Source organism: Streptomyces sp. NPDC002566, assembly GCF_042889585.1.
Lineage (GTDB): Bacteria > Actinomycetota > Actinomycetes > Streptomycetales > Streptomycetaceae > Streptomyces.
This window is the reverse complement of record NZ_JBIARD010000001.1, coordinates 1,020,521-1,078,191: the sequence shown is the minus strand read 5'-3', so window position 1 is coordinate 1,078,191 and position 57,671 is coordinate 1,020,521. Positions and strand designations below refer to the sequence as shown.

Genomic DNA, 57,671 nt, shown 5'->3' with positions numbered 1-57,671 from the left:
TGTCGACGGCCGGCTGGTTGTCCTCGGCGGTGGAGAAGGTCTCGCTGCGGCGCACCGGGATGGTGGTGTTCCGCTCGATGATCTTCGTCATCACTCCGCCGCGCGTCTCCACGCCCAGCGACAGGGGGGTGACGTCGAGCAGCAGGACGTCCTTGACCTCGCCCTTGAGCACCCCGGCCTGGATCGCGGCGCCCAGGGCCACGACCTCATCGGGGTTCACGCTCATGTTGGGGTCCTTGCCGCCGGTCAGCCGGCGCACCAGTGCCTGGACGGCGGGGATGCGGGTGGAACCGCCGACGAGGATGACCTCGTCGATGTCGCTCTCGCCGACCTTGGCGTCGGCCATGGCCTGCTCCACCGGACCGAGGCAGCGCTCCACCAGGTCGCCGGTGATCTGCTCGAACGTGGACCGCATGATCGAGTCGGTGAGGTGCTTGGGCCCGGAGGCGTCGGCGGTGATGAACGGCAGGCTGACCTGGGTCTGGGTGACGGAGCTGAGCTCGGTCTTGGCCTTCTCCGCCGCCTCGAACAGGCGTTGCAGCGCCTGCGGGTCCTTGCGCAGGTCGATGCCGTTCTCCTTCTGGAAGTCGTCCGCGAGGTAGTCGACCAGACGCCGGTCGAAGTCGTCGCCGCCCAGATGGCTGTCACCCGCCGTGGAACGCACCTCGACCACGCCGTCGCCGACATCGAGGATGCTCACGTCGAAGGTGCCGCCGCCCAGGTCGAAGACGAGAACGGTCTCGTGCTCCTTCTTGTCCATGCCGTACGCGAGGGCGGCCGCCGTCGGCTCGTTGATGATCCGCAGCACTTCGAGTCCCGCGATCCGTCCGGCGTCACGGGTCGCGGTGCGCTGGGCGTCGTTGAAGTAGGCGGGCACCGTGATGACCGCCTCCGTGACCCGCTCCCCCAGCTGCTTGGAGGCGTCGTCGGCGAGTTTGCGCAGCACCTGTGCGCTGATCTCCTCAGGCGCGTACAGCTTGTCCCGCACCTTGAAGCGGGCCTCGCCGTTCTCTCCCGGCACGACGTCGTAGGCGACGGCCTTGGCCTCGTCGGGGATCTCGTCGAAGTGCCGGCCGATGAACCGCTTGGCCGAGTAGATGGTGCCCTTCGGGTTGAGGATCGCCTGGCGGCGGGCCAGCTGGCCCACCAGGCGCTCGCCGGTGTCGGTGAAGGCCACCACGGACGGTGTCGTGCGGTTGCCCTCGCTGTTGGGCACTACGGTCGGCTCGCCGCCCTCCCACACTGCGATCACCGAGTTGGTGGTGCCCAGGTCGATGCCCACTGCCTTGGCCATGAGGAACTCCTTCCGCGGCGGTCGACGTCCGTCGGCGACCGTTCATCCTCCGGGCCGTGTCCGCCCGGCTTCGAAACTCGTTCAGCTGGGGGCGGGGTCGCTGCGCGGGCGCCGGCCCCTGGAGGAGGCGCTCTCCGTGTTCGCGCCGGCCCTGCTGTCCAGCCCGGCGACCAGCCGGACGGCCTCGTCGGCTACGTCCTCGTCCGCCACGACGTCGTACCGGCCGGGCACCATCGAGCGGACCGAGGCGAAGTCCCGGCGGCCGCCTTGGGCCGCATGCACCAGCAGGGCGACCAGCGCACCGACGACCGCCCCGAAGATCAGCCCGTACAGGGCGAGGAGCAGACCGGAGACGACCGGATTCAGCCAGTTCAGCAGCCCGAAGATCCAGCCGACGAGTACGCCGGGCAGCGCTCCGTTGGCCGCACCTTGGAGGGCGGCCTGGCCGTACCCCATGCGACCGATCACCTGTTCCACCAGGCGCACGTCCTGACCGATGATCGCCACCTTCTGGACGGGAAACCCCTGGTCGGCGAGGTGGTCGACGGCACGTTCGGCTTCCTGGTACGTCGCGTACGAGGCAACGGTCCTGCGGGCCTGCTCGGTCATGGCCGTTCCTTTCGCCTGAGGACCGCCGATCCTTTCGCCTGAGGACCGCCGAGCGGTCCCGGCAATCCCCAGGGTGGCTTTTCGTACGGTCGCCCCGCCTGCGCCCAGCGGGTCCAAAAGTGGCACCGGCGCTCGGTCCACGAGGGCAGGGAGCGGGACGACGATTCCCCTCGGCGGCTCGTGACGGGCCCTCAGGGTGGCCCGGCACGAGCCGCGGGGCCGGCGACTGCGGCTGCGGCTGCGGCTGCGGCTGCGGCTGCCAGGCTCTGGTTCAGCCGGGCATGGGATGGTGCGCCCGGGCGAACTGCTCCACGACGGCGGCGCAGAATGCGGGCAGGTCGGCCGGCCCGCGACTGGTGACCAGTTGTCCGTCGACGACCACCTCCTGGTCGGCGACGACCTCCGCACCGGCGTTGCGCAGATCGGTGCGGATGCTGGGCCAGGACGTGAGGCGGCGGCCGCGCACGGCGTCGGCTTCCGCCAGCGTCCACGGGCCGTGGCAGATCGATGCGACCGGTTTCCCGCCGGCCATGAAATCCCTGACGAACCGCACCGCGTCGCGGTCCATGCGCAGTTGGTCGGGGTTCATGGTGCCGCCGGGCAGGAGCAGGGCGTGGTAGTCGTCGACGGAGGCGTCGGCGACCAGGCGGTCCACGGGGAACGTTCCCGCCGGGTTGAGGTCGAACTGGCGGGCCTGGATCTCGCCGTGATGGAGCGAGAGGATCTCGGTCTTGGCCCCTGCGCCGTGCAACGCACCGCGCGGCTGGTCGAGTTCCACGCGTTCGACGCCGTCGGCGGCCAGGATCGCCACCCGCATCCCCCGGAGTTCCTGTGTCACGGTACGGCTCCCCTCACGAGTCGCCGGCTGTACGAGGTGGCCGGCCGTCGTCGCGATCGGCGGCGTGCAGCGGGGCTCGACTGCTACAGCAGCCGGTCGAACACCTCGGTCACGCTCTCCCAGTGGCCGGTCTGCGGGTTCTTGTCATCCGGATACATGATCTTGAACGTCTCGGCGAGGGCGACGCTGAGACCGCCGATGATCTCGGGGTAACGCTCTTCGGTCTCCGGGGTGGGCGTCCTGTCGAGGGGAGGGTGCGCGGCGAGCTGTTCCAGGATCGGCTTCAGGTCGACCTCCTCGTCGAGCCGCCGGAACCGGTGGATGCTCTCCTGGAGGCCCTTGGTGATCGGCAGGTCCCACGGTTCGATGGTGTCCCGGCCGTTGGCCTTGGCCGACGCCTGGCCGACGACCAGGAGGTCGTAGAGCTTGGCGTCGACGAAGTCGCCGTACCGCTTCAGGTCGTTCTTGTCCACGTCGAGACCTGCGGCGGCCCGGAAGAACCTCTCGAGCTTCGACACACCCGTCACGGTCATGCCTCTCGCCTCCTCGCCAGGGAACCGGACGGCGTCGTTGGCTCACGTCCGCGCCGCCATCGGCTGGTACCCGGTCGAGATTCGCAGAGCCCCCTGCCGAGCGCCTCCGCACCCGAGGCCGAAAAAGAACGCTTCCTCCTACCCTGGCAGAGCAGCATGAAGGGGCATGACCTCGGCCGGCCAGGGCTTTTGGGGAGGCCGACTGCACTTGTGCTCGGAGGTGTACCGAGCCCACTGACTTTCCGCCCGCAGGGAGCAGGCGGAGTGCGGCCCGCATCTGGAGCATGGGGATGTCGATACCACTCAACCTCCGCTGACGCGTACGCACCCTGACCACGCATCAGCCCACCACCCCACACGCACGCCGCGCCCTTCGGTGGCTGTCTCACCCACCCCGGACAGTTGCGAGGCTTCAGAAGAAGGACCACTCATGGACTACAACACCTTCCTCGACACCATCACCCGGCGCGCCCCTGTCCCCCCGGAGAAGGCGGAGCCCCTCACCCGCGCCACCCTGGAAACACTGGCCGAGCGGCTCACCAGGGGTGAGGCGGAGGACCTCGCGTCCGAACTGCCCAAGCCGCTGAAGGAACCGCTTGTCTCTCCCACTCCGGAGGCCGAGCGCTTCGGACTCGACGAGTTCGTCGATCGGGTCAGCAGGCGAGCAGGGCTGAGCCCGGACGAGGCCCGCGAGGGCGTACGAGCCGAGCTGAGCACCCTGCGGGACGCGGTCAGTGACGGCGAGTTCCGCCAGGTCATGTCCCAGCTGCCCCGGGACTTCGAGGCTCTCGTCGGCGCCCCGGGCTAGGAGGAGCCATGATGCGGGTGGACGGCCACCGGCCGCACCACCTCACCGTGCTTTCCCGCGACCCTCGCGGACAAGGGAGTCCACCTGCCCCATTGACGCAGCCCGCAAGGCAGGCATGCCGATCATCGTCGCGGGCGCCTGCAACGACCCGGCGGAGCGCTTTCGGCTTCGCCGACACGTCATCGCCGTGTGACGCCCGGGCGTCACACGGCGGTGGTGTCCGGCCCCTGGAGTCGCCTCCCCGGCGCACACGCGGCGTCCAGGACGCTCACTCCGTGATGCGGGCGCCGTGCCGAAGGCCCCTGGGTCAGCCGGCGGATTCGACGGCCTCGGAGAAGTCCGTTCCGAGCTGCGACATCAGGTCGTCGAACTCCTTCTGGCTGATCGCCTCCCGGAGTACGACCAGTACGGTCCGCACACCCCGGTCGGCTTCCTCCTCCTTGAGCATGGTGCGTTCGGCCACGCGCTGCACGCTGTCGGCGTGGCCGAAGCGCTCGATGCGGTCCGTGGTTCCCCGGCGCACCGCCTCCGCGAGGCCCTCGGGGAGCTCGGTGATCAGGTCCCTGGCCTCCCCCGGGCTCAGCCTGTGGGCCAGCGTCTCGAGCGTGGCCCAGGTCAGGTCCGCCGCCTCCTGCCGGCCCAGTCCGGTGCGCTCGGCGACGGTACGGACGAATTCCTGTTCATCCATGCGTCGTCCTCCTTCGCTGCTGTGTTGTGACGAACGGCGCGGACCCCCTGCCAGCCTGCCACGCCGACCCGGCCTACGCCCGCGCACGGACGGTGGCGACCACGACCATCCACGGCCCGACGCCTCCGCGCGGAGAGCGGCACGTGTGAACGGGTCCGGGCGTGGAAACCCGGGTGCCCCGACTCCAGGGAGGCGTCATGGACGCCCATGTCACTGCCCAGGGAAGCCCCATCGCCACGGTCAACCCGTACACCGGTGAAAGGGTTCGTGAGTTCCCGGCGCTGAGCGCGGAGGACGTGGGGCGCGCGATCGACGCGGCGCACAGTAGCTTTCCGAACTGGCGTGCCCGGTCGACGGCCGACCGGGGGGCCCTCGTGCGACGCGCCGGCCGGCTCATGAGGGAGCGCAAGGAGGAACTGGCGCACCTCCTGACCCTTGAGGTCGGCAAGCTGATCGACTCGAGCCGTGCCGAGGTCGATCTCGCGTCCGACATCCTCACCCACTACGGCGAGCACGGCCCCGAGCTGCTGGAAGAACAGCCCCTGCCGGTGCCCGAGGGCACGGCCGTGCTGGTGAACGAGCCGCTCGGCGTCGTTCTCGGTGTGATGCCGTGGAACTTCCCGCTGTACCAGGTCGTCCGGTTCGCGGGTCCGAACCTCGTCCTCGGCAACACGATCCTGCTCAAGCACGCGAGCAGCTGCCCCCAGTCCGCACTGGCACTCGAGCAGTTGTTCACGGATGCGGGTGTGCCGGCCGGGGTCTACACCAATCTCTTCGTGCGGGGCAGAGACGTCGGGAAGATCATCGATGACTCGCGGGTGCAGGGAGCGTCACTGACGGGAAGCGAGCGGGCCGGCGTGAGTTTGGGCGAGATCGCCGGCCGCAACGTCAAGAAGTCCGTCCTCGAGCTGGGTGGCAGTGATCCCTTCGTCGTGCTGGACGATCACAACCTCGAGCGCACCGTGTACGCCGCGTTCCTCGGCCGGATGGGCAACACCGGGCAGTGCTGCGTGGCGGCCAAGCGCTTCATCGTCCTTGCCGACGTCTACGACGCCTTCGTCACCGGGCTGCGTGACCGGATGAGCGAGGTGCGACCGGGAGATCCGGTCGACCCCGCCACCACGCTCGGCCCGCTGTCCTCCGAGGCCGCGGCCGAACTCCTGATGGAGCAGGTTCGTGACGCGGTGGACAAGGGAGCCACGGTGGTGCTGGGCGGCGGGCGGCCCGACCTGCCGGGCGCCTTCGTCGAGCCGACCCTTCTCACCGACGTCACACCGGACATGCGGGCCTACCGGGAAGAGCTCTTCGGCCCCGTCGCCACGGTCTACCGGGTGGCCGACGAGGACGAGGCCGTGGCACTGGCCAACACCTCCCCCTACGGCCTGGGAGGCGCGGTCTTCGCCGCCGACCCGGAGCGCGCTCGCGGCGTCGCGGACCGGCTGGAGGCGGGCATGGTATGGATCAACCACCCGACCGCGTCCCGACCGGAGCTGCCCTTCGGCGGCATCAGGCGCTCCGGCTACGGGCGCGAACTCGGCGACATGGGCATCGTCGAGTTCGCGAACCGCAAGCTCGTGCGCTACGTGGACGCCGACGCCCCGATCGCAGAAGTGCTGGGCTGACCTACGAGCCGGTCGGCAACTGGCGGACGCTCGGGGGCGGTGAAGCGGGCGGTGGCTGTCCGCTCAGCGGCTTCCGGCTGCGGCTCCGGCTTCGGCTACACCTGCGAGGCGGCCAGCAACTGCAGGGCTTTTTCCTTCAGTTGGGGACTGGCGACTGCGGCGTCGCCGGAGTCGAAGGGGGGCTGGGGGTCGTATTCGACGGCGAGTTGGATGGCCTCGGCCGTGTCGTCGTCCGTCATGAGGGAGGCGAGGTACAGGGCCATGTCCACTCCCGCCGACACCCCGGCCGCAGTGATGATCTTCCCTGAGCGTACGTAGCGCTGCGGCAGGTAGGTCACGTCGAACGTGGCCTGGAGGTACTCGGCGGAGGCCCAGTAGGTCGTCGCCTGCCTGCCGTCCAGCAGCCCGGCCGCGGCGAGGACGATGCTGCCGGTGCACACGGAGGTCGTCCATCGGCTGTGCCGGTGGATCTGGCGGATCCAGCGCAGGAGCGCCTCGTTGTTCATGGCCGCGACGGTGCCGCGGTTGCCCGCGCCCGGCACGAGCAGGACGTCGAGGCGGTCCACTTCGCTGATGGACCGTTCAGCGACCAGGGCCACGTCTGCCGTGTCCGTACGGACCGCGCCGCGCCGCTCGGCGATCATCGTCACGGTCGCGTCCGGCAGCCGGGACAGCACTTCGGCCGGACCGGTCGGGTCCAGCAGGCTGAAGCCGTCGTAGAGCAGAATTCCGATGTTCGGCCCCGCGCCGCCCCGCGGAACGGCGTGAGCCCCGGTCGTGGCCGCAGCCGTGGCGGCGAGGGCGGCCGTGGCCACGGTCCCCCGGAGTACGTTTCTGCGCGTTGTGGAATGCCTCATGGCCCGGGAGTCTTCTGCCTCGGCGCGACGCGCGCAGCCGGCATGTCCGGCATCCTGCGAATCCTGTCCCCCGTGACCCCGTAGTGCTCGAGAAACGCCTGCCGCAAAGTCTCCGCCGACCCGAAACCGCAGCGACGGGCGATCGCTGCCAAGGACAGTCCGCTGGAGCGCACCAGATGCGCCGCCGCTTCGGTGCGCGCCACGCGCACGGCCCGTGCCGGAGTCGTACCGAGGTGCGCGGTGAACAGGCGTGTCAGGTGCCGGGTGCTGACTCCCGCCCGGGCCGCCAGAGCGGCAGGCGTGAGGTCCTCGGCCAGATGAGCGGCGATGTGGCCCACCAGGTCCCGCACCAGCCGGTCCTCCGGCGGCGGAGCGGCCAGGAACATGGAGATCTGCGCCTGATCAGCCGGCCGGTGCAAGTGCGTGACGAGTTCCCGGGCGACGGCACGAGCCAGCGTCGGCCCGTGGTCGTCCTCGATCAGTGCCAGCGTCAGGTCGAGTGCGCTGGTGACCCCGGCCGAGGTGTAGACGTTTCCGTCGCGTATGTAGAGAGGAGCCACGTCCACGGCCACGGCGGGGTGACGCTCGGCAAGTCGTTCCCCCCACCCCCAATGGGTCGTCACCCGCCGGTGGTCCAGCAGTCCGGCGGCGGCGAGCACATAGGCGCCGGTACAGACGGAGGCCACCCGTCGACTGAGTCCGGCCAGCCGGCGCACCTGGCCCAGCAGTGGCTCGTCCGACGCCGCGTCCTCACAGCCGATGCCGCCCACCACCAACAGGGTGTCCAACTGCCCCGCAACCGTCTCCAGCCCCTGCTCCGCTCCCATCAGGATCCCCGCCGAGCTACGGGCGACCCGACGGCCCAGGGTCCCCAGCACGATGGAGTACGGCGGCTCGGCGCCGTACCGGTTGGCGATGTCCAACGCGCCACTGGGACAGGCGATGTCGAGAATCTGCGCACCGTCGTAGGCGACGATCAGCACGCGCCGCTTGTTGTCCATGCCCTGATACCAGCACACCCCGCAACGCCGACTGCCGGCGCGGCGGCGGCAGTCCAAGGCCGTCGACGGCGAAGTCCACGTCAGCACGCCCGCTGAGGGGCGCGGCCGGCACCGAGCGGCCCGGCCGTCAGCTGTCCAGCTCCTCCTCGATCGGCGGTTTCGGCACATCGCGCAGATGCTGGGACTGTCCCGGCCTGCCGCCCTTGCGGGCCTGCTCGGCTCGCTGTGCCGGGCTCAGCCCGAGGTCGGAGTCGGGGTCGACGCGGACCGACCGGGCCACCTCCTCGCGGTTGGCGTACTGCTCGGCCGGGATGCCGCGCAGCGCCTTGACGACATCCGGCGCGGCGCCGGACCGGCTCGCCGCTTCGATCAGCTCGTCCTTGTCGGCCGGGAAGTCGACGTCCTTGATGGCCTCCACGACGTCCCGGGCGCTCGTACTGTGGGTCATGGCCTCTTCTCCCTCATCGGAATCCGGAATCCTGGGGCACCCGGGTAACCGGCAGGGGCCGCTCACTCACCTCCTTCACCCGCCGGATTTCCCCCGGTTCGCCGGTCCCCCGGGACTCCGGCGGCCGGGCCGCCGTGCGCCGACACCACTCCCACGCGAGTTCCAGCGAGGCGTCAGCCGGGCCCGCCCAGGACGATCTTCCACACTCGGGTCGCGACCTGGAGGTTCAGCCGGTCCTCGACGTTCACGAGGTCGTTGCCGCTGATGTCGCGGATGCGCTGGAGCCGATAGCGCAGCGTGCTGCGGTGGATCCCGAGGGATTCCGCGGTCTCGTCGTAGTTGCCGCCGCAGTCGAAGTACCGGGACAGGGTCTCCACCATGGTCGCGTGGTGCCGGGAGTCGTAGTCGATGAGCTGCCCGAGCCACTCCTGGACGAACGTCTCCAGTTCCCGGAGACCGCTTCCGGGCCCCAGGATGCGATAGAGGCCGAGCTCGTCGAAGAACGACGTGCCGTAGCGCTCACGGGAGTGGCGGCGCACTTCCAGGGCGCGCTGGGCCTCCTGGTAGCGGTGGGGGATGTCGTCCACGGAGTCGCAGGGGGCGCTCACTCCGATCGTCCCGGACCGTATCCCGGTCTCCCGGGCGAGCGCCTCGTACAACGCGCAGGCATGCGGCCTGCCGCCGGCGATGAGGACGACCTGGTCGGAGCGGCGGGTCTGCAGCGAGCGCATGCCCACCGCGGAGACCGCCCGGCGCACGGTCTGCGCGAAGGAATCGTCGGCGGTCCGGTTCAACCACTGCACCACGACGACGTAGTGGCTGCCGTGCAGGTCGTGTCCGACTGCCTCGGACCGGGCGTAGGCGCTCGCCTCGTCCGTCCCCGCCAGGAGGTCGTCGGCCAGCTCGCGGTGCAGCCGCAGCTCCACTTCGGCCAGATTTCGCAGGTGCGCCAGCTCCCGGGCGAGCGACGTGGCGGCGTGTCCGAGCGCGAGCACGGTGTGCTCGTCGGCCTCGTACCGGGTGTCGACCAGCGCGAGCACGCCCAGGATCTCGCCGTGCGGGCGGACGAGAGTGAGCAGCCGGTCCTTTATCCGCACCGGCCCGGCCTCTTTGGCGACGGTGTGCAACATCTCGTCCTGGCGGACGGGGTCCGGTTCGGGATAGGGGTCGGGCCGGCCGGGGCCGGTCCAGGACCTCAGCCGACCGAAGCGGTCCTCGACCAGCGCGGGCAGTCCAGTGAGCCCGTGCAGTGCGCGGGTGACAGCTTCCTCGCCGCCACCCGAGGCGGCGACGTCGGCCATGAGAGCGTGAACGGCTCGCTCGTAGCCCAGCTCAGCCACCGCGGAGATCAGCTGCCGCTGGAGGGCCGTGCGCTCCGCCCTCAGCCGGCACAGCTCCAGCGCGTCCTCGCTCCGGCGGCGGTCTGCGAAGGCGACCGACAGTGCGGCAGCGGTGTGCCGGACGAGCATGGCGAGCAGAGATCGCTCGGCCTTGGTGGGCCGGGAGCGGGACGTCACCACGAGGTAGCCGTGGAGTCGCCCAGGAGATCCGCGTAGCCCCAGGGCCCGGCCCCAGGGCCTGCCGGCCACGGTCACGGCGCCGTCCTCCCCGGCCAGCTCCCGCACCCTGCGGCTCACGGCCGAGGCAGGCATCTGCCCGTCCCTCGGAGTGGGGACCAGGTCGCCGACCACATTGAGGTATCCGGCCTCGGCACTGTACGGCCCCGCGGCGGCTATGTGGTCCATGGCCAGGCGCAGGATCGCGGCTTCGTCCGGAGTGCCGAACAGGGCGCGGGAGAGCGCGGCCAGTTCGTGGAGGGCATGGTCGGCTGCGGTGCGAGCGGGCGGGCGGGGCCCCCCGCGCGCGGCCGCGGGGGGCCGCCCGGCGCTGCCCCGCGGAAGGCTGCCCTTCCGGCGGGAGTAGCGGTGGTACAGGCTGTGCGCCCGACTGCCGGCCATCCGACCACTCCGTCCCTAGAAAGCCTTCAGAGAACCGAGCGGCATGTCGCGTACCCGCTCACGGGCCGACTACCCGAAATGTGCGGATCCTTCTCCGGGGCGCCCGGACAGCAGGACGACGGTGACGGCGAGGCCGGTCGAGCCGAACAGCAGGGAGTGCTAGGCGTCGTCCCCCCGCTCGCCCTCCGCCTGGGACGGCTCGCTCCGGGGGACGTCCGGGTGCTGTTCCGTCGCGGTGCGCTCGCCCGTCTCGTCCCGCTCGCCCTCGGCCTGCGAGGGTGTGCGCGAGTACCAGGCGTCCTGATCAGGGGCTCTTGACTTCATGAAGGGCCTCCTTCGTCGCTCACGTCCATCCTCCCCCGCAGCTTGATGTCCCTCAGCTTGTGGAACACCGTGTCGGGCTCGCAGCGCCTTTACGAGCGCCCGGGTGCGAGTCCCACACTCGGGGTGAGGGCGGAGTGCGGTGTCAGCCGCCGGCCACGGCGCGCACCGCCTCCTCGACCGGAGTGGACCCGCTGATCAGCTCGAGGATGCGCCCGGCGGTCCTGGGCTCGTGGAGCAGGGCGGCCAGCACCGCAGCCACGTCATCGCGCGGCACCTGGCCGCGGCCGGTCTGCTCGGCGAGCGTGACGCGACCGCTACCGGGGTCGTCGGTCAGCATCCCCGGGCGCAGAATCGTCCAGTCCAGTCCCGGACGGGAGGCGATGTCGGCGTCCGCCTCGCCCTTGGCCTTCAGGTAGGCCGCGAACACGGGGTCGGTGCCGGGCGGCGGCGGGCTGTCCACGCCCATCGCGGAGATCACCAGGACGCGGCGCGTCCCGGCGCGCTCGGCCGCGTCGGCGAGGAGGATGGCGGCGTTCCGGTCCACCGTCTGCTTGCGGGCCGCGCCGCTGCCCGGTCCGGCGCCGGCGGCGAACAGTGCCGCGTCGGCGCCGCCTAGGGGGCGCGTTTCGAAAGTAGCGTCGTCCGCCCGAAGGGCGGGCCCGGCGGCGTCTGGTGCGTGCGATCGCAAGGCGGAGGGTCGCCCCGATACTGGACGTATCGGGGCGATCCCGACAACGCGGCTGGGGGCACCCCCACGCCCTTCAGGCAGTGGGGGAGTGCGTGCCAGGCGTCGCCGGGCAGGCGGGACTTTCGAAACACGCCCTAGGTGGCCGGCCACCTCGTCCACCGAGGCGTGCTCCAGATCGCACACCACCGGTTCCGCGCCGTCCGCGCGCAGGTCGCCGGCGTAGTCCGGGTTGCGGATCAGTCCTGTGACGTTGTCGCCGCGCGCCGAGAGCAGCCGGGTCAGCCGGCGCGCGATCTTTCCGTGTCCACCAGCGATCACGAGATGCATGGGGTCATTCTTGCCACGCGCGACCGCTCACACCGCGCTGGTGCGCGAGACTCACCCGGCCACCGGATGCCGCCGCACGTGCCCGGGGATGCGCGACCGCGACTCCGTCGTCAGGAGTGCGCGAGCCGGGCCGCGAGATAGGGCGCTGTGGCGCTGCGGCGGGCCCTCGCCACCTTGGCCGGCGGGCCCGTCGCGACCACCCGCCCGCCCGCGTCGCCGCCGCCCGGACCGAGGTCGATGACCCAGTCGGCGGTGGCGATCGTGTCCAGGTCGTGCTCGACGAGGACGACCGTGTTGCCGGCGTCGACGAGCCGGTGCAACTGTCGCAGCAGCAGCGCGATGTCCGACGGGTGCAGCCCCGCCGTCGGCTCGTCCAACAGGTAGAGCGCGTGCCCGCGGCGGGCTCGCTGCAGTTCGGTCGCCAGTTTGATGCGCTGCGCCTCACCGCCGCTGAGTTCCGTCGCTGGCTGGCCCAGCCGCAGGTACCCCAGTCCCACCTCGCGCAACGTCTCCAGACTGCGGGAGGCGGCGGGGACGGCGGACAGGAACTCGGCGGCGGCGTCGACGGACAGCGCGAGTACTTCCGCGATGTTCTTGCCGCGGTAGGTGACTTCCAGCGTTTCGGCGTTGTACCGGGCACCTTGGCAGGTCGGGCACGGCGCGTAGGTGCCGGGCAGGAAGAGCAGTTCCACCGCGACGAACCCTTCGCCCTGGCAGGTCTCGCACCGCCCTTCGGGCACGTTGAAGGAGAACCGCCCGGCCGAGTAGCCGCGCGCCCTGGCTTCGTCCGTCGCCGCGTACAGCTTGCGCACCGCGTCGAACATCCCGGTGTACGTGGCCAGGTTGGACCGGGGAGTCCGGCCGATGGGCCGTTGGTCGACCAGGACCAGCCGGTCGAACGACTCGACCCCCGACGCGTCCTGGACGTCGACCTCCAGCTGCGCCTCGTCGGGTTCCTCGGGCACGAGTCCGAGGTGGCCGCGGACGACCTCGGCGAGCACCTGCGTCACCAGCGTCGACTTTCCGGAACCGGACACGCCCGTCACCGCCGTCAGCACGCAGAGCGGTACCTCGACGGACACGTCGTGCAGATTGTGGCGGGAGACGCCGCTCAGGTGCAGCCAGCCGTGTGGTGTGCGCGGGCGGTGGTCGAGCGGCTGGGCGCGCCCGAACAGGTGCCGGCTCGTGGCCGACTCCCCGACCCGCTCGAGACCGGCGACCGGGCCGCTGTACAGCACGCGTCCGCCGCCCTCGCCCGCGCCGGGGCCGATGTCGACCACCCAGTCCGCCCGCCGTACGACGTCCATGTCGTGCTCCACGACGAACAGCGAGTTGCCCGCCGCCTTGAGGCGGTCCAGCACGTCGAGCAGCGGTTCCGCGTCAGCCGGGTGCAGGCCCGCGGAGGGCTCGTCGAGGACGTAGACGACGCCGAACAGCCCCGAGCGCAGCTGGGTGGCGATCCGCAGGCGCTGCGCCTCGCCGGGCGACAGGGTCGTCGAGCGGCGCCCGAGGCTGAGATAGCCGAGGCCCAGGTCGAGCAGTACGTCGATCCGCGCGACCAGATCGCCGCAGATACGGACTGCGACCTCGGTCGTCTCCCCGGATCGGGCGGTCGACGTGGCGGCGTCGGCCTCGGACCTCCCCGCGACGGGCCGCAGCAGCGCCACGACCTCGGTGAGCGGCATCGCGTTGATCTCGGCGATGGAACGTCCGGCGAAGGTCACGGCGAGCGCCTCGGGCCGCAGTCCGCTGCCGTGACACTCGGGGCAGGGCACACTCCTGACGAACCGGAGCGCCCGTTCGCGCATCTTCTCGCTCTTGGAGTCGGCGAGGACGTGCATGACGTGCTTGCGGGCGCTCCAGAACCTGCCCTGGTAGCCGTAGTCGACGCGGCCCTCCTCCGGCTCGATGTACACGGAGGGCTGCTCGTCCGTGTACAGCAGCCAGTCCCGGTCCTTCTTCCTGAGCCTGCTCCACGGTCGGTCGATGTCGATCCCCAGGCCGCTCACGACACTGCGCAGGTTGGCGCCCTGCCAGGCGCCCGGCCAGGCGGCGATGGCCCCATCGCGGATGCTCAGCGAGCGGTCCGGGACGAGCAGGTCCTCGGCGACGTCGTGCACGACGCCCAGTCCGTGGCACTCCGGGCAGGCGCCGGCCGCGGTGTTGGGTGAGAACGACTCGGCTTCCAGCCGTGCGGCGCCGGGCGGATAGGTGCCGGCGCGGGAGTACAGCATGCGCAGCAGGTTGGACAGGGTGGTGAGGGTGCCGACCGTCGAACGCGAGCTGGGCGAGCCGCGTCGCTGCTGCAGGGCCACAGCCGGTGGCAGTCCGGTGATCTCCTGCACGTGCGGTGCGCCGACCTGCTGCAACAGCCTTCGGGCGTACGGCGCCACGGACTCGAAGTAGCGCCGCTGGGCCTCCGCGTAGAGCGTGCCGAACGCGAGCGAGGACTTGCCCGAACCGGAGACGCCGGTGAAGGCGACCATCGCGTCCCGCGGAATGTCGACATCGATGTTCCGCAGGTTGTTCTCACCGGCGCCCCGGACATGCACGAAGGGATCGGTCGCGTCCTTGTTCACCGTTCCTGAGTACCCGATCGCGCCCGGACACGCGCGACCAGGTAAGGGCCGATGGCATTGGCAGGGGCCGGCGTGTCACGCGGCGTCGGTGTTACCTGGGGGCGACTGTGGGCACTCGCGATCGCGGGGGCCGACGAGAGGGAGTCATGCGGGTGTCGTCTCAGGGCGTTACGGTCGTGGCTCTTCTGGCGGATCCGGATGCGCCGACGGAGATCGCGCAGCGCATGGCCCGGATGCTGCCCGATCGGCTCGCCGACAGGTCGGACCAGGGACAACGGTTCGACGTCGAGGTGGTCAGCGAGCCCTTCACAGCAGGGACCGAGGACCTGTCCACATTGACACGCCGGATCATGGACCGCGGAAGCCACGCGAACTGGGACATCGTCGTGGCCCTCACCGACCTTCCGCTGCACTCCCACGGGCACAAGATCGTGGTGGACGTGAGTCACGAACACGGCTTGGCGCTGCTGTCTCTTCCCACGCTGGGGGGCTTCCGGCTGCAGACCAGGGCCCGGCAGGCCGTGGAAGAAGCCGTGCTCAGCCTGGCGGGCCCGCAGGCCACCGGGCCTGAGGGACCTCCGGGAAGCCAGCCGCTGCGAGGGCCCTTCACCGGTCGTCTCGCGCCCATCCATCCGGGCCAGGTCGGTGAGGAGGAGATCGCCGACCTGCGGTACGTCCTCAGTGGGCCGCGCGGTTACCTCAAGGTGCTCGGCGGTATGGTCCGCGCCAACCGGCCGTGGCGCTTGGTGCCGGGTCTGTCGAAGGCCCTGGCGGCCGCACTCGCCACGGGAGCGGTCGCCACCGTGAACTCCACCATCTGGACCCTGGCCACCTCCCTGAGCACGCCACGCCTGGTGATCGCCATGGTCGGGTCTGTCGCGCTCATGATCGGCTGGCTGATCGTGGACGCGAACCTGTGGCATCGAACGGATGATGTCTCGCGGGAGGCGAGGAGGAGGGCGGCTCTCTACAACGCCTCGACGGTCCTGACCGTCGGTATCGGGGTGATCGTCTGCTACGTGGGTCTGGTGGTCATCAACCTGGTGTGGGCGCTGTTCATCCTCAACGACCGGGTGTTCGCCACCACGACACGAACCCCGCTGCACAGCACGGAGTACTGGACGCTGGCCTGGTTCGTCGCTTCGGTCGCCACGGTGGGCGGCGCGCTGGGATCGGGCCTGGAGAGCGACGAGGCGATCCGGGCAGCGGCCTACTCCAAGCGCGAACAGGAGCGTCGCAGCGCGCTGCAGGACGACCACGGTGACTAGCGGGTGACCTCAGCCGGAGATGTGTCGTCGGTTGCTGATCGTCCGGGTCCGGAGATTCGCTGATCGGCCGGTGCGTGGTTGTTTCGCCTCGGGGGCGCACGGGGACCCGGACGCAACGCCGACGATTGCCCGCGCCCCGGCCGGCCTGAGCAGTGTCCCGTAGGGGCAGCACCCCGTCCAGCGGCTGCGGCCGCCGACCGGTTCGCGGGCCGTGTGGGAGGCTTCCTTGCACGAGGGCCGCCGCACCTCGACCAGGCCGACGCGACCCGGCAGGGCGCTCCGGCCGGGCGGACACCCGTGACGTGGCTGCGGGCCTTCGGGGAGGTCGTGCGATCCGGGCTCAAGATCGAGGAGACGCGGCTGGAGCCCCTGCTCGCGCTGCGTGCGGCCGCCGGGGTGGCGATCGTCATCGGGCCGGCCCTGTGGCTCGTCTCCCCTGCGTACGCCGCGTCCGCCGCCCTCGGCGCCTACTCCGCGGGTGGGGCCACCTTCCAGCGCAGCTGGCGTCCACGCAAGGTGGTCGCGCTCGGCGCGGGCGCGGGTCTGGCGCTCAGCACCTTCGTGGGCTACCTGGCGGCGGGGCGCTTCGTGACGTTCCTGCCATTGCTGGCCGTATGGGCCTTTGCCGCGGGAATGGCGTGGTCCGTCGGATCGACCGCCGGGATCGTCGCAGCGACGACCGTGGGCAGCATGCTGGTGACCATCACCTTGCCCACGAGTATCGGGCGGGCCCTGGAGCACGCCGGGGTCATCGCACTCGGGGGCGTGACGCAGGCCGTGCTGATCCTGCTGTTCCCGATCCGGCGTTGGGGCGCGCATCGCGACGCGCTCGCCGACGCCCTGGCCGCCGTGGCGGACTACGCCCGACGGTTGCGGCACGACCCGACCGCCCCGTTCGACCCGGAGCCGTTGATGACGGCCCGGGACGCGGCCGCCGTGACGCCGTCACAGGCTCGCACCCGTCCCCTCGTCCTGCACGGTCCCCGGGGACTCGCCGAGCGCATTCGGCCGGTGGTCGCGGCGCTCGCCGACCCGGACGTGGGCGCCCCGGCGGAGGGCCCCGGGCGGGACCGCGCGCGGGAGTTGCTCGACGCGGCCGCCGACGTCCTGGACGCGGCCGCCCGTTCGATCCGCCGCGGCACTCCCGCCGAGGTGCGGCCCGAGAGCATGGACGTCCTGTGCGTCGGCGAGGAGCGCGAGGTGCTGGAGGGCCCCGCGCGGCAAGCCGCCGAGCGGCTCGTGGAACTGCTCGGCGAGGCGCTGGAGATCGCCGGGAGCGGCTGCGCGCCCGGGAGGACGCCCACGCCACCCGGCCTCGCCGGCGACCGGTTCATGGTGCGCCCGACAATGCTCCGGCTGGTGCCGGTCGTCGTCCGGGCGGTACGCCGTGAGCTCCGCCGGGACTCGCCCGTGTTCCGGCACGCCGTCCGCCTGGCGGCGGTGGCCGCGCTCGGCTATCTGATCGCCGCCCGGCTGCCCCTGGGCCACGGCTACTGGGCGCCCATCGCCTCGGTGATGGTGATGCGGCCGGACTTCCACCGGACGTACGCGCGTGCGGTGGCCCGTCTCGCCGGGACCCTGGCGGGGGTCGCGCTCGCCACCGGTATGGTGCGGGCCCTGGGCCCGGACGCGTATGTGTCCGGCGCGCTGGCGGTGGTCGCGGCGGGCCTGTCGTACACGGTGAACCGCACCGGCTACGCCTACTCCCAGTGCTTCACCGCCGCGTACGTCGTCTTCCTGCTCGGCATGGGCGGCCAGGCATGGGAGCAGACGGTCCCGGAGCGGGTGGTGCTCACCCTGCTCGGCGGGGCCCTGGCCATGCTGGCGTACGTGGTGTTCCCCGCTTGGGAGACACCCCGGCTCCCGGGCCGGCTCGCGGACTGGCTCGCCGCCAACGGACGCTACGCGGCCGCGGTGCTGCGCGACTACGCCGAACCGACCCCGGAGCACCACGCCGACATGCGCAGGGCACTGCTGGAGAGCAGGGAGGCACGTGCCGCCTGGCAGGAGGCATACGACCGGGCAAGGCAGGAACCGGTCCGCCCCAGGGGTCTGACCTCGCGCGAGGCGCAGGAGGCGCAGGAGGCGCTCAAGGGGTTCGGCCGCGCGGCGATGCTCATGGAGAGCCATGTCCCGCGGGCCGACAGCCGTTCCCTCCCCGAGGCGCAGCGATTCGCCGAGGCTTTGGAGACGGACACCGCGAAGGCAGCGGTCGCCGTGCGCGAGCACAGGAATCCGGACTGGGGAGGCGTGGAGGAGGCGCTCCACGCCTGGGAGGACGCCGCCGGCGGCAACGGGAGCCGGGTCGTGCGGCGCGAAGCGGAACTGCAGAAACGGGCCTTGGAAGACCTCGCGGCAGCCGTGAGCCGCACGCCCCTGGAACGGGACGTCGGCTCTGCTCGCGAGGAGCAGCGGGTGCGGGCGACCCTGGCTGCGGAAGGCAACGGCTCAGGGCCCGCGCACCGGGGTGGGTGAGGGCGCGGCGACAGAGAGCGCCGCGGTGCGCGGCGAGTACCCCGACTCGGTGGCGCATGGCGTCGGTCGGCCGCTACCGCGCACGGCCACCGCTCGCCACTTCGCATCGCGGACGTCCGCTGTGGGTACCCGGGCCGGGTCCCAGTGCCGGGCCGGAGGAGGCGTCGCGATGGGCGGGCACGACCGGATCGCCGAGCTGCGCCGCGTCGCCCGGGAGCGGTTCGGGTGGAGCGACCTCGCCGCCGAGCAGACGGAGGCGATGGAGGCACTGTTCGGGGGCCGCGACGTGCTGGTGGTCATGCCCACCGGTTCCGGCAAGTCGGCGATCTATCAGGTGCCGACCGTCCTGCTCGGTGGTCCCGCCGTCGTGGTGTCGCCCTTGATCGCCCTGCAGCGCGACCAGGTCACCGGGCTCCTGGAGAGCGCGGCCCCGGACGCCGTGGCCGTGAACTCCGCACAGCCCCGGTCGGCCACCGAGACGGGCTGGCGGGCGATCCGGGACGGTGATGCCGAGTACCTGTTCCTGTCCCCGGAGCAGCTGACCAAGGACAGTGTCGTGGAACGGCTGCGGGAACTGCGCCCTTCGCTGTTCGTCGTGGACGAGGCCCACTGCGTTTCCGCCTGGGGACACGACTTCCGTCCCGACTACCTGAATCTGGGCGAGGTCGTCGAACGGCTGGGCCGCCCGCCGGTACTCGCTCTGACGGCGACGGCCGCCGCCCCGGTCCGCGCGGACATCGTCGAGCACCTGCACATGCGCGAGGCTCACGTCGTGACGACCGGGACCGACCGGCCCACCATCCATCTGGCGGTGCGCACCTTCACCGACGACGCGTCCAAACGCGAGGCCGTCGCACACTGGACGGCCCGGGCCCACGCACCGGGCATCCTCTACACCGCCACCCGCAAGGACGCCGAGACGTATGCGGGGCGACTTCGGCAGGACGGTGTGGACGCGGAGGCGTACCACGCGGGCATGAAAGCGGCCGACCGCCGCCGGATCCATGACGGCTTCATGGCCGGCGCGCCCGCGGTGGTGGTGGCCACCTCCGCGTTCGGGATGGGCATCGACAAGCCGGACGTGCGGTTCGTCGCTCACGCGTCCGTCCCGGAGTCGCTGGACTCCTATTACCAGGAGATCGGGCGCGCCGGCCGGGACGGGGAGCCGGCTCGCGCGGTGCTGTTCTACCGCCCGGAGGACCTGGGACTGCAGAAGTTCCTCACGGCCCGGGCCCTGGACGCCGACGCACTGCGCCGGATCATGACCACGCTGCTCGGCCGGGACGCCCCGTCGAGCCGTAGCCGGATCGCGCAGTTGTGCGATCTGTCGCGCCGGAAGACCAGCGATCTGCTGAACCTGCTGGAAGAGGCGGGAGCGGTGACCATCGAGGGCAGGCGCCGCGCGGTCCGGGCTGTGCCCGGGCGCGCGGCGGACGAGGCCGCGGAGGAGGCGGCGCAGGTGTTCGAGCGGCGGAGGCGCGTCGACCGCTCGCGCATCGAGATGATGCGCGGCTACGCCGAGACGCCCAGCTGCCGCCGCCAGTACCTTCTGGGTTACTTCGGCGATCAGCTCGACGAACGGTGCGGGCGGTGCGATGTGTGTGAACGCGAGGACGAGCACCCCGCCACCGGAGCCGGGCACCGGGACGCCGCTCCCCCGCCCGGGCACGGCGGGCCCTATGAGACGAACGACCGGGTGCGCCACGCGGAGTGGGGTGCGGGCACGGTGATGCGCACGGAGGACGACCGCCTCGTCGTGCTGTTCGAGCAGGTCGGCTACAAGACGCTGTCCCTGACAGCGGTACAGCAGGGCGACTTGCTGACCGGCGCCTGACACCGCCCGGCAATCGGCCCTGGCCGAGCCGCAGGCGAAGACATGACACCCCGGTGCGCCGCACCGCTCGGGGTACGGAGAGGACCCGGGGTGTGCGTGCCCTGCGGCCGGCTGTCCGCGGCCCCGCTCGGCCGGCCGGTCACGGGATGAACTCGATGTGGGGGTGGGACGGGTCGGCCGGGCAGGCGTGGAGCTGGAGGTTGTTGCCGCCGGCGATGTCGATCAGGGTGAAGTCGCTGCTGTGCGCGCCCAGGCGCCGCGGCGACGGGTGCGTCTGTTCCTCCTCGGGGGTCCAGGTCACGCTGCCGGAGTCCCATTCCCAGGAGGCGATGGTGAGGAGCGGGACCTCCTCGGTGCCGCACTCGGGGCAGGGGCGGTCGACGGGGCTGGCGACCGTCCAAGGGGTCCAGCCGCCGGTCTTCCAGCCAGGGGCGTGGCAGAGGTTGTTGAGGTAGAGCTCCTCCGGGTCGTCCGCGTACGAGCTGTACAGCGCCGGGTCGACCGTTTCCCAACGGCTCATGTCCTCCAGCTGCTCGCTCAGCTCCTCGTCCAGCTCCATGGGGTTGGGGAATTCGGTGACCTGCTCCGGTGAGAGCAGACACGGCTGCGGGAGGTAGCCGCCGAGCTGGACGATCGGCGGCTCGGGCGGTGTACGGAGGATCTCGGTGACGGTGGCGGAGCAGCGCCAGAACAGTGCGGCCCTGGGGTGGATCGTCCCTTCGGCCGGGTGGTCGAAGGGACACCACAGGACTTGGAGAATGTCGGCGTCGGGCGGACAGAGCATGGGAACGTCGCGGGTGTACAGCTGGGCCACGGACAGGAGCGGGACGGGGCCGTCGAACCACGGGCGGCCCGCGCTGATCCGTCTTTCGGTCTCCAGTTCCTCGGGGGTCCACTCGGGCGCCTGAGGGTCGCGGCGCAGCCGTTCGGTCGCTTCCGCGCGGTCGCGGCGGAGGAGCCGGATGTCGTCCGGTGAGTGGACGACCGGCGCCGCGCCTTCGTCGTGCGGTCCTTCGCAGTACGGCCACGGCTCGTCGGCGGGCCACAGGAGTGGCCCGCCCACGGAGCTGTCGTGCTTGGTCGGCGACCCCGGCCGCGGGTGCAGCCGGGTCGCCGTCCGCGCCAACGGGGCCAGTCGAGGGAAGAGTGCGGTCACGTCGACCGGCCTCGGCGGGGTGGTGAAACTCATTCGGGCTCCGTTGGCGCGTATTGGTGGAGAATCGATCAGTTGCCGAGGTTGTACTGCAGCGTGTTCTGCCTGGTGTTCGGGATGTAGACGTTCGGGAAGAGTTCCTCGGTCGTTCCGTTCGCCCGCTCGATGTGAGCGTTCATCGTGACCCCCACCGGAATGGTGCTGTTCGCGTTCTTGTAAGCGGGTGTCACCTGGTAGAAGATCGCGTCGTTGGTTCCGAGACCGGGCTTGTTGCCCTTGATCAGATCCTCCGCCATGGTCTCGTACGTCCGCATGCTGGGTGTGCCCGTGTTCATGCCCACCTGCCAGCACGGGACGAGGTTGAACTTGGTGCGGCGCGAGGTCCCCTTTCCTCCCAGGACCCTCGCGATCAGATGACACCGAACCGGCGAGTCAGCGAACCCGTTCGCCGCCTGGAACGCCTCCGCGTCCTTGAGGCCTGTGATGTCCTTCCTGGTTCCGGTCCCCTCTTTGGTCTTCTTTCCAAGGCAGGCCTGCGCCTGGGTAGGCCGTTGTCCGGGCCCGTCCGCCGGTACGGTCTGGTTGATGAGGGGAACCGGCTCGGTGGTGTTCTTGAACCAGCCGTTGCCGTTGGGAAGCGCGCCCTGCGGCAGGGGGTCGTTCAGGCAGCTGGCTTGCGGGCCGGCGTCCGGAGTCGAGATCGTCAGCTCGAACTTGTCGGCGTCGAGCACCCGCTGGTTCTTGAAGCCGTCGGCGAGCTGCGCCTCGGCGAACTGCTTCTCTGCGGGCGTCACATGGGCCTGCACACAAGGGGAGGCGGGGTCCATGTCACGGCTGTCGTTGAAGATGTACGTGTCCCATTCCCCGTTGCCGAGGTTGGGGATCACCTCAACGCACCGGTCACCGGCGGCGCCGCCCTCCTTCGCCTCTCCGAAGGGGAAGTCGGCGCAGGTGTCGGCGTCGACGAGCTCCGTCTGCGGCGTGAAGCCGCCGCAGGTGGCGGCGGTGCGGTTGGCCACGCCGCTCGTCGACCGGGTCAGCGGCGTGCTCTTCTTGCCCCAGGCGCCGTTGAGGTTCTTCTGGGCCCAGGCGTAAGCGGCGACGACGCCGCCCGCGTCCGTGCTCGTCGCCTTCATCGGCACGACGGCCGTGACGGAGGGAACCGCACACCCCGCCCCCGAACCGCCGCCGACCGCGTCGTCGCACCTGACCTCACGCGCGTTCTTCCACGACGCGTTCGGGTCGGTCGGGGTGGCTCCCGGGGCCGTCACGTACATCTTGTAGGACGTGAAGAACGAGGCGGAGGAGCCGGTGCTCTGGGGCGATGAGAAGGTGACGTCCCCGGTCAGGGGTTTGCCCATGGTGACGGTGCTCGCCCACCAAGGCGCGTCCTTGGTCGCGGTGCAGCCGGCGTCGCAGGAAGCGCGGAACTTGGCGCTCAGGGCGGAGACGTCTTGGGATGCGCTGGTCATCGCGACGGTGACATGCTCGTTCCAGGTCGTCGCCGTCGGGGAGAGGTCGGCGCTGGTGGAGACCGTCAGGGTGCCGCGTCCGATCTCCAGACCCCTGCTGTCGCGGAGAATGTAGGTGACGTTGATGCCGGTCACGCAGTACGAGAAGCGCTCGTAGCTGTAGTTGCCGGGGTTGGTGATGCTGCAGTTCGCGGCGGCCGCGGCGGCGGCGGTGCGGCTCTTCGCCGTCACCGGGGCGGGGGTGACCGTCACACAGGACTCGACGGCGCCCGCGCGGCGCTCCTTGGAGCCCGGGGCGGTGGCGGTGCACTCTTCACCGGAGCCGGCCACGAACCTGCTGGTCTGGGTCGAACCCGTGCTGAACGCCGCGGACTTGGCGGCGGACGAAGCCCTCTTCGTCGCGGGCGGCTCGGCCGCCTGGGTCGTCGCGGCTGTCGTGACGACGAGGGTCAGGGCGGTGAGGACGGTCAGGACCGTGGAGCGGGCGCGTCTTCTCGTGGCGCGCCCGCCGGATATTCCGTGCATGGAGGCAGGGACTTTCCGTTAGTGACGGGAAGGAGGGGGCGCCGCCTGACTGCGGCGCCCCCGGGGAAGGGAGAACGGGCGGGGTCAGGCCGCCAGGCCGAAGTCGCTGAGGCCCTTCGTGATGCCGGAGACCAGGTCCTCGCCGACGTCTGTGATCTTGCTGACGACCGGCTTGACGACGCTGCCGCCGAGCGCCTTGTCCGCGGCGCCGACCCACTTGTACGCGCCGAAGGTGACCAGGCTCAGGCCGGTGCCGGCGGCGGACTCCCAGAAGGCGCCGCTGGTGAAGCCGTGCTCGATGCCCGTGAAGAGGGTGCCGAGGGCGCCCGCGCCCGCGGAGACGCCGGCGAAGAAGCCGGCGGCGGCGAGGGCCGGTGGGAAGACGGTGGCGGCGAGGGCGCAGCCGGCCGCCAGGAACCCGGCGCCGACGCTGACCACGTTGGCGGCGTCCGCGTAGAACTGGGCGTCGTTCCACCACTCGTCGGCGTCGCCGGCCGCGGTGCCGTTCGGGTTGACCTGGTTGTTCTTGTCGTTGTTGGCCGGGTCCTGCCCGGTGTCGCGGGCCCGCGCTGCCTCGAGCGCGGCCGCCTTGGCCTTCGCGATGTCCTCGGCCCGTTTCTTGTCGGCGGCGATCTTCTTGGCCTGGGCGTACGCCGCGGCGGCCGCCCTCGCGTCGGCTGAGGCGGCGAGCTCGGCGGCGCGGGCGGCGGCGGCGGAGCGCTGGGCCTGGGCGGAGGAGGCGAGGGCCGCACGCGCCGAGTCGACGGCCTTGTTGGCCGAGTAGTTGGCGGAGCGGGCGGCGCCGCGGGCGGTGGCGGCGGCCTTCTGCGCCTTGGCGGCGGAGGCCCGGGCGTCCGCGGCGGACTTGTCGGCGGCGTCGGCGTTGTCCCGCGCCTGCTTGGCGTAGTCCTCGGCCTTGGCAGCGGAGTCGAGCGCCTTCTGCGACCACTTCTTGGCCTCGTCGGCGGCCTTGCGGGCGTCGGCGGCGGCCTTCGAGGCGAGGGCCGCGTCCTCCTGAGCCTTCTGCGCGACCTTGCCGGCAGCGGCGATGGCCCCGCGGACGGCAGCGACGTGGGTGGCCGTGTCGAAGTCGAGCTGGGCCGTGCGGAACTGGATCACGCTGATGAAGTTGCGCAGCATCCACGCCGGTCCCTCGAGCGCGACCTCCGCGTAGGCCTTGGTGAAGGCGCCGGCGGTGCTGATCAGCTGAACGGCCCGGACCCGGTCGTCCTCCTGGATGGCCAGCGGATAGTCGTGGTCGAAGAAGTAGTTGAGGGATTCGGTGGTGTTCTTGTCCAGCGCCTTGTCGCCGGCCTCGATGACGGCCTTGCCCGGGGCGTCGGCCATGATCTTGTTGATGGCGACGCGCAGGTCCTCGTCCGAGGCGCGCTTCATGCCGCCGGTGAGGAAGTCGCCGACAGCCTTGGAGTCGTTGCTCGCCAGCGCGGCGGCGGCGGCCGCCGCGACGTTCGGACTGCCGACCGTCGCCACGTGGAGGGTGGTCTCCCGGTCGTCCTGGTCCTGAGCGAGGACCCGGTCGAGGTCGATCCAGGAGTAGACGTCGTAGTCGGAGCCGGCGAGGGCGTGCTGGGCGGCCTGGCGGGTGTGGGCGCCACGGGCGTCGATCAGCGCGACCGCGGCCTGCCTGCCCAAGGTCGCGGCGACCGCCATGTCGCCGGAGTAGAGCGCCGTTTCCGCCTTGGACAGGAGGTCCTTGGTCGCTTGCGTCATGCGCTCCTGCATCTGCCGCTTCTCGCGGACGTCGGCGAGTTCGGCCTTCTCTATGGCGGCGAGCTGCTGGGCCTCCTCGATGGCCTGCTGCTTGTCCTGCGCCAGGGTCTGCGCCTCGGCGGCGCGGGCGTTCTTCTCCACCTCGATGGCGTCGGTGACGGCCTGGGTGGCGACGTTGGCGGCCTTCACGGCAGCGTTGGCGTGGGCGGTCGACTTGTTGGCGTAGTCGATGGCCTGGCCGGCGTACTTCACGGCCTCCTCGGCGGCGTCCGCGGCCTTGTCGGCGTGGTCGGCGGCGGAGTTGGCGGCGTCGCGGGCGGTGCGGGCCGCCTTGGCGGAGGCGCTCGCCAGCGCCTGGGCGGCCGATGCGGCGTTGGTGGCGCGGTTGGCGGCGCTGCTGGCGATGGCTGCCTGGCGCTTGGCCTCGTTGGCCTCCGCCTGGGCGGCGCCGGCAGAGACGGCGGCCTGGGCGGCGGAGGCCGCGGCGGCGGCCGAGTTGCGGGCGGCGGAGGCGGCGGCCAGTCCTGCAGAGGCGGACGCGTCGCCGGCGAGGGCAGCCTTGGCGGCGGCCGCGGCGGCGCTGCGGGCCTTGGCGGCGGCGTTGCGGGCGGCCACCGCGGCGTTCTTGGCCTCCTTCGCCTTGCCCGCGTCCTTGGACGCGGCGATCGCGGCGTTGAAGGCGCGGGCGGCGGCGTTGCCGGCCTTGGCGGCGGCCTGGGCGGCGCCCGCGGCGGCCCATGAGGCACGGCGGGAGGCGTTCACGGCGGCGTTGGAGGCGTTGACGGCGTTGCGGGCGGCGTCAGCCGCGCCCTTCGCCGCGCTCGCCGCCTTGCGGGCCGCGGCCCCTGACTTGCGCACGTCGCTCTGGGCCGCGGCGGCTTCCGCGGCGGCCTTCTCGGCGGCCTCCTTGGCCTTGCCGGCGGCGGTCTCGGCGCGGGCCCCGGCCTCGACGGCCAGGTTGGTCTCGCGTTCGGCGCGCTTGCCCTCGCGCTCGACGACGGCCACCAGCTCCTCGATGGTCGCCGACTCCTGGTCGCGGGCGCGCGCGATGTGCTGGCCGGTCTCCATGAACCATTCGGCGTCGCTCGCGGTGCCGCTGAGCGCACGGTCCGCGTACTTGCGCACCTCCGGGCCGCCGCTCACCATCATGGCGCTGATCTGGACCCGGGTGTCCTCCAGCCGCGCGTCGTACTGCTTGTCGGTGAGGAAGCCGACGAGGGCCTGCTCGGTGCCGGCGTCGAGGGCGGCGCTGGCCTCGCGCACCACGGCCTTGCCGCCGGTGGACGAGACGATGCTGGTGGCGACCTTGAGGTCCTCCCGAATGGCGGGGGCGAAGCCTCCCGAGAGGAAGGCGGCTATCGCCGCGTCACCGTTGTCCAGGGCGGCGACGGCCTCGCGGCGCAGGCCCTTGCCCGCGCGGTCCAGGCTGCGGACGATCGCGACCCGGTTGTCCTGGACGGTCTGCTGGGGCAGCGTCACGGCGAGGAAGTTCTGTATCTCGGCGTCGGTGCCGTAGAGGGCCGTGGCGGCGGCGGCCTTGACGCCCGTGCCGCCGGTCAGCCATGCGCGGACCGCCTTGGCGCGATCGGTGTCCGGCAGCGGCACCGGGCCGGTGCCTGCCGTCTCGGCAGCCGCGGCGGCGGCCGGCCGCAGAACCGCGGGGGTGGAGGCGACGGCGGTCGCGGCCGCGATCGCGCCGAGAACGCGGCGTCTGCTCCATAAAGCTGTCTGCATTCGGGACTTGCCCTTCTCTGAGTAACGCGGCGAGCTGTCGGATTAGGCGTCGTGACGGACGACGGATCCATGGATCGATGGCCGCCACAAGTTGTGGACAGTATCAACTCCATGGGTCTTTTGCGGGAGTTGGGTCCATCGAGGCTCGAACAGCCCATATGAGCATGGGAATTCGACGAATCGGCACATACTTCGCGAAGTCGTGGCACCGACCCGGGAAGCCCCTGGAGGAGTGACGCAGGTCACGGAGAAATTGCTTTCTATATCCAGATATGGGCAGTTCAGGGAGCTGGACGTGGATGCGTCGCCGTGTTCAGATGCCAGGGTCGATGACGATCACCGGGGTTCACAGTGCGTCACGGACGCGGCGCACTTGGTGCACGGGGGGCTTCACAATGCCGCATGCACGGCTTCCCCTGTTCGCGACCGGCTCTTCACGGCCGGCGGTCCTCAACTCCGGCCGGTGGACAGGAAATTAGGGATACGATGAAGGAAAACAACACCATTGTCGGAAAGCCGCGAAGAATGCGGCTCGCGATACAGGCACTCGGCGCGGCAGTCGGCGGTGCTTTAGCCTGGATCGCAGTGACCAACGGTGGACACGGCCCGGACGCAGGAACCGCGCAGGCCGCCGACGCCGCCGTGCTGGTGGCAGGCGCCACCCCCGGCTATGCCGTGGAAGACTTCAACTATCCCCAGGCCGACAAGATCCTGGCGGAGCAGAAGATCACCCTGAAGCGGGGCGACGGCCACATCACGCTCGCCAACTGCGTTCCCAACACCGGGCAGTTGCGGCTCCTGGTTCGCAACAGGGCCGACGAGGTCTGCTTCAACACCACCGGCAACCAGGGCTGGCTGACCCTGGATCTCCCCGGCGTCTACTCGATCAGGGGCAACGACTACTCCACCACCGTCGACATGACCGTCGGCACCGAGGAGAAGTCCTACGAGATCACCAAGAACACGTTCACGCCGGTGGGCGAGAGCACGGACCCCGAGTCCCGCGCGCACACGCTGGTCGAGATCCGGACGGCCAAGTAGCCGCCTTCCGTCCCGCGACCGACCTGCTCAGCACCGCACATCGTTCCTGATCAGTGAGCAGGTACAGACATCAGGCAGTCGGCGGGGCCCCTCGGCAGCCGGGAGCACGCCTCCCGGTCACGGTTCCTCCCCGCCAATCGGCCTGATCAGCCTTGTGATTGAGGTCACCACTTCTATGCACCCCACCAGACGCCCTCACATGGCCGCGCTCGGCACCGTCCTGGCCACCGCGTCGCTCGCGTTATCCGCGGTTCCCGCGGCCGCCGTCACCGGGGGAACCCCGGTCGCCGACGCGGACACCACCTTCGCCTACACCGCACAGATCATCGTCGGCGACCACGACCGCGGCTGTTCCGCGGCCCTCGTGGACATGGAATGGCTCCTCACCGCGGCCAGCTGCTTCGCAGCCGACCCGGCCGCCTCGCTCGCGATCCCTGCCGGCGCCCCGGCGAAGGCGACCACCGCCGTCATCGGACGCGCCGACCTCTCCGGCACCCAGGGCGCCCAGCGCCGTATCGTCGAACTCGTACCGCGCGCGGACCGCGATGTGGTCCTGGCCCGCCTGAACCGGCCGGTCACCAATGTCGCGCCCATCGCCCTCGCGACCACCGCGCCCACGGCCGGCCAGGAGCTGCGGTTCGCCGGATACGGCCGCACGAAGACCGAGTGGGCGCCGCTGAAGCTGCACACCGGCACCTACACCCTCGACTCCGCCGCCGCCACCTCGGCGCAGGTGACCGGCAAGGACGGCGCCGCCGCGTGCATGGGCGACTCGGGCGGCCCGGTGATCGGCGACGGCAAGCTCGTGGGCCTCAGCTCCCAGTCCGCCCAGGGCGGTTGCCACGGCATCGACGCCACGCAGACCAGTACCGCGGGCGTCATCGCACGCGTCGACGACCTCACCTCCTGGGTGAACTCCAAGGTCGGCGCCACCCGCATCACCGACTTCAACGGCGACGGCGTCGAGGACATCGCGATCGCCGACCCGGCAGGTACCGTCGCGGGCAATACCAACGCCGGTCTGGTGCGCGTCTCCTACGGCGGAGGCAAGGGCACCGCGGAGATCAGCCAGGAGCTCGCCTGGGTCGTCGGCGACCCCGAGCAGGGCGACTCGTTCGGCGACGCGATGGACACCGTCGACTACAACGAGGACGGCTACACCGACCTCGTCGTCAGCACCACCCTGGAGGACGTCGGCTCCGTCGCGGACGCGGGCTTCGTCGATGTGCTGTACGGCGCTCCCGGCGGCCTGGGCACCGGCGCGGTGAAGGACACCCACTTCGAGCAGGGCGCGGGCACCGGCGCGATCAAGGCCTCGGTCAACGGGGCGGGCGACCGGATGGGCGACGCCCTCGCCGCCGGCACCACCGCCGCCGGCGAGCCGTACATCGTGATCGGTGTGCCCGGCGAGACGGTCGGCACCGTGGCGAAGGCAGGGTCGGCCTTCTACCTGCGCGGCACCACCAACGCCCTGATCCACCAGGACAGGACCGACGTGCCCGGTGGCGCCGAGGCCAACGACGGCTTCGGCACCTCGGTCGCGGCCGACGCCAACCACATCGCCATCGGCGCGCCCAACGAGAACATCGGGGGTGACAACTCCGCCGGCAACCTGGCCGTCTTCAGCCACGCGCTGCACGCCGAGGGCTACCCCAAGCCGCTGTTCGGCCTGGACCAGGACCTCGCGAGCGTCTCCGGTGACGCCGACGCGAACGACGACTTCGGCTGGTCGCTCAGCCTGACCGAGTACCGGCCCTCGGGGGCCGCCGCGGCCACCGACTCGATCCTGGCGATCGGTTCGCCCGGCGAGACAGTGGTCCTGGGCACCGACAAGAAGGCCGACGCCGGCCGGGTCGTCGTCGGCCGGGTCACCGCCGCGGGCACCTGGTCCGAGTTGCGGGATCTCAAGCAGGGCACCGCCGAGGACGACGTCTCCGGCACGTCCGAGGCCGGCGACCGGATGGGCGAGACCCTGACCGCCGTCAACACCGCACCGCGCGCAGTCGGCACCACCGCGACCATGCGTCTCGCCGTCGGCACCCCTGGTGAGGCCCTCGGCACCACCGCCAACGCCGGCGCCGTCCACACGTTCTCGCTCGTCGCGGCGGCCGGCGCCAACGACCGCTGGCTCGAGGCCGGCGACGGTGACGGCATCCCCGGCCCGCCCGGTGCCAACCAGTACGTGGGCCGCAGCATCCACTACACGGGCACCAAGCTCTACATCGGCATGCCCTACGGCCCCGGACTCGGCGCTCTGCTCGCCCTGCCGATGTCCAACACCGTCAACGGCGGCACCGTCGCCGCGGTGACCACCTACAAGCCGGGCACCGGCGGCTTCCCCGCCGTGGGCACCCGGTTCGGCGCCCAAGCCCGCTGAGTCGGTCCGTAACCGGCAGCGAACTCAGACCGGTTGACGACGGAGAGCCCCCGAAAGCCTCACGGCCTTCGGGGGCTCTCCGACTGTGACGCATCAGCGCATGCCCTGCGCGTCGAGCAGGACGGACACGGTGGGAGCGACGAGCCCTGCCGGCGTGTCGGCCTTGATGCCCGCGCGGGCGCTGGCGCCGTCGAAGACCAGCGTCAGCTGCCGGGCCAGCAGGTCGGGGTCACCGGCACCGCCCTGTTCGGCTTCGGAACGGAAGAAGGCGGTCAGGTCCGCCTTGACCCGGTGGGCCACCCGGCTGGCGGGGTGGCTCGGATCCTTGAGCTCGATCTGCACGGCGAGGTACCGGCACCCCAGGAAGTCGGGCGCGCCCGCCTGTGCCGCCAACTGCTCGAAGACGTACATGATCCGCTCGCGGGGCGCACGGCCGTCGTCCGGCGCGGGCAGGAGCGTCGCCGCGTAGGCGGCGGCCCGTTCGTCCAGACTCGCCGCCAGCAGTTCGTCCTTGCTCTCGAACAGCTGGTACATGGAGCGTTTGGACACCCCCGCCGCCTTGCACAGCGCGTCGACGCCGATACCGACACCGTCTCGATAGGCGAGCGCGGCCGCCGCCTCCAGCAGCCGCTCCCGGGGACTTGACTTCGCGCCGGTCGTCATAGGGGGAGGTTAACTCGATTCCGCCCGATCGGAAACCGATCGGTTTCGGTAGTGCCGGCTGCCCTTGTATCGGGAAACCGATCGGTTTACCGTAGAGGGAAACCGATCGGTTTCCAGACATGTGGAGGCAGTCATGACCGCTCTGAAGGGCGCGAACGTCTTCGTCACCGGCGGCAGCCGGGGCATCGGCAAGGCACTGGTGGAGGAGCTGTACGCGCGCGGTGCCGGCAAGGTCTACGCCACCGCCCGCGACCCGCGCGGCGTGACGCACCCCGACGCCGTCCCGGTGGCGCTGGAGGTGACGGACCCCGCCTCCGTGGCGGCGGCCGCCGCGCAGGCGCAGGACGTCACCGTGCTGATCAACAACGCCGGCGCCTCGGTCGGCGCGTCCTTCCTCGACTCCCCGGTCGACGACGTGCGCAGGGAGTTCGAGACCAACTTCTACGGCCCGCTGCTGCTGACCCGGGCTTTCGTGCCGGTGATCGAGCGCAACGGCGGCGGCCACCTCCTCAACGTGCACTCCGTGCTCTCCTGGATCGCCCTCGGCGGCTCCTACAGCGCCTCCAAGGCCGCCCTGTGGTCGCAGACCAACTCCCTGCGCCTGGAACTGCGGCCGCGCGGGATCTCCGTCACCGGACTGCACGTCGGCTATGTGGACACCGACCTGACGGCCGGCGTCGACGCGCCCAAGTCCGACCCCCGTGACGTCGCCGCGCTCGCCCTCGACGGCGTCGAGACGGGGGCGTACGAGGTGCTCGCCGACGACATCTCACGCCAGGTCAAGGCCGGCCTCGCCGGCGACCTCGCCGCCCTGTACGCCGAGCTGGCCGAGTAGGTCGGTCACAGGGCAGGGAGCCGCCGGGACGACCGTCCATGAGCCGCGTCCCACGATGCACGTCCACCTCCCGCGGCGTGCCGACACGGCCGTGTCCCTCACGGAGTCCCGGAAAGGATCTCGACGTATCCGTCGGTTCCGTGGACGCGGATGCGCTGGCCGTCCCTGATGCGCCGGGTGGCCCCGTCCACGCCGACGACGGCCGGCAGGCCGTACTCGCGGGCGATCACCGCGCCGTGGGTCATCAGGCCGCCCACCTCCGTCACCAGGCCGGCGATGCCGACGAACAGCGGCGACCAGCTGGGGTCCGTGAAAGGCGTGACCAGGATGTCGCCCGCTTCGAGGTAGGCGTCCGCCATGTCGAGGACGACGCGGGCCCTTCCCTCGACGGTCCCGGCGGAGACCGCGACGCCGGTCAAGGCGCCCGCCGGGACGTCGTCGCGCCGGTACGACCCGGTGACGGCCTCGCCGTCCGAGGTGAGGACCCGGGGCGGAGTGAGGGCGTGGTACGAGCGGAACGCGTCCTTGCGCTGCCGGATGAGCCGGCCGTCCACCTCGTGCGTGCGGACGACGTCGTGGAGTTCCTGGAACGTCAGGTAGAAGACGTCCTCCTTCTCGGGCAGCACTCCGGCCCGCACGAGGCGCTCGGCCTCCGCCAGGATGGCCTGCTTGTAGACGAAGTAGCGGCTGATGACGCCGTACTTCGGGTACTCCCGGTACCCGATGAAGGTCCGGACCCGGTCGATCATCCGCTTGGTCTCGTCGGCTTTGCGGTCCCCGTCCGGGAGGGCCCGCAGGCGGGCCAGCACGTCCTGTTCCTTCCGCAGCGCCTTCAACCGCCCTTGCTCGAAGCGACGTTGGGCGGCTCCAGGCTCGAAGTTCCTGACGTTGTCGAGGAGTACGGGCACGAGCGTGGTGGGGCGCTCGCTCCAGCGCGGCCTCGTGATGTCGATCTCGCCGACGCAGCGCATGCCGTACCGGTCGAGGTAGGACTCGACGGCCCGGCGCGCCTCGGCGCCGCCCGCGACCTTCGCCAGCTCGTCCAGGAAGGCGTCGTCCTCGACGTCCTCGACGTCGTGCAGGAACGCCACCACCTCCGGATGCGGGCGGATCACGTCCGCGACGTCGAGCAGCGCCAGTCCCATCTCGGACGTGATGTTGCCGGGGGCGGACAACGTGAGCGTGTCGGCCGCGTTCTTCTCCCCCAGCCATTCCCGCAGCTTGTCGTTGAGCCACCAGGTGGCTTCCATCCCCGCCATGATCGCCTGCATGCTCAGTGGATCGCTGAGGACTCGTTTGTGCTCCTCGAAGGCGTCCAGCAGGAAGTCGAACAGCGCAGGGCCGGTCTTCGTCCGGATGTCGCGTTCGAGGGTGGCGAGGAACTCCTCGCTGCGCTCGACCAGTTCGGTGACGATGGCCGGATCGGTCCCGATCGGGGCGGGCGCGGCGCCGGCCGGCGGCTCGGCGGGGGCCGCGTCCGGGAGCGAGGGGACGAAGTCGTCGTGGTCGAGGACGGTCTCCAGGGCGTCCCTGGTCAGCGGGTCGCCCCGCCCGATGACGTCCAGGAGGCCGGCACGGCTCGCGGGCGAGGCGAGACGCGGGGTGACGTCGACGAACAGCCTCCCGCCGGCCACGTGCATCGGCGCCATGGCCGTCAGCTGCCACACGGACAGCCCCAGGGGCTTCATGGGGTCGGTCATCATCTGCCCGTGTCCGACGGAGACGTAGACGTGGTTGTCCTGGTCGTCGGTCTCGGGGACGGGGAACAGTGTCGTGACGGGCCGGCTCTGGACGATGTGGAAGCCGTCCTCGGCCAGGCACCATTCGATGTCCTGCGGGCGGCCGAAGTGCGCTTCGATCCGCCGTCCGAGCTCCACGAGCCGCACGACCTGCTCGTCCGTCAGCGCCGGCTGCTCCCGGCGTCCGGAGTCGGTCTCCACTTCCCGCGTGCCGCCGCCGGGCAGGGCAAGTACGGCACGCTGTTTGGCGGCGATCGTCCTGGCGACGATCTCGCCGTGCCGCACCTTGAAGACGTCGGGGTTCACCAGGCCGGAGACCAGGGCCTCGCCGAGGCCGAAGCCGGCGTCGACGGTGGCGACCTTCCGGTTGCCCGTGACGGGGTCCGCGGTGAACAGGATGCCGGCCGCTTGCGGGAAGACCATCCGCTGCACGACCACGGCCATGTGGACCGTGCGGTGGTCGATACCGTGCCGCCCGCGGTAGGTCACGGCCCGCTCGGTGAACAGCGAGGCCCAGCACCGGCTGACGCTCCGGAGGATCGCCGCCGGCCCCACGACGTTCAGGTACGTGTCCTGCTGGCCGGCGAAGGAGGCCGTCGGCAGGTCCTCCGCCGTCGCGCTGGACCGGACGGCGCAGGCGGCCTGTTCACCGAGTCCTGCGTGCGCGCGGGTGATCGCCGCCGCGAGGTCGGCGGGGACGGCGACCTCTTCGATGGCCCGGCGGATCCGCGCGCTGAGCGTGCGGATCGCCTCGCCGTCGTCCGGGCCCAGGTCTGACAACCGGTCGAGCAGAGCGTCGATCGACGGTGCTTGCGCCATGATCCGCCGGAAGGCGTCCGTCGTCACACAGAAGCCCGCCGGTACGGAGATGCCCTCGATCCGCGACAGCTCGCCCAGGTGCGCGCCCTTGCCGCCGACGACGGCGACCTGGGATGCGTCGACCTCCCGGATGTCCGACACGTACCGCTCGTTCACCGCGACACCTCCGAGGTTGCCGTGCTCCGTCGTCCTGCGCTGACTGCTTGAATCGCCGACACCTCACGCACGTCGTCCCCGTTTTCGCAGGTTGTGGCTCCGGCCGGGAATTCTGCGCCACCACGGGGGCCTTGCCGCAAGCCCCCGGGTGCGCTATAAGTTAGGAGAGGCAAGGAGAGGACTCCTTGCCCTTTTTGTTTTTTCCTCCCCTTCTGCCTTCGCCTTTGCCGAGCCGCACCGATGCTGAGCCGGCCGGCGTCGGTCGCCTCAACGACCGTGCGGTCCGCGGAAGTCGCCGACCGACAAAGCATGAGACAGCACATGTGAGGCAGTTTCCCGAATTTCCGCCGAAATCGGTGCCGTGCGCCAGACTCGTAGGGCCGGGGCGCCGCCGGAAGCGCCCCGCCCACTCTCCGGCGAGGAGCGCCCATGGAACCACGCGGCTACCGCATGGTGGTCTCGACCGAACTCAACTACGTCACCGCCTGCGGTACGGCGGAGCGACGGCTGATCGAATGGATCCGGGACAAGGGCTACGACCCGTCCGGGCTGGACGAGGGGCGCACCGAGATCGCCCCGCACGCCACCCTGGACCGTGACTTCGAGTCAGGACTCAAGGGCGCCTACAGCAGGTGGCGTATGCGCGAAACGCACTCGCCGGCCTCGGGTACCTGGCAGTCGACGCTCATCGTGCGTTCGGGGCTCGAGGAGGACGAGGGCCGTACATGGGTCCAGGTCGACATAGAGCACCAGCCGGCGCTCGCCGGAGAGGTCCCCACCCGCGCCAACACCCCGAACATCGTGCGTTCGCTCCTCGACTCGCTGGAGGCGCGTGACGCGCAGGCCGATGTCGCGGCCTCGCCCGTCTTCATCGAGGCCGAGGACGTCGACGACTCCATCGAGGAGTTGTGCGACAGCAACCGGCGTCTGCCGGTCGTCATCGCCACGGTGCCGTACGGGAAGGATCCCGACGACTGGTCGCGGTCGGTCGTCGAGCCGCTCTTCCGCTGTCTGCACGGACTGGCCGTGCTGTACGTGCTCACGCCGGAGGCGCAGGCCAAGTTCAACGCCGCGTTGGAGTACCACCCCGTGTTCGGCGGTGGCGTCCGCACCTACCTGCCGGGGCTAGACCCGGCATGGAAACCCGACGCGCAACGGCACCCCGTGATGTCGCGCCGGACCATAGAGGCAGACCTCCGCCGCGCCGCGTCCATCCTCGCCGCGCTGCCCCAACGGCTGTCCTCCCGGCAGCCGTTACCCCCCGCGCTGCTCGGCATCCCGCGCCAGCGGACCCGCCCCAGGACGACCGCGGACGGCACGGACATCGCCCAGCTCCGTTCCGACAACGCGGCGCTCACGGCCTTGCTGGACGAGGCGGAGCGTGCGGAAGGCATCCGGGTCAGCGAGATCAACGACCTGTACGCGGAGCTCGCGAAGGCGGACGAGGCCGAGAGCGAACTGCGCGGCGAGAACGAGGAACTGTACGACAAGGTCCAGGAGTCCCAGCGGCTCATACTGCACCTGCGTGAACAGCTGCGGGAGGCAGGGCAGTTCGCCGTGGCCCACACCAGCGCCGTCGCCGCGGACATCACCTACCCCAATACCTTCTCCGAGTTGCTGGACCGGCTCAAGGAACTGCCCGGCGTCTCGTTCACCGGGCAACGCAAGATCACCAGGGGGCTCGACAGCCAGTCGGTGGACAACTGGCTGCGGGTCGCATGGGACGGGCTGCTGGCCCTGGACCACTTCGCCGCGGCCTCAGCCGGCGACAGGAAGTGCGGCGACTTCCTCAGTTGGTGCAAGTCCGACGCCTCCAGCGCCTTCCCCTTCCCGACGGCCAAAGTGGCCATGCGGGAGTCGGACACCGTCGCCCGCAAACCGAAACTGCGCGCTGAGCGCATGCTCCCGGTTCCGAAGGCGGTGGACCCCGAGGGCCGGGTCTTCATGCAGGCGCACCTGGAGATCGGCGGGGGCAACACGATCGCCCCGCGCCTGCACTTCTACGACGACTGCCCGCGCTCGGGCAAGGTCTACGTCGGCTACCTCGGCCCGCACCTGCGCAACACCCTCACCTGACACCCCGGCGCCCACGAGAACGCGCCGTCCGCCGCCGCGCCCTCAGCCGCGGCGGCGGTACACACCTCGGGGACCCGTCGCGCGAGCCATGTGGCCGGCGCTCGTCGGTGAAGCAGCCAGGCCGGAGCTCAGCCGTTGCGGCGTGCCAGCGCGGCCTTGCGGGCCTCGGCCAGTTTGCGGGCCTCGCCGGCCTTGCGGGACTTGCCGCCGGCGCCGCGGGGGGTGCCGAGCCCTCGGAAGGGGGCGTTGGTGTTCTTGGGGCGGGGCGCCGCGGGGCCGCCGTCGAGCGGGGTTCCCGAGGGGCGCCTGGCGCCGGTGATCCGGGTCAGCTCCGCCTCGCCCGAGCGCACCTTGGTGACCGTCGCCTCGACGCCGGCCTCGGCCGTCATACGGCTCACCTCGCGGCGTCCGCCCGCCGTGACGAGCGTGACCACCGCGCCCGACTCACCGGCGCGGGCGGTGCGGCCCGCCCGGTGGACGTAGTCCTTGGGGTCGGTGGGCGGGTCGACGTTGACCACGAGGTCCAGGTCGTCGACGTGCAGGCCGCGGGCCGCGACGTCGGTCGCCACCAGTACGGTGATCTGGCCGTCCTTGAACTGCGCCAGGGTGCGGGTGCGCTGCGGCTGTGACTTGCCGCTGTGCAGGGCACCCGCGTGCACCCCGCTCGCCCGCAGATGCCGGGTGAGCTGGTCGACGGCGTGCTTGGTGTCGAGGAACAGCAGGACACGGCCGTCGCGGGCGGCGATCTCCGTGACGACGGCGTAGCGGTCGGGGCCGTGCACGACCAGGACGTGGTGCTCCATCGTCGTGACCGTGCTCGCGGACGGGTCGACCGAGTGGACGACGGGGTCGTGCAGGAAGCGCTGGACCAGCTGATCGACGTCGCGGTCCAGCGTGGCCGAGAACAGCATCCGCTGACCGTCGGGGCGCACCTGGCCGAGGAGGTCGACGACCTGCGGCAGGAAGCCCAGGTCGCACATCTGGTCCGCCTCGTCCAGGACGGTGATCCGCACCCGGCCCAGGCGGCAGGCGTTGCGCTCGATCAGGTCGTGCAGGCGTCCGGGGGTGGCGACGACGACCTCGGCTCCCTGGCGCAGCGCGGCGATCTGCCGGCTGATCGACAGGCCGCCGACGACCGTGGCCATCCGCAGCCGCAGCGCCTCGGCGTACGGCGTGAGCGCCTCGGTGACCTGCTGGGCCAGCTCCCGGGTGGGCACGAGGATCAGGGCGAGGGGCTGCTTCGGTTCGGCGCGCCGCCCGGCCGTACGCGTCAGCAGGGGCAGGCCGAAGGCGAGCGTCTTGCCCGATCCGGTGCGCCCGCGTCCGAGGACGTCGCGGCCTCGCAGGGCGTCGGGCAGGGTGGCGGCCTGGATCGGGAAGGGGTCGCGCACTCCTTGTCCGTTCAGTGTCCGCAGCACCTCGGCGGGCAGGTCCAGGTCGGCGAAGGAGACGGCCGTCGGGGCGGTGGCGGCGTCGGCCGTGCCGTCGGGGTGCTTCATGTACTGCCTTCCGCAGGGGAACGTGTCGAGGAAGGCCCGGCGGGACGGAACGCTCGGCGGCGCCCACCGCGACGACCACGCGAACGCGTGACCCTAACACGGGGAGCGCACGGCATCGCTCCGTGCCGGAACCCCGGCCGCGGAACACGGCCGGGGTTCTCGCGGTGGCACGGCGAGTACGCGCCGACGGTCCCGTCGCTGGGCGGCAGCCCCGGCTTCAGGAGTCTGCGTGGAGCGGCCCTGTCAGCGTTGCAGGGTGAGGACGCCCGGCCGCCAGGGCAGCAGGTTGTAGGGGCCGCCCGCGGAGGGGTTCTTGCCCTGGTAGAGCAACTGCAGGTTGCAGGGGTCGATGGTCATGGTCTGGTCGGGGTTGTTGCGGACCAGGTCGCCGTGGCTGATGTCGTTGGTCCAGCCGGCGCCGCTGTTGGCCTTGCCCGCGAAGGGGTTGTTCTCACTGGCGGCCTGCGGGGTCCACGAACCGTTCAGGCTGGAGGCCGTGAACGAGCGGAAGTAGCGCTGCTCGTTCGCACCCCGGGCCTCGACGATCATGAGGTACTGGTTCTGGCCCTGGACCTTGTAGACCTGCGGCGCCTCGAAGAGGTTCTTCGTCGTGTCGCTCATGATCGTCGTGTAGGACGAGCCGAAGTTGCCGGGGAAGTTCCCGATCGGCATGCTCGCCCGGTAGATCTTGCCGTTGTCGCCGGCGAAGAACAGGTACATGTTCTGGCCGTCGGCGATCAGGGTCTGGTCGATCGGGCCGGTGCCGGAGCCGGAGATGCTGCCGGTGAACAGCGGCTGCGGGGCCGACCAGCCGTTGGGGTTGGTGGGGTCGCTGGAGGTGCGGTAGATGAAGGGCCACGCGCCCCACTGGTACGCCAGCACCCAGATGTTCTTGGGCGCGAAGTAGAACAGCGTGGGCGCCACCGCGGACTGGTTCATCGCCGTCTGGCCGGTCGACGCCATGTTCGACCAGTTGGTGAAGGGGGCGAACCTCATCGAGCCGTAGGACGCACCGCCGGTCACGTGCGACCCGTAGACGAGGTGCTTGCCCTGGTAGAGGACGTGGGTGAAGTCCTTCAACGCCACCCAGCCGTTCGCCGGCTGAGCCAGCGCGCCCGTCGACGTCCACCGGTAGGTCGACGGAAGGGAACACGCTTGAGCGGCCGCCTGGGCCGGGCCCGCGACGAGCGTCGCCGCGACCGAGACCATGGCCGCGGTCGCGGCGGAGAGCGCCAGGGACAGACGCTTGCGGCTGAAGCTTCCTCTGCGCATGAGGACCTCTGATTCTTGAGTGAGCGGTCCCGGCCTGCCCGGTCACGGGCACGACCGGGCTGACCGGACTGTCGAGGTGGGGCTCTGGATGCGGCAGGTGGCGGCCGCCGGTGTGCGCGACGCGAGCATTGATGACATGGCCATGACATATGCGTGCGGCCATGACGTACACGTACACCTGGGCATGGGCGGCCTGCTCCTTGCGACTCGGCCGTGTCGGCGGGCAGGCCCCGGACCGACGGGGGCGTGTGCGTGATATCGAACAAGGGGCGAAGTGTCGAGCAACTGGATGATGCGGGGGGCCGGTAACAGCGTCAATACCTCTCGCAAGATTCGATACAGACGCCGAAACATTTCGCGAAGCCGGGGATCCGCCCGGAACGGGCGCGTTCGGTGCGGTCCTCACTCCCGACGCGTGCGCCGGCACCGACCTGCCCGAGACGGGCGCCTGGCTCGCCAAGTCCGAGGCGACGGCCGCGCCCTGACCGTCCGCCACACGGACCCGAGGAGCCGCCCGCCACACGAACCCGAGGACCGCACCCGTGAGGCCGCCCGCCACTCCCCCGCTCATCGCGGGATCCTGACCCTTGCCCGGTCTGCCCGGCGGTATGACGGTAAGCGTGGTCACATTCAGGGAGAGGGCAAGGTCACAGCCGCGCCCTCTCCTGCTCCTTTGCGCCTCTGGCCTAGCATCCGAGCATGACGGTCCTGCCTGACGACGGGCTTGAGCTGGCCGGCGAGTTCCCTGACGTGACGCACGAGCAGTGGCAGCACCTGGTGGCGGGTGTGCTGCGCAAGGCGGGCAAGGACGTCGAGGGGGACGCGGCCGAGGAAGCCCTGTCCACCGCACTCGAGGACGGGTTGCGCACCCGCCCCCTGTACACCGCGCGCGACAGCGCGCCGGAACCCGGTCTCCCCGGATTCGCGCCCTTCGTGCGCGGCGGCCGGCCCGAGGGGAACACCGTGGGCGGATGGGACGTACGGCAACGGCACTCCGCGGCCGACGGCGGCGCGGTCCTCGCCGACCTGGAGAACGGCGTCACCTCGCTGTGGCTGACGGTCGGTGAGGACGGCATCCCGGTGTCGTCCCTCGGCCGGGCCCTCGACGGCGTCTTCCTCGATCTGGCTCCGGTCGTCCTCGACGCGGGCGCCGACGTCGAGGCCGCCGCCGCGGAGTTGCTGCGGCTGTACGCGGAGCGGGGCGTTGCCCCCGAGGCGGCGCGCGGCAACCTGGGCGCGGACCCGCTCGGCCACGAGGCGCGCACCGGGCAGGCGTTCGACGTCGCGCCGGCGGCGGGCCTCGCCCTCCGCTGCGCCGGGAAGTACCCGGGCCTGCGGGCGTTCACCGTGGACGCGCTGCCGTACCACGAGGCCGGCGGGTCGGCCGCGCAGGAGCTGGGCTGTTCCCTGGCCACGGGCGTGGCCTACCTGCGGGCGCTGACCGAGGCCGGGATGAGCGTCGAGCAGGCCTGTGCGCAGCTGGAGTTCCGGTACGCGGCGACCGCCGACCAGTTCCTGACGATCGCCAAGCTGAGGGCGGCGCGCCGGCTGTGGGCGCGGGTGGCCGAGGTGTGCGGGGCGCCCGCCGCCGGGGGGCAGACGCAGCACGCGGTGACCTCGCCGGTCATGATGACGCGCCGCGACCCGTGGGTGAACATGCTGCGCACGACGGTGGCCACGCTGGCCGCCGGGGCCGGCGGGGCCGACTCCGTCACCGTGCTGCCCTTCGACGAAGCGCTCGGCCTGCCGGACGCGTTCGCGCGGCGCATCGCCCGCAACACCTCCACGATCCTGATCGAGGAGTCGCATCTGTCCCGGGTGATCGACCCGGCGGGCGGCTCCTGGTACGTGGAGCGGCTCACCGACGAACTCGCCCACGCGGGCTGGGAGTTCTTCCAGGAGATCGAGCAACGGGGCGGTCAGGCAGCCGCCCTGCGGTCCGGGTGGCTGGGGCAGGAGCTGGCCGACACCTGGCGGGCGCGTACCGCCCGGCTCGCCAAGCGGCGTGAACCGGTCACCGGGGTCAGCGAGTTCCCGTTCCTGGCGGAGAAGCCCGTCGTGCGCGAGGCGGCTCCCGAGCCGCGGTCCGGCGGCCTGCCCCGGGTCCGCCGCGACGAGGCGTACGAGGCGCTGCGCGCGCGGTCCGACGCCCATCTCGCGGCGACCGGCTCCCGGCCGCGGATCTTCCTGGCCGCGATCGGCCCGGCCGCCGCGCACACCGCACGGCTCACCTTCGCCTCGAACCTGTTCCAGGCGGGCGGTGTCGAGCCGGTCACCGAGGGCACGTTCGCCGAGAGCGGCGCCACCGAGGTCTGCCTGTGCTCCAGCGACGCCCTCTACGAGGAGCGGGCGGAGGACGTCGCCGCCGAGCTGCGCGCGGCCGGCGCCGCGCACGTGTTCCTCGCGGGCCGCCCAGGCCAGCACGCCGGGGTCGACGGATACGTCTTCGCGGGCTGCGACGCCGTCTCCGTGCTCTCCTCCACCCTCGACCGCATGGGAGTGTCCTGATGGGAATCCCCGACTTCTCCGGGATCGAGCTGGGGAGTCCCGCCGCCGAGGGCGGCGCCGACGAGTGGCGTACGGCCGTGAAGAAGGCGGCCGGCGGGGACGACCTGCTGTGGGAGACGCCCGAGGGCATCCCGGTCAAGCCGCTGTACACCGGGCAGGACCTGGAGGGCCTGGACTTCCTGGGCACCTACCCGGGCGCCGCCCCGTACCTGCGCGGGCCGTACCCGACGATGTACGTCAACCAGCCCTGGACGATCCGGCAGTACGCGGGCTTCTCCACGGCCGAAGAGTCCAACGCGTTCTACCGGCGCAACCTGGCGGCCGGCCAGAAGGGCCTGTCGGTCGCCTTCGACCTGCCCACGCACCGGGGTTACGACAGCGACCACCCCCGGGTGACCGGCGACGTCGGCATGGCGGGCGTGGCGATCGACTCGATCTACGACATGCGGCAGCTGTTCGACGGGATCCCGCTGGACCGCATGAGCGTGTCGATGACGATGAACGGCGCCGTGCTGCCGGTGCTCGCGCTGTACATCGTGGCCGCCGAGGAACAGGGCGTGCCGCCCGAGAAGCTGGCCGGGACCATCCAGAACGACATCCTCAAGGAGTTCATGGTCCGCAACACCTACATCTATCCGCCGAAGCCGTCGATGCGGATCATCTCCGACATCTTCGCGTACACCTCGCAGCGGATGCCCCGCTACAACTCCATCTCGATCTCCGGCTACCACATCCAGGAGGCGGGTGCGACGGCCGACCTGGAGCTGGCGTACACCCTCGCGGACGGCGTGGAGTACATCCGCGCCGGGCGTGAAGCCGGCCTGGACGTGGACGCGTTCGCGCCCCGGCTGTCGTTCTTCTGGGCGATCGGCATGAACTTCTTCATGGAGATCGCCAAGTTGCGGGCGGCGCGCCTGCTGTGGGCCAAGCTGGTCAGGCAGTTCGACCCGAAGAACGCCAAGTCGCTGTCGCTGCGCACCCATTCGCAGACGTCGGGCTGGTCGCTGACCGCGCAGGACGTGTTCAACAACGTGACGCGCACGTGCGTGGAGGCCATGGCGGCGACGCAGGGGCACACGCAGTCGCTGCACACCAACGCCCTGGACGAGGCGCTGGCGCTGCCCACCGACTTCTCGGCGCGCATCGCCCGCAACACTCAGCTGCTGATCCAGCAGGAGTCGGGCACCACCCGGGTCATCGACCCGTGGGGCGGCAGCGCCTATGTGGAGAAGCTGACGTACGACCTGGCCCGCCGGGCGTGGCAGCACATCCGGGAGGTGGAGCAGGCGGGCGGCATGGCGCAGGCCATCGACGCCGGCATCCCCAAGCTGCGCGTGGAGGAGGCGGCGGCCCGCACACAGGCCCGGATCGACTCGGGGCGGCAGCCGGTGATCGGCGTCAACAAGTACCGGGTGGACAGCGACGAGGCGATCGAGGTCCTCAAGGTCGACAACTCCTCGGTGCGCGCCCAGCAGATCGACAAGCTGCGACGGCTGCGCGAGGAGCGGGACGAGAGGGCCTGCCGGGACGCGCTGGACGCGCTGACCCGGGCCGCCGGGGGCGACGGCAACCTGCTGGAGCTGGCGGTGGAGGCGGCCCGCGCCAAGGCGACCGTCGGGGAGATCTCCGACGCCCTGGAGAAGGTGTACGGGCGGCACGCGAGCCAGATCCGTACGATCTCCGGGGTGTACCGCACCGAAGCAGGCGAGTCCCCGTCCGTGGAGCGCACCCGGACCCTGGTCGACGCCTTCCAGGAGGCCGAGGGGCGCCGGCCGCGCATCCTGGTCGCCAAGATGGGCCAGGACGGCCACGACCGCGGCCAGAAGGTGATCGCGACCGCGTTCGCCGACCTCGGCTTCGACGTCGACGTCGGCCCGCTGTTCCAGACGCCGGCCGAGGTGGCCCGTCAGGCCGTGGAGGCGGACGTGCACATCGTGGGCGTGTCGTCGCTGGCGGCCGGACACCTCACCCTCGTGCCGGCGCTGAAGGAGGCGCTGGCCGAGGAGGGGCGCGAGGACATCGTCATCGTGGTCGGCGGGGTCATCCCGCCGCAGGACGTGCCCACACTCCTGGAGATGGGCGCGGCGGCCGTCTTCCCGCCGGGGACGGTGATCCCGGACGCGGCGTACGACCTGGTGGCACGACTCGCGGGCGACCTGGGGCACGCCCTGTGATCGACGTCGACGCCTATGTGAAGGGCGTCCTCGACGGCAAGCGTGCCGTCGTCGCCCGCGCCATCACGCTCGTCGAGTCCACCCGCCCCCAACACCGGGCGCTGGCGCAGCGGTTGCTGACCGAGCTGCTCCCGCACAGCGGGCGGGCCCGGCGGATCGGCGTCAGCGGGGTGCCGGGCGTGGGCAAGTCGACGTTCATCGACGCGTTCGGCACGCTGCTGACGGGGCGGGGGCACCGGGTCGCGGTGCTCGCCGTCGATCCGTCCTCCAGCCGCACCGGCGGGTCGATCCTCGGCGACAAGACGCGCATGGAGCGTCTCGCGGTCGACCCGGCGGCCTTCGTGCGGCCCTCCCCCACCGCGGGGACGCTCGGCGGGGTCGCCAAGGCCACCCGCGAGTCGATCGTGGTGATGGAGGCGGCGGGCTACGACGTGGTGCTGGTGGAGACGGTCGGCGTGGGCCAGTCGGAGACGGCGGTGGCGAACATGGTCGACTCCTTCCTGCTGCTCACGCTCGCCCGGACCGGGGACCAACTCCAGGGCATCAAGAAGGGCGTTCTGGAACTGGCCGACGTGATCGCGGTCAACAAGGCGGACGGTCCGCACGAGCGGGACGCGCGCGCCGCGGCCCGTGAACTGTCGGGCGCGCTGCGGCTGATGCACGGCAGGGACGCGGCCTGGACGCCGCCCGTGCTGAGTTGCAGCGCCAGGGAGTCAAGCGGCCTTGACACGGTGTGGGAGCGGCTGGAACAGCACCGCACCCTGCTGGACTCGACGGGGCGGCTCGCCGGCAAGCGGCGTGAGCAGCAGGTGGACTGGACGTGGTCGATGGTCCGCGACGAGCTGCTCGGCCGGCTGCGCACGCATCCCGGCGTACGGGCCCTCACTCCGGACCTCGAACAACGGGTCAAAGACGGGGAGTTGACGGCCACGCTGGCCGCGGAGCGCATCCTCGAGGCGTTCGGGACCGACGGTCAGGGGTGAGGCCGGCGGGACGAAGGCCCCCCTGACTCCCGACCTCACGAAACGGTTGCGGCGACAGGACGTGACATCCGTCACGTGTGTTTTCTCCGTCAACGCCGTGCGGTAGTACTCGGCCGGTGGGCGACATAAGGTGATCTGCCCTTACGGATACGGACATACGTCGCGTGTCCGGCCGCTCGCGAGACGCGCGTCGCGCCCTTCGCCCTCCCCCCGGGCTGCGGCGACACCCTGTCGGAATGTCAGGTTCCGAGCATGCCGCGCGGCGCGGGGACAGCACACCGCCGCACCGGTTTCAAGGGGCGCACGCGCCTACGATGCCGGGTAGTAGAAGGGCTCTTGGCCGGTCGCTCACCTGGGCTTAACAATGACGGCCCGAAAGGCGTCGCCGCAGGTCAGGGCCAGCACGCATGATGTGCCCTGCAGGTCGGCGGCGCGCAGTGGAGTCGACCGAGCGAGGCCCGCACATGAGGAAGCACCGCAGGCAGAGGCAGCACCGGTACGCAGTCATCGGCGCTGTCACCGTCGGGGCGCTGGCGATACCGTCCGCCGCCATGGCCTGTCCGAACGACCCGACCGCCGTGCCGCAGGTGCCGTGGAGGCAGTGGACGATCGGCGGAACGGGAGCACAGCCCCCCGCACCGGCCGCGCCGCCGGCTGCCGCTCCGGCCGCGGCCCCCAGCGCCGCCGCGCCGAGCGCTTCCCCGGCCGCCCCGGCGTCCGGCGCCGTGGCCAAGGTCGTGTCCCTGGTCAACAGCGAGCGCGGCAAGGCGGGTTGCTCCCCGCTGACCGTGAACGCGAAGCTCGCCAAGGCCGCCCAGGACCACAGCGCGGACATGGCGAGCCACCGGAACATGTCGCACACCGGATCCGACGGCTCGGACCCGGGCACGCGCATCACCCGCGCCGGCTACGCCTGGAGCACCTACGGCGAGAACGTCGCCTACGGGTACTCCACCCCCGAGCAGGTCATGGCGGGCTGGATGGCCAGCCCCGGCCACAAGCGCAACATCCTGAACTGCGCGTTCAAGGAGATAGGCGTCGGCCTCGCACAGCCCGGCTCCTACTGGACCCAGGACTTCGGCACGGCCCGCTGAGGACGGCCGGCCGCGCGCGAGGGCGCGGAGAGCATGGGCATGCTCTCCGCGCCCTCGCGCGTCTGTCCGCGTCGCCTTCCGCTCAGTCGGCGGGGTCGAGCACGACCGGCAGTTCCGCGAGACCGCGGAAGGCCGGGAACGGGACCTGCATCCAGCGCGGTCCGTCCTCGGGGCGGGCCAGGGCGGCCCTGGGGAACCGGTCGAACAGCGCCGTCAGGGCGAGTTCCATCTCCAGCCGGGCCAGCGGGGCACCCAGGCAGTAGTGGCCGCCGTGCCCGAACCCGAGGTGGGCGTTGGCGCCCTCGCGGGTCACGTCGAACTCGTCCGGCCGGTCGAACTTGCGCGGATCACGGTTGGCCGAGTTGAGCGCGATCTGCACCAGCGCGCCCTTGGGGATCCGGGTCCCCGAGTACTCGACGTCCTCGGTGGCGTAGCGGAACGTCCCGCTCTCCACGGAGCCGTCGTAGCGCATCAGTTCGTCGATCGCCGGGCCGAGCAGCTCCGGGTCGTCGCGGACGAGGCGCAGTTGCGCGGGCTGCGACAGCAGGTGGTGCACGGCGTTGCCGATGAGGTAGGCGGTCGTCTTGTGACCGGCGAACATCAGCAGGAACGCCGTGGAGACCAGCTCGGTCTCGGTGAGCCGGCCGTCGCCGTCGGTGTCCCGTACGGCGATCAGGGCGCTCAGCAGGTCGTCGCCCGGGCGGGCCCGCTTCGCCGTGATCAGCTCGGTGAAGAAGGCGTGCAGGTCCTTCTCCGCCTGCTGCTGGGCCCGCTTGGACGCCGGGTCGAAGCCGGTCTGCGCCACCGTGGTGGACAGGTGCTGCATCCGCGACCGGTCCTTCGGCGGCACGCCGAGGAGTTCGCAGATCACGACGATCGGCAGCGGGAACGCGAACGCGGGCAGCAGGTCGAAGGGTTCGCGGGTCGGGCACGCGTCGAGCAGCTCCGCGACGACGGTCTCGATCCGCGGCCGCAGGGACTGCACCCGCCGCGGGGTGAACGCGGAGTTGACCATCCGGCGCAGCCGGGTGTGCTTCGGCGGGTCGGCGTTGAGCATGTTGTCGTCCAGCGCCATGGACGAGTCGCCGAAGATGCTCCGGTAGGCGCCCATGGCGCCGTACATGTCCTTGCTCAGCCTCGGGTCCGCCAGGGCGGCCTTCGCGTCCTCGTACCGGGTGATCAGGTACGTCTCGTTGCCGTGCGGCGGTCTCATGGGGCAGACCGGCGCCGCCTCGCGGAGGTGCGCGTAGACCGGGTACGGGTCGCTCCGGTACTCCGGGGTGCAGCGTTCGGCGGCGGCGACGGCTTCCTCGGTGGTGGTCACGGACGGCTCCTCAGGTCGAAGAGGGCCTCCGCGTTGCCGCCGAGGATCAGCTGCTGGGACGCCTTGTCGACGGGCAGCTTCTCGATCATGCGGACGAAGTCCTCCAGTGGCGCCGCCATCGGCGGCGAGTCGGTGCCGAACAGCATCCGCTCCGGGCCCAGCACCTCGGCGTTGAGGGCCAGGTGGGCTGCGCTGAAGGGACTGGTGTCGACGTACATGCGGCGCAGGGCCGCGACGGGGTCGGCCGACGGCGCGGGCGCCCCGGCGGGTGCGCCCGCGGGCGGCCGGCCTCCGCCCGGGGCTCCCGGGCCGCCGGCTCCCGCGGCGCCCCGGCCCGCCGAGGAGGCGCGGGCCCCCTCCGGGCCGGGGGCGCCGGAACCGGGGGCGCGGCCCGCCGTCGCGCCCGGGGGCGGGCCGCCCCCGGGCCAGTGCCGGGGGCGGGCCGCCGTCTGGAGGCGTTCCGGCAGCAGCGCCATCGCGCCGCCGCCCGTCGCGCCGATCAGCCGCAGACCGGGGTACTTGTCCAGCCACCCCGCGAACGCGATCATCGCCATGCCGACCGTCAGGTCGCCGAACCTGCCGATCTGCTCGACGAAGCGGACGTCGTCGACCTGTTCCGTGCCGACCGGTTCGGCCGGCGCGTGCACCAGGACCGGCACGCCCGCCTCCGCCGCCAGCGCGAAGAACGAGTCGGCGCGCGGGGAGCCGAGCAGCTCCCCGTGCACGCTGGAGGTGGTGATCAGGCCGACGAAGGCGGGGTCCGCCAGCGTCTGCCGCACCCCCTCCAGGTGGTCGTCGTCCCCGAACGGGTTGGCGTACACGTAGCCGCGCAACTGGTCCGGGAAGGTGGCGATCAGGCCGGACATCCAGGCGTGGAAGGCGTGGAGCCGGTCGCGGGGTTGCGCGTAGTTGTCCACGCCCGGGACCCGGGCCATCGCGCCGGCCCCGACGGGGCTGCCGATGATCGTGAGGTCGATGCCGGCCTCGGCGCGGGCGGCGAGCATGCCGTCCACGTCGGTCAGGCTGGGGGGCATGGGGAAGCGTTCGGCCGCCTCCGGTGGGGACAGGTGCCCGTGGATGTCGATGATCATGTGTCGCTTCCCGGGTTCGGTGTGAGCGCGCGGGCGACCGCGGCGCAGTCCTCGTCGCCGAGTCCCTGCTCGGTGGCGCGGACGTGGGTCTCGGCCGCGGCGGCGGCCAGCGGGAGGCTCAGGCCGGCCGCCGCCGCCTGCTTGGAAGCGAGCATGAGGTCCTTGGCCATCAGCCGCAGCCGGAAGTCCGGCTCGTCGAAGGTGCCGGTGGCCAGCCGCCGCGACTTGAACGCCATGACCGGGGAGGCGAAGCCGCTGCCCGCGATGGTCTTGAGGACCTGGTGCCGGTCCAGTCCGCAGGCGGTGGCCAGGGCGGTCGCCTCGGCCATGGCCTGCACCTCCACCCCCATCAGGAGGTTGAGGAGCAGTTTCATCCGCATGCCGGACCCGAGTGCGCCCAGATGGACGACCTCCTTGCCCAGCGTCTCCAGCAGCGGCCGGCCGGCTTCGAACACCTGCTTGTCGCCACCGACGAACAGCCGCAGCTCCCCGTCGCGGGCGTGGTCGCGGTTGCCGAGCATGCCGACGTCCAGGACGGAGGGGATGTCCCCGGCGATCTGCTCGACCTCCTCGGGCGCGACGGTGCTGGCGCAGAGCAGGGTGCCCGCGTAGGGGCCCCTGGCCAGCACGCCGTTCGGGCCGCGCAGCACGTCGGCGAGCGCTTCGCCGTCGGCGACGCTGCAGATGGCGGTGGCCGTCTTCTCGACGGCCTCGGCGGGGTGGGCGGCCACGAAGGCGCCCACCCGGGCGAGCGGCTCGGTCCGCTCCGCGGTACGGTTCCACACCCGGACCGGGATGCCCTGGTCGATGAGTCGGGCGGCCAGGCCGGCGCCCATGGTGCCGAGGCCGAGGACGGCGACGGGGCCGTTGCTCACGGGGGTCATGACGCCACCCCCGCGGTCTCCTTGACGACCCGGAACCGCAGCGACTGCGTCGAGTCGACCCACTGGCGCAGCGGGGCGACCAGCGCGCGGTGCTCCTCGCTCTGCTGCCAGGCGAAGAAGTGCTCGGGCGTCTCCCACTCGCTGGTGATGACCCACTGGCGGGAGTCGTCCACGGGTTCGCCGAGCTTCTCGACGATGTGGCCGGGGGTGCGGGCGACGGACTTCCGGATCTGTTCGTACAGCTCCAGGAACCCCTGCTCGCCGCCCTCGATCACGCGGACGGTGTACACGACGGACAGCTTCTCGGCCGGACGGCCGTTTCGCTCGGTGCCCATGTCTCCTCCTGAGGGTGAGATCCGGCAGGACACGAGTCCTACGCACTCATGGCCCCCGGGCGGACGCAACTCCGAATGGGGGACGCGCCAAGCCCCACAAGGGGTCTCACGCTGCGTTGTTGACCTGTTCGAGTGAGCGGCCCGGCGTTCCGTTTCCCGTCGCCGGCGGCACGGACGGAGGTACGGCCGCGAAATTTCTTCTGGAACTCGTCGATTTCGTGGGCGTACTCGGCGTGAGGCCGGGTAGGCGCGCTTTCGTCGCCCCACGGCGGCACGGCACGGCTGAACGGACGCAAGCGGGAGGGAACGGACATGACCATGGTCCAGGTGCAGGAGACGAGCGTCGTTCGGAGCGCGGATGCGCCGTCGCGGGAGGCTGCCCCGGTCGCGCCGCTGCCGCAGGTCGCCGAGCCGGCCAAGGTCGCGCCGAAGGACGCGCGGGAGCTGACGAAGCTGTTCCTGCAGCGGCTGGCGGTGCTGGAGGAGGGCACGCGCGAGTACCAGGACGCGCGCAACACCCTGATCGAGATGAACATGTCCCTGGTGCGCTACGCGGCGGGCCGCTTCCGCGGCCGGGGCGCGGACACCATGGAGGACATCGTCCAGGTCGGCATGATCGGCCTGATCAAGGCGATCGACCGGTTCGAGCTCACCCGTGAGGTGGAGTTCACCTCCTTCGCCATCCCCTACATCGTGGGCGAGATCAAGCGGTTCTTCCGTGACACCTCCTGGGCCGTGCACGTGCCCCGCCGGCTTCAGGAGGCCCGGGTCGAACTGGCCCGCGCCACCGAGGAGCTGAGCTCGCGCCTGGGCCGTACGCCGACCGTCGCCGAGCTGTCGCAGCTGATGAACCTCTCCGAGGAGGAGGTCGTCGAGGCGCGGCTGGCCGCCAACGGCTACAACTCCTCCTCCCTGGACGCGGCCATCGGCGGCGACGCCGACGGCGAGACGGTCCTCGCCGACTTCATCGGCGCCGACGACGCGGCGATAGGGCTGGTGGAGGACTTCCACGCGCTGGCCCCGATGATCGCCGAGCTCGACGAGCGGGACCGGCTGATCATCCACATGCGGTTCGTGGAGGAGCGCACGCAGGCTCAGATCGGCGAGCACCTCGGCATCTCGCAGATGCACGTCTCGCGTCTGCTGTCGCGCACCCTGGCCCGGCTCCGCAAGGGCATGCTGACCACGGACTGACCGCGGTCCCCCGGTCGCGGGGAAGTGCCGTCGGACGGCCGGACGGGGCGAGGATCCCCTCCGGCCGTCCGCTCGTGGCATGCGCCGAAGCCCCGCCCCGTCAGGCGGGGTTTCGTCGCGTTTGCACCCGTTCGCCAGGCGGCGGTCTTTCAGACGGCCGCCGTGGCCTGCGGCTCGTCCTGGGCGAACTGGGTGCGGTACAGCTGCGCGTAGCGGCCGTCGGCGGTGAGGAGTTCGCTGTGGGTGCCCTGTTCCACCACGCGGCCCGCTTCCACGACCAGGATGAGGTCGGCGGAGCGCACGGTGGACAGGCGGTGGGCGATGACGATCGCGGTGCGGTCCTGCAGCGCTTCGGCGAGCGCCTCCTGGACCGCCGCCTCGGAGGTGTTGTCGAGGTGGGCGGTGGCCTCGTCGAGGATGACGACGCGCTGGCGGGCCAGCAGCAGCCGGGCGATCGTCATGCGCTGGCGCTCGCCGCCGGAGAGGCGGTAGCCGCGTTCGCCGACGACGGTGTCGAGGCCGTCGGGCAGGGAGCGCACGAGGTCCTCGAGGCGGGCCCGGCGCAGGGCGTCCCAGAGGTCCGCCTCGTCGGCCTCGGGGGCGGCGAGGAGCAGGTTGGCGCGGACGGTGTCGTGGAAGAGGTGTCCGTCCTGGGTGACCATGCCGAGGGTGGAGCGCAGGGACCGCGCGGTCAGCTCGCGGACGTCGACGCCGCCGATGCGGACGGCGCCGGAGTCGACGTCGTAGAGGCGGGGCAGGAGTTGTGCGATGGTCGACTTGCCGGCGCCGGAGGAGCCGACGAGGGCGACCGTCATGCCGGGCTCGGCGCGGAAGGAGACGCCGTGGAGGACCTCGGCGCCGCCGCGGGCGTCGAGGGCGGCGACCTCCTCGAGCGAGGCGAGGGAGACCTTGTCGGCGGCGGGGTAGCCGAAGCGGACGTCGTCGAACTCGACGGAGACCGGCCCCTCGGGGAGGTCGCGGGCGTCGGGCCGCTCCTCGATGAGCGGCTTCAGGTCGAGCACCTCGAAGACGCGCTCGAAGCTGACCAGGGCGCTCATCACCTCCACCCGGGCCCCGGCGAGGGCGGTGAGCGGGGCGTAGAGCCGGGTCAGCAGCAGCGCCAGGGCGACGACGGCGCCCGGGTCGAGGGAGCCGGCCAGGGCGAGCCGGCCGCCGAGGCCGTAGACGAGGGCGAGGGCCAGGGCGGAGACGAGGGTGAGGGCGGTGATGAACACCGACTGGGCGGTGGCGGTGCGCACCCCGATGTCGCGGACGCGGGCGGCGCGGGCGGCGAACTCCGCCGACTCCTGCTCGGGACGGCCGAACAGCTTCACGAGGGTGGCACCGGGTGCGGAGAACCGCTCGGTCATCCGGGTGCTCATCGCCGCGTTCAGTCCGGCCGCCTCCAGCTGCATGGCGGCCATGCGCCGGCCCATCCGCCGGGCGGGCAGCACGAACACCGGCAGCAGGGCGAGCGCGAGCAGGGTGATCTGCCAGGACAGCGTGAGCATGACGACGAGGGCGACGACCAGGGTGACCACGTTGCTGACCACTCCGGACAGGGTGTTGCTGAAGGCCCGCTGAGCGCCGATCACGTCGTTGTTGAGTCGGGAGACGAGCGCTCCCGTACGAGTACGTGTGAAGAACGCGACCGGCATCCGCTGCACGTGGTCGAACACGGCCGTGCGCAGGTCCAGGATGAGCCCCTCCCCCAGCGTCGCGGACAGCCGTCTGCCCAGGACGCCGAGCGCCGCCTCCAGCACCGCGATGAGCGCGATGAGCAGGGCCAGGCGGACGACGGCGCCGGAGTCGCCGTGCGACACGATCGTGTCGACGACCCGCCCGGCCAGTACGGGGGTGGCGACGGCGAGCAGCGCGGTCACCACCCCGAGCAGGACGAACAGGGCGATGCGGCGGCGGTGCGGACGGGCGAAGCCGTAGATGCGGCGCAAGGTCTCGCGGTCGAAGGGCCGGCGCTCGTGCCGGGCGTTCATGACGCTGTACAACTGCGTCCAGGCGGTGGTCTCCATGCTCATGCGAACGACGTTAGAACCTCGAGCATTGTTGAGGTCAAGATGACGATGTCTGCTCCACTGCCGCAGTCCACGCTGCGGCAACCCCTCGTCGAAGCGGCGGGGACAGTCTCTGCGGGTGTGAGCCCGGTCCTCGTGCCCGAAGCGCCCCCCGCCCGCCGCCGGCCGGCCGGGCGCGTTCCGGTGCGCAGGGCGCTGTGCCTGCTGCCCTTCGTCCTCGTCGGGGTCGTCGCGGTGCGGCACCGGTCGGTGCTCGCCGACGGGCTCGGCCAACTGACCTCCGCGGAGTGGCCGTGGCTGCTCGCGGCGGCCTGCTCGACATGTCTGACCTGGGTCGCGGCGGCCTTCACCCGGCAGGGCGCGGTGATGACCAGGCTGCCCCGACGGCGTCTGCTGGCCACGCAGTTCGCGGCGGGCGCCGCCAACCATCTGCTGCCGACCGGTCTCGGCGCGAGCGCCGTCAACCTGCGGTTCATGACGGTGTGCGGGGTGCCGCTGGCGCGTTCCTCGGCGGCGCTCGCGCTGTACGGGCTGGCGCAGACCGCGGCCCGTACGGCGCTCCTCGGCCTGCTGCTCCTCGCCTTCCCGGGCGCGCTGCGGATCGGCGCGCTCCTGCCGGACGGCGCGCTCGGCCCGCTGCTGGCCGCGCTGGCCGGCGCCGCGGTCCTGGCCGCGGGCGCGCTGCTGGGCGTACGGCGGCTGCGGTCGGCCGTGTGCGCGCTGCTGCGCACGGCGCTGACCGAGGCCCGGGCGGTGCACGCGCGTCCGGCGCGGGCGCTGGCCCTGTGGGGCGGCGCTCTGGCGTTCCCGCTGCTCCAGGGGGCCTCCCTGGCCGCGGTGGGGCGGTCGTTGGGCCTCGCGGTGCCGCCCGCGCATCTGCTGGTCGCGTATCTGGCGGCGTCGGCGGCGGTCGCGCTGGTGCCCACGCCGGGCGGGATCGGCTCCCTGGACGCGGCGCTGGTGGTGGCGCTGGTGGCGGCGGGCGCCCCGGCGGCGGCCGCCACGGCCGCGGTCCTGGCCTACCGCATCATCACCGTGTGGCTGCCGCTGGTGCCGGGGACGCTGACGCTGGGCGCGCTGGTGCGCCTGAAGGTGGTCTGACCCGGGCTTCGGCGGCTTCCGGGCCCCGGTCGCCCGGTGCGAACTACCCTGAGGGATACGGCAGGATGAGTCGTCGCGCCGGTCCGCTGGACGGGCGCCGACGCACTTCCCGGAAACTCGAACAGGTGATGACGTGACGAGACCTCACATCCGGTCGTGGACGGCCCCGTCGGCCGCGGAGCGTTGCCCCGGAGGCGCCCGGTGAACCGAGCGCTGACCGTGCACGACCTCGTGTTCTGCGGAATCGCCCTGGTCACCGGTCTGTTGGTGGCCTTCCTGTCGCGCACGCTGCTGCGCTGGCTTGCGGGGCACGCCAAACGCACCCGCTGGAGCGGCGACGACGTCATCGTGGACGCGCTGCGCACGGTGGTGCCGTGGGCGGCGATCGCGGGCGGCGCGGCGTCCGCCGCGGCGGTGCTGCCGCTGACGAGGACGATCCAGCACACCGTGAACCAGTGCCTGACGGTGCTGCTGATCTTCGTGGTGACGCTGTCGGCGGCGCGGGTGGTCGCCGGGCTGGTCCAGTCGGTGACCTCCGCGCGCTCCGGCGTCGCCGGTTCGGCCACGATCTTCGTCAACATCACCCGGGTGCTGGTCCTGGCGATCGGCTTCCTGGTGGCGCTGCAGAGCCTCGGCATCTCCATAGCGCCGATGCTCACCGCTCTCGGCGTCGGCGGTCTCGCCGTGGCGCTGGCCCTGCAGGACACCCTCGCCAACCTCTTCGCGGGCATCCACATCCTCGCCTCCAAGACCGTCCAGCGCGGCGACTACATCCGGCTGAGCAGCGGCGAGGAGGGGTACGTCGAGGACATCAACTGGCGTCAGACGACGATCCGCGCGCTCTCCAACAACCTGGTGGTCATCCCCAACGGGGAGCTCGCCAAGTCGAACATGACCAACTTCATGCGCCCCGAGCAGCAGTTGACGATCCTGGTGCAGGCGGGCGTCGCCTACGACAGCGACCTGGAGCACGTGGAGCGGGTGACCCTGGAGGTCGTCGCCGAGGTGATGACCGGGATCACCGGCGCGGTCCCGGACCACGAACCGGCCGTGCGCTTCCACACGTTCGGCGACTCGCGGATCGGGTTCACCGTGATCCTGGGGGTGGGCGAGTTCAGCGACCAGTACCGGATCAAGCACGAGTTCATCAAGCGTCTGCACCGCCGCTACCGCGAGGAGGGCATCCGCATCCCGGCCCCGACGCGGACGGTGGCGCTCCAGCAGGGCGCGGTGCTGATCCCGCAGCAGCGGGTGTCCGACGGCGCCGTGCAGGGCGGGGCGCCGGCCTTGCACGACTGAGCGCCTGAACGGCTGTTCGGGGAGGCGGATTCGAGCCCGTGCCGGAGCCTCGCTCCGGCACGGGCTCACCTGTCGCGTCCGGGACCCGATGTCCTGCGTCTCAGAGCGTGGCCGAGTTGTCGTGCCGGCCGGCGCCGGTGCGGGCGTCCGGGCGGACGAGCTGCTGCGCCACCGGCGTGACCGTCCAGTCGGGGTGGCCGGGCATCCGCGGGGTCGTCGTCCCGTAGAGCCATTCCCGCAGGAATCCGCTCACGTCCTGGCCGGAGACGTGCGAGGCGACGGCGATGTAGTCCTCGGTGGAGGCGTGGCCGTCGCGGTGGCGGGCCAGGAAGGCCCGCTCGACGGCGTGGAAGGCGTCCTCGCCGATGAGCTGGCGCAGCGCGTACAGGACGAGGACGCCGCCCAGGTAGCGCTGGCTGTCGAACAGGTTGGCCGCGTTCGGCGCGGCGACCGGTCCCGAGGTGCGGCGCCACTGGTCGCCGCGGGCGTAGGTGTCCTTCATCCGGGCCTCGAACGTGGTCAGGCCCAGGGAGTCCGCCCAGCCCCGCTCGTAGCGGTACAGCAGCCCGTAGAAGTCGGCGTGGCCCTCGTTGAGCCACAGGTCGGCCCAGGTGGCGGGGCTGACGCTGTTGCCGAAGTAGGAGTGGACCAGCTCGTGCATCATGTGCGAGCCGATCTTCTTCTCCTCCTGGAGGAGGTAGTTCGGCTTGTACAGGGTGAGGGTCTGGGTCTCCAGGCCCGTGAAGTCGAAGGCCTTCGGGTCGTCGGAGTTGCAGGGCAGCAGCCCGTACGTCTCGAAGGGGTAGGCGCCCAGCCGGGCCTCGATCCACTCGACGAGGTTCGGGGTGAGCGCGAGGGCCGGTTCGAGGGCCTCGGCGCGGGCGGCGGGGACGATGTCCCGCAGCGGCAGCCCGTGCGGGCCCTGCCGCTCCTTGACGACGTAGTCGCCGACCGTGATCTGCACCAGCTCGGTGGCGACCGGGGAGCCTGAGCGGTAGGTGTACGCGGTCCGGCCGCCGCTGAGGCGTTCGGTGCGGACGAGCCGGCCGGTGGCGACACCGCGCAGGTTCTCGGGGACGGTGAGCCGCACGGTGAGGCCGGCCTTGTCCGAGGGGTGGTCGTTGCACGGGAAGACGGTGTGCGCGGAGTTCGGCTGGGGGCACACCGCGAAGCCGTCCGGGGTGGGCACCCAGGCGGTGTGCGCCGGCGTGCGGCGCGGGTCGGCGGTGTAGGCGACGCGGACGGTGGTCCGGCAGCCCTCGGGCAGCGGCCGGGCGGGGGTGATCCGCAGCTTCTCGTCGGCCGTCTCGAACGCGGCGGGGCGGCCGCCGACGTGGACCGACCGTATGTCGAGGCCGAGGGCGTCGAGGGAGAGCCGGCTCAGGCACTGGGTGGTGGTGATCTCCACGGCGGCCGTGGCGTCGACCAGGGCGGTCGTGGCGTCGTAGGCCAGGTCGAGGCGGTAGGCACGGACGCGGTAGCCGTCGTTGCCGAGGTTCGGGTAGACGGGGTCGGAGAGGGTCTCGGGGCCGGGGGCGCTCTTCGCGGCGGGCGCGCGGCGCCGGCCGGGCGCCGCCGGCGCGGTGACGGCGGCGTGGGCTGCGGGGACCGTGGTCAGGGCCGCGGCGGTGCCGAGCAGGGCGATCGCGGGAGCGGTCACTCGGGTGCGATATCTCATGGTCTTCTCGGTCTGCTTTCGCTGGGCGGCCGGTCGGTCGCCTCCGGCCGTCGGGAGGGCGGATCGAAGATCTACCTGCTTGACGACATTTGCGAGCGATTCGGTTGCCCGGACGGACGCAGAGCTCCGCGAGCGGGGCGCTGGGGCGCGGCGAGGGGGTCACGCGGGCCGGTGTGCGGACCCCTGTCGAGCCGGAGACCGTCAGGAGATATCTTGATGTCGAGCAATGTTGCAGACGTGGAGCGGAGCACCCGGTGACTGACTCGACCATCATCTATACGCACACTGACGAGGCCCCGGCCCTGGCGACGTATTCCTTCCTGCCGGTGGTCCAGGCGTACGCCTCGCAGGCCGGTGTCGCCGTGGAGACGCGGGACATCTCGCTCGCCGGGCGCATCATCGCGGTGTTCCCGGAGTACCTCACCGAGGACCAGCGCATCCCGGACGCGCTGGCCGAGCTGGGCGAGCTGGCCAAGACGCCCGAGGCCAACATCATCAAGCTGCCGAACATCTCGGCCTCGATCCCGCAGCTCAAGGCGGCGATCGCCGAGCTCCAGGGCCAGGGCTACGCGCTGCCGGACTACCCGGACGAGCCGAAGACCGACGAGGAGCGCGAGATCCGCGCCCGCTACGACAAGATCAAGGGTTCCGCCGTGAACCCGGTCCTGCGTGAGGGCAACTCCGACCGCCGCGCCCCCGCGTCGGTCAAGTACTACGCCAAGTCCCACCC

41 protein-coding genes and 2 pseudogenes (2 of these 43 running past the window's edge) are annotated in these 57,671 nt (G+C 71.5%); 17 read left to right on the top strand and 26 right to left on the bottom strand.

Annotated elements, in window-relative coordinates; translation table 11 throughout:
- From dnaK to ACFYXA_RS04585, 4 genes are all read right to left on the bottom strand, one after another.
- A protein-coding gene (gene dnaK / locus ACFYXA_RS04600; RefSeq protein ID WP_352251611.1) for a molecular chaperone DnaK crosses the window boundary here: on the bottom strand, positions 1-1,294 show its 5' portion. Its footprint begins 641 nt before the window's first position; only the first 1,294 of its 1,935 coding nucleotides appear in the window; its start codon is at positions 1,292-1,294; its stop codon lies off the left edge, out of view.
- Positions 1,295-1,375: 81 nt separating this feature from the next.
- Positions 1,376-1,903 (bottom strand): general stress protein, encoded by a 528-nt coding sequence (locus ACFYXA_RS04595; protein WP_389028107.1) that lies wholly within the window; start codon positions 1,901-1,903, stop codon positions 1,376-1,378.
- A gap of 271 nt (positions 1,904-2,174) precedes the next feature.
- On the bottom strand, positions 2,175-2,741 hold the full coding sequence (locus tag ACFYXA_RS04590) for a type 1 glutamine amidotransferase domain-containing protein (protein WP_352251607.1): 567 nt from the start codon (positions 2,739-2,741) through the stop codon (positions 2,175-2,177).
- A gap of 83 nt (positions 2,742-2,824) precedes the next feature.
- Complete coding sequence (locus ACFYXA_RS04585; protein ID WP_352251605.1) at positions 2,825-3,274, bottom strand: DUF1931 family protein; 450 nt, start codon at positions 3,272-3,274, stop codon at positions 2,825-2,827.
- A 430-nt stretch (positions 3,275-3,704) separates the two neighbouring features.
- Between ACFYXA_RS04585 and ACFYXA_RS04580 the strand changes: the two genes are divergently transcribed.
- Positions 3,705-4,082: a DUF2267 domain-containing protein gene (locus tag ACFYXA_RS04580; RefSeq protein ID WP_352251603.1), complete on the top strand. Its 378-nt coding sequence runs from the start codon at positions 3,705-3,707 to the stop codon at positions 4,080-4,082.
- Between the two features lie 307 nt (positions 4,083-4,389).
- Here the strand turns inward: ACFYXA_RS04580 and ACFYXA_RS04575 are convergent, their stop codons facing one another.
- Complete coding sequence (locus ACFYXA_RS04575) at positions 4,390-4,770, bottom strand: DUF2267 domain-containing protein (protein ID WP_352251601.1); 381 nt, start codon at positions 4,768-4,770, stop codon at positions 4,390-4,392.
- Positions 4,771-4,967: 197 nt separating this feature from the next.
- Here ACFYXA_RS04575 and ACFYXA_RS04570 point away from each other — a divergent pair, with 197 nt between their 5' ends.
- Complete coding sequence (locus ACFYXA_RS04570) at positions 4,968-6,392, top strand: NAD-dependent succinate-semialdehyde dehydrogenase (protein ID WP_352251599.1); 1,425 nt, start codon at positions 4,968-4,970, stop codon at positions 6,390-6,392.
- A gap of 95 nt (positions 6,393-6,487) precedes the next feature.
- Here ACFYXA_RS04570 and ACFYXA_RS04565 read toward each other — a convergent pair whose 3' ends face one another.
- The 8 genes and pseudogenes from ACFYXA_RS04565 to uvrA all read right to left on the bottom strand — a co-directional run bounded on the left by ACFYXA_RS04565 (position 6,488) and on the right by uvrA (position 14,574).
- The gene (locus tag ACFYXA_RS04565) at positions 6,488-7,249 is read right to left on the bottom strand and encodes a DJ-1/PfpI family protein (RefSeq protein ID WP_389028103.1); all 762 of its coding nucleotides are present in this window, start codon (positions 7,247-7,249) and stop codon (positions 6,488-6,490) included.
- Complete coding sequence (locus ACFYXA_RS04560; protein WP_389028101.1) at positions 7,246-8,250, bottom strand: GlxA family transcriptional regulator; 1,005 nt, start codon at positions 8,248-8,250, stop codon at positions 7,246-7,248. Before ACFYXA_RS04560 ends, ACFYXA_RS04565 begins: the two co-directional genes overlap by 4 nt.
- A 127-nt stretch (positions 8,251-8,377) precedes the next feature.
- On the bottom strand, positions 8,378-8,698 hold the full coding sequence (locus ACFYXA_RS04555) for a DUF2795 domain-containing protein (protein WP_389028099.1): 321 nt from the start codon (positions 8,696-8,698) through the stop codon (positions 8,378-8,380).
- Positions 8,699-8,871: 173 nt separating this feature from the next.
- Positions 8,872-10,656 (bottom strand): PucR family transcriptional regulator, encoded by a 1,785-nt coding sequence (locus ACFYXA_RS04550; protein ID WP_389028097.1) that lies wholly within the window; start codon positions 10,654-10,656, stop codon positions 8,872-8,874.
- A gap of 159 nt (positions 10,657-10,815) precedes the next feature.
- The gene (locus ACFYXA_RS04545) at positions 10,816-10,980 is read right to left on the bottom strand and encodes a hypothetical protein (protein WP_352251589.1); all 165 of its coding nucleotides are present in this window, start codon (positions 10,978-10,980) and stop codon (positions 10,816-10,818) included.
- Positions 10,981-11,122: 142 nt separating this feature from the next.
- Positions 11,123-11,707: an NAD(P)-binding oxidoreductase gene (locus ACFYXA_RS04540; protein ID WP_389029062.1), complete on the bottom strand. Its 585-nt coding sequence runs from the start codon at positions 11,705-11,707 to the stop codon at positions 11,123-11,125.
- A 105-nt stretch (positions 11,708-11,812) separates the two neighbouring features.
- Positions 11,813-11,995, bottom strand: a pseudogene (locus tag ACFYXA_RS04535) (NAD(P)H-binding protein); the annotation flags it as partial.
- 110 nt (positions 11,996-12,105) lie between these two features.
- Positions 12,106-14,574 carry an excinuclease ABC subunit UvrA gene (gene uvrA, locus ACFYXA_RS04530; RefSeq protein WP_389028095.1) on the bottom strand — a complete coding sequence of 823 codons (2,469 nt, stop codon included), beginning with the start codon at positions 14,572-14,574 and terminating at the stop codon, positions 12,106-12,108.
- A 146-nt stretch (positions 14,575-14,720) separates the two neighbouring features.
- Here uvrA and ACFYXA_RS04525 point away from each other — a divergent pair, with 146 nt between their 5' ends.
- From ACFYXA_RS04525 to ACFYXA_RS04515, 3 genes are all read left to right on the top strand, one after another.
- Positions 14,721-15,842 carry a hypothetical protein gene (locus ACFYXA_RS04525; RefSeq protein WP_389028093.1) on the top strand — a complete coding sequence of 374 codons (1,122 nt, stop codon included), beginning with the start codon at positions 14,721-14,723 and terminating at the stop codon, positions 15,840-15,842.
- Between the two features lie 297 nt (positions 15,843-16,139).
- Positions 16,140-18,317: an FUSC family protein gene (locus ACFYXA_RS04520; protein WP_389028091.1), complete on the top strand. Its 2,178-nt coding sequence runs from the start codon at positions 16,140-16,142 to the stop codon at positions 18,315-18,317.
- 169 nt (positions 18,318-18,486) lie between these two features.
- Positions 18,487-20,151: a RecQ family ATP-dependent DNA helicase gene (locus ACFYXA_RS04515; RefSeq protein WP_389028089.1), complete on the top strand. Its 1,665-nt coding sequence runs from the start codon at positions 18,487-18,489 to the stop codon at positions 20,149-20,151.
- Positions 20,152-20,290: 139 nt separating this feature from the next.
- Here the strand turns inward: ACFYXA_RS04515 and ACFYXA_RS04510 are convergent, their stop codons facing one another.
- From ACFYXA_RS04510 to ACFYXA_RS04500, 3 genes are all read right to left on the bottom strand, one after another.
- Positions 20,291-21,340 carry a hypothetical protein gene (locus tag ACFYXA_RS04510; protein ID WP_352252672.1) on the bottom strand — a complete coding sequence of 350 codons (1,050 nt, stop codon included), beginning with the start codon at positions 21,338-21,340 and terminating at the stop codon, positions 20,291-20,293.
- A 35-nt stretch (positions 21,341-21,375) separates the two neighbouring features.
- A complete protein-coding gene (locus ACFYXA_RS04505; RefSeq protein WP_352252670.1) occupies positions 21,376-23,301 on the bottom strand; it encodes a DNA/RNA non-specific endonuclease in 1,926 nt (641 codons plus the stop codon).
- 84 nt (positions 23,302-23,385) lie between these two features.
- Positions 23,386-26,766, bottom strand: a complete 3,381-nt coding sequence (locus tag ACFYXA_RS04500; protein ID WP_389028086.1) for an ALF repeat-containing protein — start codon at positions 26,764-26,766, stop codon at positions 23,386-23,388.
- Between the two features lie 585 nt (positions 26,767-27,351).
- Between ACFYXA_RS04500 and ACFYXA_RS04495 the strand changes: the two genes are divergently transcribed.
- Entirely contained in the window at positions 27,352-27,807 is a 456-nt protein-coding gene (locus ACFYXA_RS04495) for a hypothetical protein (protein WP_352253242.1), read from the top strand.
- 199 nt (positions 27,808-28,006) lie between these two features.
- Complete coding sequence (locus tag ACFYXA_RS04490) at positions 28,007-30,184, top strand: trypsin-like serine protease (RefSeq protein WP_352253240.1); 2,178 nt, start codon at positions 28,007-28,009, stop codon at positions 30,182-30,184.
- A gap of 93 nt (positions 30,185-30,277) precedes the next feature.
- On the opposite strand, the gene ACFYXA_RS04485 is transcribed toward ACFYXA_RS04490, so the two are convergent.
- Entirely contained in the window at positions 30,278-30,847 is a 570-nt protein-coding gene (locus ACFYXA_RS04485) for a TetR/AcrR family transcriptional regulator (protein WP_352253238.1), read from the bottom strand.
- Between the two features lie 133 nt (positions 30,848-30,980).
- Between ACFYXA_RS04485 and ACFYXA_RS04480 the strand changes: the two genes are divergently transcribed.
- Positions 30,981-31,682 carry an SDR family oxidoreductase gene (locus tag ACFYXA_RS04480; protein ID WP_352253236.1) on the top strand — a complete coding sequence of 234 codons (702 nt, stop codon included), beginning with the start codon at positions 30,981-30,983 and terminating at the stop codon, positions 31,680-31,682.
- Between the two features lie 98 nt (positions 31,683-31,780).
- On the opposite strand, the gene rph is transcribed toward ACFYXA_RS04480, so the two are convergent.
- Entirely contained in the window at positions 31,781-34,396 is a 2,616-nt protein-coding gene (rph, locus tag ACFYXA_RS04475; protein WP_389028083.1) for a rifamycin-inactivating phosphotransferase, read from the bottom strand.
- A 429-nt stretch (positions 34,397-34,825) separates the two neighbouring features.
- Here rph and ACFYXA_RS04470 point away from each other — a divergent pair, with 429 nt between their 5' ends.
- Positions 34,826-36,472, top strand: a complete 1,647-nt coding sequence (locus ACFYXA_RS04470; protein WP_389028081.1) for a hypothetical protein — start codon at positions 34,826-34,828, stop codon at positions 36,470-36,472.
- Between the two features lie 128 nt (positions 36,473-36,600).
- Here ACFYXA_RS04470 and ACFYXA_RS04465 read toward each other — a convergent pair whose 3' ends face one another.
- Positions 36,601-37,971 carry a DEAD/DEAH box helicase gene (locus tag ACFYXA_RS04465; RefSeq protein WP_389028079.1) on the bottom strand — a complete coding sequence of 457 codons (1,371 nt, stop codon included), beginning with the start codon at positions 37,969-37,971 and terminating at the stop codon, positions 36,601-36,603.
- Positions 37,972-38,214: 243 nt separating this feature from the next.
- Positions 38,215-39,123 (bottom strand): annotated as a pseudogene (locus ACFYXA_RS04460) (non-reducing end alpha-L-arabinofuranosidase family hydrolase); the annotation flags it as partial.
- Positions 39,124-39,942: 819 nt separating this feature from the next.
- On the opposite strand from ACFYXA_RS04460, the gene ACFYXA_RS04455 reads away from it, so the two are divergent.
- The 4 genes from ACFYXA_RS04455 (at position 39,943) to ACFYXA_RS04440 (ending at position 46,002) form a co-directional block, all read left to right on the top strand.
- Positions 39,943-41,751 (top strand): methylmalonyl-CoA mutase family protein, encoded by a 1,809-nt coding sequence (locus tag ACFYXA_RS04455; RefSeq protein ID WP_389028077.1) that lies wholly within the window; start codon positions 39,943-39,945, stop codon positions 41,749-41,751.
- Positions 41,751-43,925, top strand: a complete 2,175-nt coding sequence (scpA, locus tag ACFYXA_RS04450) for a methylmalonyl-CoA mutase (RefSeq protein ID WP_389028074.1) — start codon at positions 41,751-41,753, stop codon at positions 43,923-43,925. Before ACFYXA_RS04455 ends, scpA begins: the two co-directional genes overlap by 1 nt.
- A complete protein-coding gene (gene meaB / locus ACFYXA_RS04445) occupies positions 43,922-44,908 on the top strand; it encodes a methylmalonyl Co-A mutase-associated GTPase MeaB (protein WP_351096254.1) in 987 nt (328 codons plus the stop codon). Before scpA ends, meaB begins: the two co-directional genes overlap by 4 nt.
- Positions 44,909-45,459: 551 nt before the next feature.
- Positions 45,460-46,002: a CAP domain-containing protein gene (locus ACFYXA_RS04440; protein WP_389028071.1), complete on the top strand. Its 543-nt coding sequence runs from the start codon at positions 45,460-45,462 to the stop codon at positions 46,000-46,002.
- An 82-nt stretch (positions 46,003-46,084) separates the two neighbouring features.
- On the opposite strand, the gene ACFYXA_RS04435 is transcribed toward ACFYXA_RS04440, so the two are convergent.
- Genes ACFYXA_RS04435 through ACFYXA_RS04420 form a run of 4 tightly spaced genes read right to left on the bottom strand, consistent with a single transcriptional unit; the run spans position 46,085 to position 49,636 of the window.
- Positions 46,085-47,326, bottom strand: coding sequence for a cytochrome P450 (locus ACFYXA_RS04435; RefSeq protein WP_389028069.1), 1,242 nt, complete (start codon positions 47,324-47,326; stop codon positions 46,085-46,087).
- A complete protein-coding gene (locus ACFYXA_RS04430) occupies positions 47,323-48,417 on the bottom strand; it encodes an amidohydrolase family protein (protein ID WP_389028067.1) in 1,095 nt (364 codons plus the stop codon). The genes ACFYXA_RS04435 and ACFYXA_RS04430 overlap by 4 nt, the downstream gene beginning before the upstream one ends.
- The gene (locus tag ACFYXA_RS04425; RefSeq protein ID WP_389028065.1) at positions 48,414-49,301 is read right to left on the bottom strand and encodes an NAD(P)-dependent oxidoreductase; all 888 of its coding nucleotides are present in this window, start codon (positions 49,299-49,301) and stop codon (positions 48,414-48,416) included. The genes ACFYXA_RS04430 and ACFYXA_RS04425 overlap by 4 nt, the downstream gene beginning before the upstream one ends.
- The gene (locus ACFYXA_RS04420; protein WP_130442883.1) at positions 49,298-49,636 is read right to left on the bottom strand and encodes an antibiotic biosynthesis monooxygenase; all 339 of its coding nucleotides are present in this window, start codon (positions 49,634-49,636) and stop codon (positions 49,298-49,300) included. Before ACFYXA_RS04420 ends, ACFYXA_RS04425 begins: the two co-directional genes overlap by 4 nt.
- 312 nt (positions 49,637-49,948) lie before the next feature.
- Between ACFYXA_RS04420 and ACFYXA_RS04415 the strand changes: the two genes are divergently transcribed.
- The gene (locus ACFYXA_RS04415) at positions 49,949-50,830 is read left to right on the top strand and encodes an RNA polymerase sigma factor SigF (protein WP_389028062.1); all 882 of its coding nucleotides are present in this window, start codon (positions 49,949-49,951) and stop codon (positions 50,828-50,830) included.
- A 149-nt stretch (positions 50,831-50,979) separates the two neighbouring features.
- Here the strand turns inward: ACFYXA_RS04415 and ACFYXA_RS04410 are convergent, their stop codons facing one another.
- The gene (locus ACFYXA_RS04410; protein ID WP_389028060.1) at positions 50,980-52,866 is read right to left on the bottom strand and encodes an ABC transporter ATP-binding protein; all 1,887 of its coding nucleotides are present in this window, start codon (positions 52,864-52,866) and stop codon (positions 50,980-50,982) included.
- Between the two features lie 198 nt (positions 52,867-53,064).
- Between ACFYXA_RS04410 and ACFYXA_RS04405 the strand changes: the two genes are divergently transcribed.
- Entirely contained in the window at positions 53,065-53,964 is a 900-nt protein-coding gene (locus tag ACFYXA_RS04405) for a lysylphosphatidylglycerol synthase domain-containing protein (protein ID WP_389029059.1), read from the top strand.
- A gap of 201 nt (positions 53,965-54,165) precedes the next feature.
- Positions 54,166-55,263 carry a mechanosensitive ion channel family protein gene (locus ACFYXA_RS04400; RefSeq protein WP_389028058.1) on the top strand — a complete coding sequence of 366 codons (1,098 nt, stop codon included), beginning with the start codon at positions 54,166-54,168 and terminating at the stop codon, positions 55,261-55,263.
- Between the two features lie 100 nt (positions 55,264-55,363).
- Here ACFYXA_RS04400 and ACFYXA_RS04395 read toward each other — a convergent pair whose 3' ends face one another.
- Entirely contained in the window at positions 55,364-56,941 is a 1,578-nt protein-coding gene (locus tag ACFYXA_RS04395) for a M1 family metallopeptidase (protein WP_389028056.1), read from the bottom strand.
- Positions 56,942-57,195: 254 nt separating this feature from the next.
- Here ACFYXA_RS04395 and ACFYXA_RS04390 point away from each other — a divergent pair, with 254 nt between their 5' ends.
- On the top strand, positions 57,196-57,671 hold the start of the coding sequence (locus ACFYXA_RS04390; protein WP_389028054.1) for an NADP-dependent isocitrate dehydrogenase. The gene runs 1,741 nt beyond the window's last position; the window shows 476 of its 2,217 coding nt (coding positions 1-476); its start codon is at positions 57,196-57,198; the stop codon falls past the right edge of the window.

Excerpts from the sequence above, each read along its gene's own strand:
- ACFYXA_RS04595 (WP_389028107.1), bottom strand. The coding sequence starts at position 1,903 with ATGACCGAGCAGGCCCGCAGGACCGTTGCCTCGTACGCGACGTACCAG.
- ACFYXA_RS04585 (WP_352251605.1), bottom strand. The coding sequence starts at position 3,274 with ATGACCGTGACGGGTGTGTCGAAGCTCGAGAGGTTCTTCCGGGCCGCC.
- ACFYXA_RS04580 (WP_352251603.1), top strand. The coding sequence starts at position 3,705 with ATGGACTACAACACCTTCCTCGACACCATCACCCGGCGCGCCCCTGTC.
- ACFYXA_RS04575 (WP_352251601.1), bottom strand. The coding sequence starts at position 4,770 with ATGGATGAACAGGAATTCGTCCGTACCGTCGCCGAGCGCACCGGACTG.
- ACFYXA_RS04570 (WP_352251599.1), top strand. The coding sequence starts at position 4,968 with ATGGACGCCCATGTCACTGCCCAGGGAAGCCCCATCGCCACGGTCAAC.
- ACFYXA_RS04565 (WP_389028103.1), bottom strand. The coding sequence starts at position 7,249 with ATGAGGCATTCCACAACGCGCAGAAACGTACTCCGGGGGACCGTGGCC.
- ACFYXA_RS04560 (WP_389028101.1), bottom strand. The coding sequence starts at position 8,250 with ATGGACAACAAGCGGCGCGTGCTGATCGTCGCCTACGACGGTGCGCAG.
- ACFYXA_RS04555 (WP_389028099.1), bottom strand. The coding sequence starts at position 8,698 with ATGACCCACAGTACGAGCGCCCGGGACGTCGTGGAGGCCATCAAGGAC.
- ACFYXA_RS04550 (WP_389028097.1), bottom strand. The coding sequence starts at position 10,656 with ATGGCCGGCAGTCGGGCGCACAGCCTGTACCACCGCTACTCCCGCCGG.
- ACFYXA_RS04545 (WP_352251589.1), bottom strand. The coding sequence starts at position 10,980 with ATGAAGTCAAGAGCCCCTGATCAGGACGCCTGGTACTCGCGCACACCC.
- ACFYXA_RS04525 (WP_389028093.1), top strand. The coding sequence starts at position 14,721 with ATGCGGGTGTCGTCTCAGGGCGTTACGGTCGTGGCTCTTCTGGCGGAT.
- ACFYXA_RS04515 (WP_389028089.1), top strand. The coding sequence starts at position 18,487 with ATGGGCGGGCACGACCGGATCGCCGAGCTGCGCCGCGTCGCCCGGGAG.
- ACFYXA_RS04510 (WP_352252672.1), bottom strand. The coding sequence starts at position 21,340 with ATGAGTTTCACCACCCCGCCGAGGCCGGTCGACGTGACCGCACTCTTC.
- ACFYXA_RS04505 (WP_352252670.1), bottom strand. The coding sequence starts at position 23,301 with ATGCACGGAATATCCGGCGGGCGCGCCACGAGAAGACGCGCCCGCTCC.
- ACFYXA_RS04500 (WP_389028086.1), bottom strand. The coding sequence starts at position 26,766 with ATGCAGACAGCTTTATGGAGCAGACGCCGCGTTCTCGGCGCGATCGCG.
- ACFYXA_RS04490 (WP_352253240.1), top strand. The coding sequence starts at position 28,007 with ATGGCCGCGCTCGGCACCGTCCTGGCCACCGCGTCGCTCGCGTTATCC.
- ACFYXA_RS04485 (WP_352253238.1), bottom strand. The coding sequence starts at position 30,847 with ATGACGACCGGCGCGAAGTCAAGTCCCCGGGAGCGGCTGCTGGAGGCG.
- ACFYXA_RS04480 (WP_352253236.1), top strand. The coding sequence starts at position 30,981 with ATGACCGCTCTGAAGGGCGCGAACGTCTTCGTCACCGGCGGCAGCCGG.
- ACFYXA_RS04470 (WP_389028081.1), top strand. The coding sequence starts at position 34,826 with ATGGAACCACGCGGCTACCGCATGGTGGTCTCGACCGAACTCAACTAC.
- ACFYXA_RS04465 (WP_389028079.1), bottom strand. The coding sequence starts at position 37,971 with ATGAAGCACCCCGACGGCACGGCCGACGCCGCCACCGCCCCGACGGCC.
- ACFYXA_RS04455 (WP_389028077.1), top strand. The coding sequence starts at position 39,943 with ATGACGGTCCTGCCTGACGACGGGCTTGAGCTGGCCGGCGAGTTCCCT.
- scpA (WP_389028074.1), top strand. The coding sequence starts at position 41,751 with ATGGGAATCCCCGACTTCTCCGGGATCGAGCTGGGGAGTCCCGCCGCC.
- ACFYXA_RS04440 (WP_389028071.1), top strand. The coding sequence starts at position 45,460 with ATGGCCTGTCCGAACGACCCGACCGCCGTGCCGCAGGTGCCGTGGAGG.
- ACFYXA_RS04430 (WP_389028067.1), bottom strand. The coding sequence starts at position 48,417 with ATGATCATCGACATCCACGGGCACCTGTCCCCACCGGAGGCGGCCGAA.
- ACFYXA_RS04425 (WP_389028065.1), bottom strand. The coding sequence starts at position 49,301 with ATGACCCCCGTGAGCAACGGCCCCGTCGCCGTCCTCGGCCTCGGCACC.
- ACFYXA_RS04420 (WP_130442883.1), bottom strand. The coding sequence starts at position 49,636 with ATGGGCACCGAGCGAAACGGCCGTCCGGCCGAGAAGCTGTCCGTCGTG.
- ACFYXA_RS04415 (WP_389028062.1), top strand. The coding sequence starts at position 49,949 with ATGACCATGGTCCAGGTGCAGGAGACGAGCGTCGTTCGGAGCGCGGAT.
- ACFYXA_RS04410 (WP_389028060.1), bottom strand. The coding sequence starts at position 52,866 with ATGAGCATGGAGACCACCGCCTGGACGCAGTTGTACAGCGTCATGAAC.
- ACFYXA_RS04395 (WP_389028056.1), bottom strand. The coding sequence starts at position 56,941 with ATGAGATATCGCACCCGAGTGACCGCTCCCGCGATCGCCCTGCTCGGC.